General features: G+C 41.4%; 46 protein-coding genes. 32 read left to right on the forward strand and 14 right to left on the reverse strand.

Translation table 11 applies throughout. The annotated features are described in order from the left end of the window. The first annotated feature begins 227 nt into the window (after positions 1–227). The 3 genes from aroC to HWQ58_RS12880 all read left to right on the forward strand — a co-directional run bounded on the left by aroC (position 228) and on the right by HWQ58_RS12880 (position 3,237). On the forward strand, positions 228–1,316 hold the full coding sequence (gene aroC / locus HWQ58_RS12870) for a chorismate synthase (RefSeq protein ID WP_292862642.1): 1,089 nt from the start codon (positions 228–230) through the stop codon (positions 1,314–1,316). Between the two features lie 132 nt (positions 1,317–1,448). Beyond that, entirely contained in the window at positions 1,449–2,747 is a 1,299-nt protein-coding gene (locus HWQ58_RS12875; RefSeq protein ID WP_292862645.1) for a hypothetical protein, read from the forward strand. Then, the gene (locus HWQ58_RS12880) at positions 2,695–3,237 is read left to right on the forward strand and encodes a hypothetical protein (RefSeq protein WP_292862648.1); all 543 of its coding nucleotides are present in this window, start codon (positions 2,695–2,697) and stop codon (positions 3,235–3,237) included. The genes HWQ58_RS12875 and HWQ58_RS12880 overlap by 53 nt, the downstream gene beginning before the upstream one ends. A gap of 131 nt (positions 3,238–3,368) precedes the next feature. On the opposite strand, the gene HWQ58_RS12885 is transcribed toward HWQ58_RS12880, so the two are convergent. Next, positions 3,369–3,557 (reverse strand): hypothetical protein, encoded by a 189-nt coding sequence (locus HWQ58_RS12885; RefSeq protein ID WP_292862750.1) that lies wholly within the window; start codon positions 3,555–3,557, stop codon positions 3,369–3,371. Between HWQ58_RS12885 and HWQ58_RS12890 the strand changes: the two genes are divergently transcribed. The 14 genes from HWQ58_RS12890 to gshB all read left to right on the forward strand — a co-directional run bounded on the left by HWQ58_RS12890 (position 3,484) and on the right by gshB (position 16,048). Beyond that, positions 3,484–3,681, forward strand: coding sequence for a SemiSWEET transporter (locus HWQ58_RS12890; protein WP_292862738.1), 198 nt, complete (start codon positions 3,484–3,486; stop codon positions 3,679–3,681). The two genes, HWQ58_RS12885 and HWQ58_RS12890, sit on opposite strands and share 74 nt — an antisense overlap. 21 nt (positions 3,682–3,702) lie before the next feature. Next, complete coding sequence (locus tag HWQ58_RS12895; RefSeq protein ID WP_292862651.1) at positions 3,703–5,358, forward strand: radical SAM protein; 1,656 nt, start codon at positions 3,703–3,705, stop codon at positions 5,356–5,358. A gap of 171 nt (positions 5,359–5,529) precedes the next feature. After that, positions 5,530–5,718: a CPXCG motif-containing cysteine-rich protein gene (locus HWQ58_RS12900; protein WP_012411100.1), complete on the forward strand. Its 189-nt coding sequence runs from the start codon at positions 5,530–5,532 to the stop codon at positions 5,716–5,718. A 19-nt stretch (positions 5,719–5,737) separates the two neighbouring features. Then, a complete protein-coding gene (locus HWQ58_RS12905; protein WP_292862654.1) occupies positions 5,738–6,181 on the forward strand; it encodes an SRPBCC family protein in 444 nt (147 codons plus the stop codon). 297 nt (positions 6,182–6,478) lie between these two features. Further along, the gene (crtW, locus tag HWQ58_RS12910; RefSeq protein ID WP_292862657.1) at positions 6,479–7,240 is read left to right on the forward strand and encodes a beta-carotene ketolase CrtW; all 762 of its coding nucleotides are present in this window, start codon (positions 6,479–6,481) and stop codon (positions 7,238–7,240) included. Positions 7,241–7,353: 113 nt separating this feature from the next. Beyond that, positions 7,354–8,334, forward strand: a complete 981-nt coding sequence (gene cofG, locus HWQ58_RS12915; RefSeq protein ID WP_292862659.1) for a 7,8-didemethyl-8-hydroxy-5-deazariboflavin synthase subunit CofG — start codon at positions 7,354–7,356, stop codon at positions 8,332–8,334. A gap of 201 nt (positions 8,335–8,535) precedes the next feature. Continuing rightward, complete coding sequence (locus HWQ58_RS12920) at positions 8,536–8,847, forward strand: hypothetical protein (protein ID WP_292862661.1); 312 nt, start codon at positions 8,536–8,538, stop codon at positions 8,845–8,847. Beyond that, entirely contained in the window at positions 8,840–10,165 is a 1,326-nt protein-coding gene (locus HWQ58_RS12925; protein ID WP_292862663.1) for an AAA family ATPase, read from the forward strand. The genes HWQ58_RS12920 and HWQ58_RS12925 overlap by 8 nt, the downstream gene beginning before the upstream one ends. Next, positions 10,162–11,724, forward strand: coding sequence for a tetratricopeptide repeat protein (locus tag HWQ58_RS12930; RefSeq protein ID WP_292862665.1), 1,563 nt, complete (start codon positions 10,162–10,164; stop codon positions 11,722–11,724). Before HWQ58_RS12925 ends, HWQ58_RS12930 begins: the two co-directional genes overlap by 4 nt. A gap of 137 nt (positions 11,725–11,861) precedes the next feature. After that, entirely contained in the window at positions 11,862–12,083 is a 222-nt protein-coding gene (locus HWQ58_RS12935) for a hypothetical protein (protein ID WP_292862667.1), read from the forward strand. Then, a complete protein-coding gene (locus HWQ58_RS12940; RefSeq protein ID WP_292862669.1) occupies positions 12,061–12,390 on the forward strand; it encodes a type II toxin-antitoxin system PemK/MazF family toxin in 330 nt (109 codons plus the stop codon). Before HWQ58_RS12935 ends, HWQ58_RS12940 begins: the two co-directional genes overlap by 23 nt. Positions 12,391–12,622: 232 nt before the next feature. Continuing rightward, entirely contained in the window at positions 12,623–14,368 is a 1,746-nt protein-coding gene (gene hflX, locus HWQ58_RS12945) for a GTPase HflX (RefSeq protein ID WP_292862741.1), read from the forward strand. A 200-nt stretch (positions 14,369–14,568) separates the two neighbouring features. Continuing rightward, on the forward strand, positions 14,569–14,841 hold the full coding sequence (gene grxC / locus HWQ58_RS12950) for a glutaredoxin 3 (protein ID WP_292862671.1): 273 nt from the start codon (positions 14,569–14,571) through the stop codon (positions 14,839–14,841). Between the two features lie 232 nt (positions 14,842–15,073). Then, a complete protein-coding gene (gshB, locus tag HWQ58_RS12955) occupies positions 15,074–16,048 on the forward strand; it encodes a glutathione synthase (RefSeq protein WP_292862673.1) in 975 nt (324 codons plus the stop codon). 464 nt (positions 16,049–16,512) lie between these two features. On the opposite strand, the gene ftsZ is transcribed toward gshB, so the two are convergent. The 3 genes from ftsZ to HWQ58_RS12970 form a co-directional block, all read right to left on the reverse strand. Further along, entirely contained in the window at positions 16,513–17,829 is a 1,317-nt protein-coding gene (ftsZ, locus tag HWQ58_RS12960) for a cell division protein FtsZ (protein WP_292862675.1), read from the reverse strand. Positions 17,830–17,889: 60 nt separating this feature from the next. Next, on the reverse strand, positions 17,890–18,177 hold the full coding sequence (locus HWQ58_RS12965) for a hypothetical protein (protein WP_292862677.1): 288 nt from the start codon (positions 18,175–18,177) through the stop codon (positions 17,890–17,892). A gap of 733 nt (positions 18,178–18,910) precedes the next feature. Continuing rightward, entirely contained in the window at positions 18,911–19,744 is an 834-nt protein-coding gene (locus tag HWQ58_RS12970; RefSeq protein WP_292862679.1) for an FtsQ-type POTRA domain-containing protein, read from the reverse strand. An 897-nt stretch (positions 19,745–20,641) separates the two neighbouring features. Between HWQ58_RS12970 and HWQ58_RS12975 the strand changes: the two genes are divergently transcribed. Together HWQ58_RS12975 and HWQ58_RS12980 are read left to right on the forward strand one after the other, a co-directional pair. Further along, a complete protein-coding gene (locus HWQ58_RS12975; RefSeq protein ID WP_292862681.1) occupies positions 20,642–21,973 on the forward strand; it encodes a P-loop NTPase fold protein in 1,332 nt (443 codons plus the stop codon). A gap of 105 nt (positions 21,974–22,078) precedes the next feature. Further along, the gene (locus HWQ58_RS12980) at positions 22,079–27,127 is read left to right on the forward strand and encodes a hypothetical protein (protein WP_292862744.1); all 5,049 of its coding nucleotides are present in this window, start codon (positions 22,079–22,081) and stop codon (positions 27,125–27,127) included. Positions 27,128–27,238: 111 nt separating this feature from the next. On the opposite strand, the gene HWQ58_RS12985 is transcribed toward HWQ58_RS12980, so the two are convergent. Continuing rightward, a complete protein-coding gene (locus HWQ58_RS12985; protein WP_292862683.1) occupies positions 27,239–27,586 on the reverse strand; it encodes a hypothetical protein in 348 nt (115 codons plus the stop codon). Positions 27,587–28,371: 785 nt separating this feature from the next. Here HWQ58_RS12985 and HWQ58_RS12990 point away from each other — a divergent pair. The 6 genes from HWQ58_RS12990 to HWQ58_RS13015 all read left to right on the forward strand — a co-directional run bounded on the left by HWQ58_RS12990 (position 28,372) and on the right by HWQ58_RS13015 (position 35,175). Continuing rightward, positions 28,372–29,205, forward strand: a complete 834-nt coding sequence (locus tag HWQ58_RS12990; RefSeq protein WP_104905653.1) for a photosystem II manganese-stabilizing polypeptide — start codon at positions 28,372–28,374, stop codon at positions 29,203–29,205. A 751-nt stretch (positions 29,206–29,956) separates the two neighbouring features. Further along, positions 29,957–30,733 (forward strand): RNA polymerase sigma factor SigF, encoded by a 777-nt coding sequence (locus HWQ58_RS12995; protein WP_292729987.1) that lies wholly within the window; start codon positions 29,957–29,959, stop codon positions 30,731–30,733. A gap of 166 nt (positions 30,734–30,899) precedes the next feature. Then, entirely contained in the window at positions 30,900–31,832 is a 933-nt protein-coding gene (locus tag HWQ58_RS13000) for a hypothetical protein (RefSeq protein ID WP_292862688.1), read from the forward strand. Positions 31,833–31,834: 2 nt separating this feature from the next. Next, positions 31,835–32,086, forward strand: coding sequence for a hypothetical protein (locus tag HWQ58_RS13005; protein WP_292862691.1), 252 nt, complete (start codon positions 31,835–31,837; stop codon positions 32,084–32,086). A gap of 386 nt (positions 32,087–32,472) precedes the next feature. Next, positions 32,473–33,756, forward strand: a complete 1,284-nt coding sequence (gene glyA, locus HWQ58_RS13010; protein ID WP_292862694.1) for a serine hydroxymethyltransferase — start codon at positions 32,473–32,475, stop codon at positions 33,754–33,756. A gap of 168 nt (positions 33,757–33,924) precedes the next feature. Next, positions 33,925–35,175 carry a competence/damage-inducible protein A gene (locus tag HWQ58_RS13015; protein WP_292862698.1) on the forward strand — a complete coding sequence of 417 codons (1,251 nt, stop codon included), beginning with the start codon at positions 33,925–33,927 and terminating at the stop codon, positions 35,173–35,175. A 60-nt stretch (positions 35,176–35,235) separates the two neighbouring features. On the opposite strand, the gene HWQ58_RS13020 is transcribed toward HWQ58_RS13015, so the two are convergent. After that, positions 35,236–35,475: a hypothetical protein gene (locus HWQ58_RS13020; protein WP_292862700.1), complete on the reverse strand. Its 240-nt coding sequence runs from the start codon at positions 35,473–35,475 to the stop codon at positions 35,236–35,238. A 116-nt stretch (positions 35,476–35,591) separates the two neighbouring features. Between HWQ58_RS13020 and HWQ58_RS13025 the strand changes: the two genes are divergently transcribed. The 6 genes from HWQ58_RS13025 (at position 35,592) to HWQ58_RS13050 (ending at position 38,348) form a co-directional block, all read left to right on the forward strand. Then, complete coding sequence (locus HWQ58_RS13025; RefSeq protein WP_292862703.1) at positions 35,592–35,822, forward strand: helix-turn-helix transcriptional regulator; 231 nt, start codon at positions 35,592–35,594, stop codon at positions 35,820–35,822. 6 nt (positions 35,823–35,828) lie between these two features. Beyond that, on the forward strand, positions 35,829–36,092 hold the full coding sequence (locus HWQ58_RS13030) for a helix-turn-helix transcriptional regulator (RefSeq protein ID WP_292862706.1): 264 nt from the start codon (positions 35,829–35,831) through the stop codon (positions 36,090–36,092). Positions 36,093–36,132: 40 nt separating this feature from the next. Beyond that, positions 36,133–36,747, forward strand: a complete 615-nt coding sequence (locus HWQ58_RS13035; RefSeq protein WP_292862709.1) for a hypothetical protein — start codon at positions 36,133–36,135, stop codon at positions 36,745–36,747. Positions 36,748–36,821: 74 nt separating this feature from the next. Continuing rightward, positions 36,822–37,079, forward strand: a complete 258-nt coding sequence (locus HWQ58_RS13040) for a type II toxin-antitoxin system HicA family toxin (protein WP_292862712.1) — start codon at positions 36,822–36,824, stop codon at positions 37,077–37,079. Further along, positions 37,076–37,297: a type II toxin-antitoxin system HicB family antitoxin gene (locus tag HWQ58_RS13045; RefSeq protein WP_292862715.1), complete on the forward strand. Its 222-nt coding sequence runs from the start codon at positions 37,076–37,078 to the stop codon at positions 37,295–37,297. The genes HWQ58_RS13040 and HWQ58_RS13045 overlap by 4 nt, the downstream gene beginning before the upstream one ends. Before the next feature lie 256 nt (positions 37,298–37,553). After that, the gene (locus tag HWQ58_RS13050; protein WP_292862747.1) at positions 37,554–38,348 is read left to right on the forward strand and encodes a DUF2993 domain-containing protein; all 795 of its coding nucleotides are present in this window, start codon (positions 37,554–37,556) and stop codon (positions 38,346–38,348) included. A 193-nt stretch (positions 38,349–38,541) separates the two neighbouring features. Here HWQ58_RS13050 and HWQ58_RS13055 read toward each other — a convergent pair whose 3' ends face one another. The 8 genes from HWQ58_RS13055 to HWQ58_RS13090 form a co-directional block, all read right to left on the reverse strand. Beyond that, the gene (locus tag HWQ58_RS13055; protein ID WP_292862718.1) at positions 38,542–39,933 is read right to left on the reverse strand and encodes a UDP-glucose/GDP-mannose dehydrogenase family protein; all 1,392 of its coding nucleotides are present in this window, start codon (positions 39,931–39,933) and stop codon (positions 38,542–38,544) included. 149 nt (positions 39,934–40,082) lie between these two features. Further along, positions 40,083–41,033, reverse strand: coding sequence for a UDP-glucuronic acid decarboxylase family protein (locus HWQ58_RS13060; protein ID WP_292862721.1), 951 nt, complete (start codon positions 41,031–41,033; stop codon positions 40,083–40,085). Between the two features lie 470 nt (positions 41,034–41,503). Continuing rightward, entirely contained in the window at positions 41,504–43,642 is a 2,139-nt protein-coding gene (locus HWQ58_RS13065) for a cation:proton antiporter (RefSeq protein ID WP_292862724.1), read from the reverse strand. Positions 43,643–43,787: 145 nt separating this feature from the next. Continuing rightward, positions 43,788–44,444, reverse strand: a complete 657-nt coding sequence (locus HWQ58_RS13070; protein ID WP_179066959.1) for an HAS-barrel domain-containing protein — start codon at positions 44,442–44,444, stop codon at positions 43,788–43,790. A 79-nt stretch (positions 44,445–44,523) separates the two neighbouring features. After that, positions 44,524–44,721 (reverse strand): NAD(P)H dehydrogenase subunit NdhS, encoded by a 198-nt coding sequence (locus HWQ58_RS13075; protein ID WP_100898602.1) that lies wholly within the window; start codon positions 44,719–44,721, stop codon positions 44,524–44,526. 130 nt (positions 44,722–44,851) lie between these two features. After that, on the reverse strand, positions 44,852–46,165 hold the full coding sequence (gene rodA / locus HWQ58_RS13080; protein WP_292862727.1) for a rod shape-determining protein RodA: 1,314 nt from the start codon (positions 46,163–46,165) through the stop codon (positions 44,852–44,854). Positions 46,166–46,325: 160 nt separating this feature from the next. Beyond that, positions 46,326–47,396, reverse strand: coding sequence for an Mrp/NBP35 family ATP-binding protein (locus HWQ58_RS13085; RefSeq protein WP_292862730.1), 1,071 nt, complete (start codon positions 47,394–47,396; stop codon positions 46,326–46,328). Between the two features lie 232 nt (positions 47,397–47,628). Continuing rightward, positions 47,629–48,153: an SRPBCC family protein gene (locus HWQ58_RS13090; RefSeq protein WP_292862733.1), complete on the reverse strand. Its 525-nt coding sequence runs from the start codon at positions 48,151–48,153 to the stop codon at positions 47,629–47,631. A 371-nt stretch (positions 48,154–48,524) separates the two neighbouring features. Between HWQ58_RS13090 and HWQ58_RS13095 the strand changes: the two genes are divergently transcribed. Beyond that, the gene (locus HWQ58_RS13095) at positions 48,525–49,937 is read left to right on the forward strand and encodes a tyrosine-type recombinase/integrase (RefSeq protein WP_292862735.1); all 1,413 of its coding nucleotides are present in this window, start codon (positions 48,525–48,527) and stop codon (positions 49,935–49,937) included. Positions 49,938–50,268: the final 331 nt, after the last annotated feature.

Here is a 50,268-nt window from a genome sequence, read left to right on the forward strand (position 1 = left end):
GCTGCTGGTGATCTTGCTCCTGTAGCTCTAACTGCTCCTGCTATCAACGGTTAATTCTGAAGTTTAGCTAAATAAGAAAGCGCCCTCTGGTAATGGAGGGCGCTTTCTTATTTGTATAGGTAAAAGATAGGGTATACGTCAAACATTCCCAGTGCCAAAGCATATAAATTAACTTTTGCACAAACTCTAGGTAAAATACATAAGCCTCATCCTTTTTCTTTAAGATCATGGGCAACACTTTTGGTCATCTATTTCGTATAACTACTTTTGGTGAATCTCACGGCGGTGGTGTGGGGGTTGTGATTGATGGTTGTCCTCCGCAACTAGAAATTTCGGCAGAAGAAATTCAAGTAGAATTAGATAGAAGGCGTCCGGGACAAAGTAAAATTACTACACCTCGCAAAGAAGCCGATACCTGCGAAATTTTATCAGGTGTATTTGAAGGCAAAACACTAGGAACGCCTATAGGGATTTTGGTACGGAACAAAGACACTCGTTCGCAAGACTACGACGAAATGGCCGAAAAGTATCGCCCTTCTCATGCGGATGCAACTTATGATGCAAAATATGGCATTCGCAATTGGCAAGGCGGGGGTAGGTCGTCAGCGCGTGAGACAATTGGCAGAGTAGCAGCAGGTGCGATCGCTAAAAAAATTCTCCGTCAAGTTGCCAATATTGAAGTTATTGGTTACGTCAAGCGCATCAAAGACTTGGAAGGTGTAGTCGATCCAAATACTGTCACCTTAGAACAAGTGGAAAGCAACATCGTTCGCTGTCCTGATGCTGAATGTAGCGATCGCATGATTGAATTAATTGAGCAAGTTGGTAGACAAGGTGATTCTATCGGCGGTGTCGTAGAATGTGTGGCGCGTAATGTGCCGAAAGGTTTAGGTGAACCAGTATTTGATAAATTGGAAGCTGATATTGCTAAAGGTGTGATGTCTCTCCCTGCTAGCAAAGGCTTTGAAATTGGTTCCGGTTTTGGGGGGACGCTGTTAACGGGAATTGAGCATAATGACGAATATTATATTGATGAAAATGGTGAAATTCGCACTGTAACTAACCGTTCTGGTGGTATTCAGGGGGGAATTTCCAACGGGGAAAATATCATTTTACGAGTTGCATTTAAGCCGACGGCGACAATTAGAAAAGAGCAAAAAACAGTAACTCGTGAAGGTGAAGAAACGCTATTAGCAGCGAAAGGACGACACGATCCTTGTGTGTTACCGCGTGCAGTTCCAATGGTTGAGGCGATGGTGGCGCTGGTATTGTGTGACCATTTGTTACGGCATCATGGACAGTGTAAGGTGTTGTAAGGATTACACTGTGACTTTCAGAAAATATTTATGCTTCATGGGTGGGTTTCTGACTCGCCCTTTTTTACTATGATTGCTATAGTAGCGGATAACACATTTAACTACGTGCGATCGCATCTACTATCAATCAATATGGATAAAGAGTCTCAAAATCGGTTAAAACATTTTGCTGCTTTAAAGTCCAAGTACCAAGCAACTCAATATCAAGATTCATCACCCGCTAATCTGCTGTATCTCATACTGCGTAAAGTTGATTTAGGTATTGAACTCAGTGACTTAGAATTTAATTGGTTACAAGAGCATCAGCTTTTTGAAACCATTGAAATTATCTGGCTACAACAATTTAAGATGGGAGAATCCAAAAGACTAGAAGCTGAATTTTCTCATCTGAAAGCTAAGTATAAAGTTGCCAAAAACTGGGAATCATCAGTAGGTAATGTTTTGTATCCGATACTTTGGAAACTTGAGTCAGAAAATAGTTTGACTGATTCAGAAGTCAAATTATTGCAAGATAATAATCTTACTCAAACAGTTGCAATTGTTCAAGATATAAAACGCTTTGCTGATCTAAAGGAAAAATATCAAGCCACCAAGTATCAAGATTCATCTCCTGATAGCTCACTCTATAAAATACTAAAAAAGCTAGACACAGAAGCAAGTTTAAGTGATTATGAATATGAGTGGCTGCTAAATCATGAACTTTTTGAAGCTATAGAAATTTTTGAAAAACAAGAGTCTGCAAGACGGGCTAAAGTTATCGAGCTAAAGAGTAAGTATCAAGCAAGCCAACATCCAGACACATCCTTGTCAGGTCAACTATATCAAATACTACAAAAACTTGATGAGGATAAAAAATTAATTTACTCAGAAATTTACTGGCTAGAACAACAAGGACTTACTGAGACAATTGCTATTGCTAAAGAACTTGAACGAAAACGAGAATTTATTGCATTGAAGGCAAAGTATAAAGCTAGCCAATATCAAGATTCATCACCTTCTAGTTATCTATGTACGATTCTTAAAAAACTTGATTCAGAAACTCATTTAAATGAGCAGGATATTAATTATTTAAGACAGTCTCAACTACCTGGCACAATTGAAATTGCTAATGAAAAATATGCTTCTATTTTGAAATCAAAGATAGTATCAGGAGTAGTTTTGAGTAATTTAGAAGTTGATTGGCTAAGAAATAATGAATATGAAGATATCATTATTTTAGCCCAGCACAAGCACTTTGCTGCACTCAAAAGAAAATATAGATTGGCAGATCCTTCACTTCCGCTAGAGCCATTTTATGCGATCATGGTCAAGCTAGAGAAAAAAGAACGGCTAGATCCTAAGTTAGTTTTACAGCTTATGGAAGAGAATGAATTATATCATGGTGGTGAAATTGCTCTTGCGTATTTACAGACTAGAGGCAGAGTTTTATGAACAAGAGCTTGGCCGTACTGGACACAAGTGGAATATCCCCACAGCTAGTAGTTTTTGGCGCAAAGCAAACGAACCTGAACGGGCTTTAAAACTTACTAATATTGACTTAAATAGAGTCAATGATAATAATTTAAAATCAGCTATTTTAGTCACTAGAGGGGCAGCGTTTAGAGATAGTGATAAATTAAATGATTCAGAAAATTGTGCAAAAAAAGCTATGGAGCATCAGCCTGATAGTCATCAACCTTATACCTTAATGGGTGCTATATGTTATGACAGATATGACTATGAGCAGGGTGATTATTGGTTTGAACAAGCCATTCAGCGTGGGGCTGAAACTGAAGATATAGATGCTGAAAGAAAACGAGTAATCAGAAGTACAAAAAATGAGGAGAAACGACATGAAGCAGCAGAGTATTTATTAAAAAAAGATTCAGTTCGTTATGCTTGGGCTAAAGCTTATCTGAAAAAACCGAACAATAAGGGCTGAATCAAAAATTGAAATCTCATCATAAAAGCGAAATATAACTACCAAAAAAATCATTGCTTTACATTTAGCTGGATTTAAAAAAAAGTTGACAAAGCTCATGTAAAATAAAAGTATTAACAGAAACATTACTCTCACAAGATATTAAGCAATGCTAGTAAGTCAGAGTAGTGTTTACCAGGATTAAACCGCATGGATTTGATAACAATTTTAGGATTAGCTGCCGCCACAATAACCACAATCTCTTTTTTGCCACAGATGTTTAAAACTTGGCAAACAAAATCAGCAAAAGATGTTTCTTTGGTTACGCTGATTACATTCATAAGTGGTGTTTTTTTGTGGCTAATCTATGGAATTTATTTACAATCCTTGCCAATTATTCTTGCAAACGCCATCACATTGATTTTTAACTTAATTATTCTATGGCTTAAAATTAAATATAGATAAACTTGCCTCTAACAAACACCTGTGACATCATCTGTATTTGACTCTGAACGCCTTCTCTTTACCCCCGCTACCCCAGACACCAACGCTATCCCCATAATCTTCGCCTTTCCCAACGAGTACAGCGTAGGTATAACTAGCCTTGGCTATCAGGTAGTTTGGGCAACTTTTGCAATGCGTGATGATGTGCAGGTGAGTCGTCTGTTTACCGATACTCATGAACAACTCCCCAGAACGCCGGAAATTATGGGATTTTCTATTTCATGGGAGCTGGATTATGTGAATATTTTAAATTTGCTGGAATCTTTAGATATTCCTATTCGAGGAACCTCTCGTGATGATTTTCATCCGATAATTTTTGGTGGTGGCCCCGTTCTCACTGCTAACCCCGAACCTTTTGCAGATTTTTTTGATGTAATTTTGCTGGGGGATGGTGAAACCCTGTTAGGGAATTTTATTGAGGCTTACAAAGAAGTAAGAAATGCCTCAAGACAAACTCAACTAAAAAGACTTGCACAAATACCAGGAATTTATGTACCCAGTTTGTATGAGGTGGAATATCACACAAGAGATGGTGAAGTAAAGTCTATTAAACCAATTTCTGCCGAAATTCCCGCAGTGGTGCAAAAGCAAACTTACAGAGGAAATACCCTATCAGCTTCTACTGTAGTCACCGAAAAAGCGGCATGGGAAAATATTTACATGGTGGAAATGGTGAGAAGTTGTCCAGAAATGTGCCGCTTTTGTTTGGCGAGTTATCTTACCCTGCCTTTTAGAACAGCCAGTCTGGAAGATTCATTGATTCCAGCGATCGCCAAAGGTTTAGAAGTCACAAATCGGCTAGGATTATTAGGGGCTTCAGTAACTCAACATCCAGAATTTGAGGTGTTGCTAGATTATATTAGTCAGCCAAAGTATGATGATGTCCGTCTCAGTATTGCCTCAGTCAGAACTAATACTGTAACAGTCCAGTTAGCAGAAACTTTGACGAAACGAGACACGCGATCGCTTACTATTGCAGTAGAAAGTGGTTCTGAGAAAATCCGCCAAATCGTCAACAAAAAGCTGCATAACGATGAAATCATCCAAGCAGCCATGAATGCCAAAGCTGGCGGCTTAAAAAGCTTGAAACTCTACGGGATGGCAGGAATTCCTGGTGAGGAAGCAGAAGATTTACAGCAAACCGTGGCGATGATGCGTAATATCAAAAAAGCTGCACCGGGATTACGCTTAACATACGGATGCAGCACCTTTGTACCCAAAGCACATACGCCGTTTCAATGGTTTGGGGTGAATCGCCAAGCCGAAAAGAGGTTGCAGTTTTTGCAAAAACAGTTAAAACCGCAGGGGATAGAATTTCGCCCAGAAAGCTATAATTGGTCGATTATACAGGCTTTATTATCAAGAGGCGATCGCAGACTCTCCCAGCTTCTCGAACTTACTCGTGACTTTGGCGATTCCTTGGGTAGCTACAAACGTGCTTTTAAGCAACTCAAAGGGCAAATCCCCGACTTAGATTTCTACGTCCACGCCGAATGGTCAACAGAACAAGTATTACCCTGGAGCCACTTGCAAGGGCCTCTGCCACAGTCTACACTACTAAAGCATTTGGCTGATGCTAAGAGTTATATCAATCCATCCCTCAAAGAATTACAGCCAGTACTGGGGACTAGGAACTAGGGACTGGGGACTGGGGAGTGAGGAAAAAGCAAGGGAGCAGGGGGACAAGGGGGACAAGGGTGAATTATTGAATAAGTTTCTTTCTTATCTCCCCCCTCTTCCTTGTCTACCTTGTCTCTTCTTAATGCCCAATGCCCAATACCATTGAATTCATAGCTGAAAACTTGATTGATGCAAAACACAGCTGAGTATTACTGCGCTTATTGCGGCGAACCGAACTTAACTTTTATTGATTTGAGTGCTGGAGGACAGCAATCTTACGTTGAAGATTGTCAAGTTTGTTGTAACCCAAATATTTTGTATGTGCGGGTTGATGAAGATACCCTAGATATCGAAATTGATACTGAATCTGAAAGCTGAATTTTAGGTTTTTCTTTCCATGCTGCACTTTAAACATTCCTCAATCATTAATGCCTCACCAGAAGTAGTTTGGAAATTTCACGAAAGGCCAGATATTTTGCAACTGTTGAATCCACCTTGGCAGCCAGTGCAAGTGGTTCGGCGTGAGGGAGGGCTAAACGTGGGTGCTATCACCGAATTTCGCTTGTTTCTCGGCCCATTACCCTTAACTTGGTTAGCCCGTCATACTGAATGTGAAAAATATCGCCTGTTTACCGACGAACAGATATCTGGCCCTTTTGAATCTTGGGTACATCGACATGAATTTGAACCGGAAAATGGTAAAACCAGATTAACTGACGCTATTTCCTTCTCTATGCCTGGTGGAGGAACTGTTGAATTTGTCAGTGGTTGGCTAGTGCAAGCACAATTAGAAGCAATGTTTCGCTACCGCCACTATGTGACTAAACGAGAATGCGAGTAATTATAGACTTTGGCTGTTTAAAAAGCCCTAGATTAAAAACACTTGTTTTTATAATTACTAAACCTACCAGTACTATAACTTATATAATCCAACCGCTATACCAAAAACAGTTGTTGGTATGGCGGTTGTATATGTAATAATAGTTAAACTATCTTAATAGTTCTAAACATCTTCAAGTGTTGGCACTATCTAATGCAAAACACTTACCACTAATAAAGTTTTCTGGCTGGTGGTTAGTGCTTTTTGTGGTAACTATATTTTAGAAATTTTCACCTGAATACTAGGCGGAGTAAAAGCGTGATTCAATTAGAACAACCACCCAGTTATCAAACAAAATTGACTCCAGTTGTGAAAAGTAAATCTCAGTTTCAAGGACTTTTCATTGCTATTGTCATTGTTATTGCATGGGTCATTAGCTTGAGTTTATTACTTTCCCTTAATATCTCCAAATTACAATTTTGGATACTATTGCCTAGCATAGCTTGGCAAACATTTTTATATACGGGATTATTTATTACATCTCATGATGCTATGCATGGGGTAGTGTTTCCCCAAAACAGTAAAATTAATCATCTTATTGGAACATTAACCCTATCTCTTTATGGTCTTTTACCATACAAAAAATTATTGAAAAAGCATTGGTTACACCACGAAAATCCAGCAACTCAAATAGACCCAGATTTTCATAATGGTAAACATAAAAATTTCTTTGCTTGGTATTTCCATTTTATGAAAGGTTACTGGAGTTGGGGACAAATTATTGCTCTAACTCTTATTTATCAGTTTGCTAATCGCATTTTTCATATACCCCATGCTAATCTAATAACTTTTTGGGTGCTTCCTTCGCTTTTAAGTTCGTTTCAATTGTTTTATTTTGGTACCTTCCTTCCACATAGCGAACCAATCGCAGGGTATATTCAGCCTCATTGTGCCCAAACGATTAACCGTCCAATTTGGTGGTCATTTATCACGTGCTATCATTTCGGCTATCACGAAGAACATCACAAGTGTCCCCATGTTTCTTGGTGGCAGTTACCAGAAATTTACAAAGCAAAATAGTTTTTGTTTTTTTAATAAATAAGTAGGCATGAATAATTAAAGGTTTCTAGTCGGCGTTTCTAACCCTTAAAATCAGCTTGGGGCTGCTCACTAAAAGCAAATTTATTCTGCTTATGCCAATTGATAATTCCCGTCTTGTAACCTATAGTCCTGCTTATACAATCGTTCCTACTTACGAGTGCTTTAATCGGTGTAGTTACTGCAACTTTCGCAGCGAACCGGGTAAAAGTCCCTGGATGAGTCTTTCAGATGCAGACAGTATTTTAAAACCACTTCAAACCGAAAAAGTCTGTGAAATTCTCATACTTAGCGGTGAAGTACATCCTCATTCGCCAAAACGTCAGGCGTGGTTTGGACGGATTTATGATTTGTGTGAATTAGCGCTTTCAATGGGGTTTTTACCTCATACAAACGCGGGGCCACTGAGTTTTGAAGAAATGCAAAAGCTCAAGCGTGTGAATGTTTCGATGGGGCTGATGTTGGAACAGTTAACGCCAACATTGTTAAATAGTGTACATCGGCACGCACCAAGTAAATTACCAGAAGTTCGTTTACAGCAATTGCAATGGGCGGGAGAGTTACAGATTCCCTTTACAACTGGGTTACTGTTAGGAATTGGGGAAACAGTTGATGATTGGTGGGAAACATTAACAGCTATATCTCAACTGCATCAACGTTATCACCATATTCAAGAAGTTATCTTGCAACCTCATAGTCCAGGATATCAGCAAACTTTTGATGCACCACCTTTTAACCCTTATCAGTTACCAGAAGTAATTGCTAAAGCACGTCAGATTTTACCGCCAGATATTACTATTCAAATTCCGCCCAATTTAGTTAAAGATGACCGATGGTTACTCGCTTGTATCGAAGCTGGTGCGCGAGATTTAGGTGGAATAGGGCCAAAAGATGAGGTGAATCCCGATTATCCTCATATACAGGAACAGGCATTAAGAGAAATTTTACAGCCTGCGGGGTGGGAATTGATGCCCCGTTTGCCAGTTTATCCCCAGTTTGATGGCTGGTTGTCGGGAAAATTACAAACAGCAGTGAAGCGCTGGCGCAAGACTCTTACCCCAGTTTTTCTTTTGTAAGAACACGGAAGTAGAGATTTTCCCATCTAGAACACCAATTCAGTAATCCTGAAAGAACCTCTCTCCCAACCCCTCTTTGAAGCAAAGAGGGGAGTTTGGCTCCCCCTTGCCTACTAGGGAAGGGGGCTGGGGGGTTAGGTTTTTGAGAACTGAATCGATGCTCTATTAGTTAACGAGTATTTGAACTGGATGAATCCACCTTTGAACTCCGTTAACGAGTATTTGAACTGGATGAATCCACTTCTGAACTCCGTTAACGAGTATTTGAACTGGATGAATCCACCTCTGAACTCCGTTGACGAGTATTTGAACTGGATGAATCCACCTCTGAACTCCGTTGACGAGTATTTGAACTGGATGAATCCACCTCTGAACTCTGTTGACGAGTATTTGAACTGGATGAATCCACCTCTGAACTCCGTTGACGAGTATTTGAACTGGATTCATCTACCTCAATTCTGTATGATCTCAATTATTATGAGCATCATTGCTATATTTTTTACCTATGGTTAATAGTACTGACTTACTCGCAAACCTCTACAACGCGTTTAACCCCTTTGAACCTTTACCCGCAGGTGATCCCAAATATGTAGATTGTCAGGATGTGCGGGGAGATGCCGATATTGAGCAAGAGTTGGGAAATCGAATGCGACTAGCAAATACAAATACTTGCCAATTGTATTCTGGTCATCGGGGTGCGGGGAAGTCTACAGAATTACTCAGATTAAAGAAGTATTTAGAAAATCGGAAATTTTATGTAGTCTATTTTGCAGTTGATGAAGAGGATATCGATTCTGAAGATGCCCAATATACAGATATTCTCCTCGCCTGTACCCGCCGTTTGCTCAAAGATTTAAAAGAAATTGCTAGTCCTCGTCCTATACTTGACTGGTTAAAAAGTCGTTGGGAAGATTTAAAAGATTTGGCGCAGACTCCCATAGAGTTTGAGAGTCTGGGAGTAGAAACCCAACTTGCTCAGTTTGCTAAGTTGACCGCAAATTTAAGGGCTGTTCCGGAATTACGCCATAAGATTCGCCAAAAAATTGATCCTTACACCGTCACTTTAATTCAGGTGTTGAATGAGTTTCTAGCAGATGCAAAAAAAAACTTACCTACGGGTAAAACTCAACTGGCGGTAATTATCGATAACTTAGACCGGATGGTGTTAGTCAAAGACGGAGAACGCACCAACTATGAGGAAGTCTTTTTAGACCGCAGCGAACAACTCCAAGCTTTAGATTGCCATTTGATTTACACTGTCCCCATTTCAATGGTGTATTCTACCAGAGCAACAGACCTCAGAGATATCTACGGCGATCCCCAAATTTTGCCGATGATTATGGTAAACACTCTCAAGGGAGACATTTATCAGCCAGGACTCAAGAAAGTTAAAGAAGTAATTAACAAGCGAGTCCGGCAAATTGCACCGGAACTATCACTAGAAAAGGAAATTTTCGACAGTCCCCAAACCTTAGACAGACTTTGTTTGATGAGTGGAGGTCATGTGAGGAATTTGCTATTGTTAACTCAAGATGCCATTGGACGCACTGAAGAATTACCTGTTTCAGAAAAGGCAGTGCGACGAGCAATTACTCAAGCTAGAGATACTTTTCGCCGTGCTGTGGAAAATCATCAATGGTGTCTGTTAGCAGAAGTGTCTTCTTCTAAACGTATTATTAATGATGACTTGTATCGGAGCTTGATGTATAACCGCAGTCTTTTAGAATACCGATATTTTGATGATGATGGAGAGATGCAGCGTTGGTATGATATTCATCCATTGATTCAAGGAATTACAGAATTTCAAGAAGCCGTAGCGAAACTTTCATGAACCCAAATTTAAGTGATTGGGATGATGATTTACCCCCAGAACTAGAAGAAGCTTATCAAGACTTACTTCGCGCATTGAGGCGAAAATCAGGATTTGGTTTGTTTTTTGTGCAATGTACACCTGGAGAAGCAGACAATTTCATTGTCAAACTTCCTCAGGAGATGCCGCAGAAGAAGATTGCAGTTTTACGCTTGGTTGAGGCAATAGATAATTTATATCAGCCAGTGACAGAATTTATTAAAGACAAGCAAATTGATATTTTATTGATTAAAGGTCTAGAGTATTCTTTATACAAGTATGAAAAAAGGAATTTTGGTGAAATTACCGAAGGAGAATTTAGTAATTTAACCAATGTTCCGCATATTTTAAATCATTTAAACCAGCAGCGAGAACGTTTTAGAGATGATTTTCCGGTTAGCTTTGTTTTTCTTTTACGTTCATTTTCGATAAACTATTTTATTCATCGCGCCCCAGATTTTTTTGATTGGCGTTCTGGGGTATTTGAATTACCTACAGCGCCAGAGTTGGTAGAACAAGAATCAAATCGTCTTTTATTGGAAGGAGACTATGAAGAATATTTGCAACTCAGCTCCGAAGAAAAAATAGGAAAGATTTTGGAAATTCAAGAACTAATTACTGAAACCTACCAGAAAGTAATTCGTAGGTCTAATTTATTATTTAAAATGGGAAATTTGTTATTTGCTGGTAATGAATATGAAGGAGCTATCACATCCTACGAGCAAGCACTTAAAATTCAACCTGAGTATCACTATGCTTGGAATGGTAAAGGTAATGCACTAGTGAATTTGGGGCGCAATGCAGAAGCGATCGCTTCCTACGACAAAGCACTGAAATTTAAACCTGATTTCCACCTAGCTTGGAACAATCGGGGCATTGCACTATATGATTTAGGACGCTTTGAAGAAGCGATCGCTTCCTACGACCAAGCACTGAAAATTAAACCTGATTTCCACCTAGCTTGGAACAATCGGGGCAATGCGCTAGATGAATTAGGACGCCCTGAAGAAGCGATCACCTCCTACGACCAAGCACTGAAATTTAAACTAGATTATCACCAAGCTTGGTACAATCGCGGCATTGCGCTAGATAATTTAGGACGCCCTGAAAAAGCGATCGCCTCCTACGACCAAGCACTGAAAATTAAACCAGATGACCACCAAGCTTGGAACAATCGCGGCTATGCGCTAGATGATTTAGGACGCACTGAAGAAGCGATCGCCTCTTACGACCAAGCACTGAAATTTAAACCAGATTTACACCAAGCTTGGTACAATCGCGGCATTGCGCTAGATGATTTAGGACGTACTGAAGAAGCGATCGCATCCTACGACCAAGCACTGAAATTTAAACCAGATTATTCAAGCCCTTTCTACAACAAAGCTTGCTATTATGCGCTTCAAGGTAATATTGAGCAGGCGCTGGAAAATCTACAACAAACAATTAATCTGAATCCTGATAAATATCGAGAGATGGCAAAAAGTGACTCAGATTTTGATAGTATTCGGGAGGATGAGCGCTTTCAAGCTTTAATTCAATAACCGTTATAAAAACTAAACTAATGTAGCGATTAATCTAGCGATCGCTTTCACACTTCCACTGAAAATGCTAATTTAAATTAAAAGCGATCGCCCGTAAATGAATTAGACTAACATTATAAAAATCCTAACTAACAGTTATGCAAAATGAATTGACTACTCTGACTTATGAAATTGAACTAAAACCAGGGGAGAAATTGAATCTCCCAGAATCAATACTGGAAAATATAACTACAGGACGCTGGGTAATCACCATCCAACAAAAAGCGGAAGAACCCAAAAGTACCCGCAACCATAACGCTTTTTTGAACGGTTACGCACCAGAAGACGAAGGACTTTATGACGACTATCCAAGCAGGTGAGTTTTGGGTAGCAGATATTCCATTCACTAGCGGTGGCAGTTCTAAAAAACGCCCCGTGATTGTATTGTGGATAGATGGAAATGATATTGTAGTAGCAGTAATTACATCTGCAAAACCACGCACACAAACTGATGTACCTCTAAATGATTGGGCTGCAAGTGGCTTGCGTGTTGCATCAACCGTGCGTCTGTCTCGATTAAATTGCCTAGAACAGTTTTTGTTGCTGGCTAAAATAGGGCAAATTTCTGAATTAGATGCAAAAAGTTTAAAAGAAGTATGGGATTTGCATATCAAGCCTCAATTTTAAGCAACTTAAATTAAAAGCGATCGCTACAAATTTATCTTTATTTAAAGACAGTGTGAATAGAAACCATTGCTCAACGGGCTACATAGCACTATCACCAAAATAGCTTCAAATAAATACCCACGGTGAACTAATTCCTAACGCATCCCTCAAAGGAGAGAGATAGGAGCCTAAACCCTGTTGTAAAATAGACATATAAGGATTCGGGGGGCCATTTAACTGGTCATAAACGCCTATAGAAACTATTTTTGGAAATCTCCAAGGTCTGAAGTCCAGCCAGCTGAAGCAACTACAGCGGCTGTATCACCAGCGCATACCAGGCGATCGCATCACCACGCCTGAGTTTTCCCAGCGTCTGGCAGCAATTAGCACAGAAGTCAATCAGCCTGTGTGCGCCTACATCAACCGTCGCGGACAAGTGATTCGCGTCGGTGTAGGCACACCGCGTCAAACGCAAATACCACTGATGGAATTGCCCCGTTACGGTGCAGAACGACTCAGTGGTATTCGTTGTATTGCCACCCATCTCAAGCCAGAACCGCCCAACGAAGCGGCGCTCACGGCTATGGCACTACAACGCTTAGATGCCCTAGTTGTCCTAAATATTACCGGAACCGGATTTACACGGCGGGGAGGCGGTGCGACTGGGTATGTCAAAGAAGCTTATCTAGCTCATCTGACACCCCAAGAGTCTCGCACCCTGATTACTAGTCCTGCTGCTCTCAAGGTAGAGGAAAGCCAAATCCAATCTCCAAGTTGGAATATATCGTCACCTCTGGACTTAGACGAGCTGGCAGATCAGGATTTAGTAGACTTGGTAGAAAATCTGGAAGCGGAATTCCAGCGCGAATTTATCGCCCAGGAAGTAGATGCTGACCACGATCGCGTGCTGATTGTGGGGCTGATGACCAGTGAGATGACTCCCCTACAATTCCAGGACACTTTAATGGAATTGGGGCGTTTAGTTGATACTGCTGGGGGAGATGTATTACAGACAATACAACAAAAGCGATCGCGCGTTCATCCCCAGACGGTAGTTGGCGAAGGTAAGGTGCAAGAAATTGCCCTAACTGCCCAAACACTAGGAGTCAACCTCGTTGTCTTCGACCGCGACCTTTCACCCTCCCAAGTCCGCAACTTAGAAATGCAAATTGGTATCCGGGTAGTTGACCGCACCGAAGTAATTTTGGATATCTTTGCCCAACGCGCTCAATCTCGTGCCGGGAAGTTGCAAGTAGAACTAGCACAGTTAGAATACATGCAACCGCGACTGGCTGGTAGAGGTCGCACCATGTCCCGATTAGGTGGTGGTATTGGGACTCGTGGCCCTGGTGAAACCAAACTGGAAACTGAACGCCGTGCCATTGGGCAGCGGATTTCCCGGCTGCAAAAAGAAGTGAACCAGTTGCAAGCCCATCGTTCGCGGTTACGGCAGCGACGACAGCATCAAGAAGTTCCTTCAGTCGCTTTAGTTGGATATACCAACGCTGGGAAGTCCACTTTGCTGAATGCTCTCACTAATGCAGAAGTTTATACAGCCGACCAGCTATTTGCCACTCTTGATCCTACCACGCGCCGCCTGGTAATTCCTCATGGCGAAGCTGATAAACCTCAAGAAATTCTCATTACAGATACGGTAGGGTTCATACACGAACTGCCTGCATCGTTAATGGATGCCTTCCGCGCCACTTTGGAGGAAGTCACAGAAGCTGATGCCCTACTACATTTGGTAGATTTGTCTCACCCTGCTTGGTTACGTCATATTCGCTCAGTCAGAGAAATTTTGGCACAAATGCCAATAACTCCTGGCCCGGCGCTAGTGATTTTTAACAAGATTGATCAAGCCAATAGTGAGACACTAGCTCTAGCTAGAGAAGAATTCCCCCTCGCGGTATTTATTTCCGCAAGTCAGCGCTTGGGATTAGAAACCCTACGTCAGCGCCTTGCCAAGCTGATTGAATACGCCGTCGATTCTCAGTAAATACTGAAATAAATTTTTAATATCTAGTTGAAAATGCCATAGTTACTATTAGCTACGGCATTTTTTATTGAAAATAATAGATATAATCAACTCCCTGCACCTCAACCGATTTCTGTAGATTAGGTTATGAAGGGATAAAGCAGCCACAGTCAGTGGCAAAGCTCTAAAATTAAAAAGTATTAAATCAAGTTGAGGACATCATGGCTGCAAAAGTAGAAATTTACACTTGGAGGACTTGCCCGTTTTGCATTCGTGCCAAAAGTTTGCTGAAAAACAAGGGAGTTGAATTTATTGAATACAGTATTGATGGAGATGAAGCAGCCAGAAATAAAATGGCTCAAAGAGCAAATGGACGCCGTTCTTTACCGCAAATTTTCATCAACGACGATCACGTTGGTGGTTGTGATGATATCCACGCTTTAGAAAGTCAAGGCAAGCTGGATGAGCTACTAACTTCTAGCAATAGCGTATAGGTTCAGAATGTATTGCGCTAGCGACAAACCACTGCAAATTACACGGCAGTCGCTATAACTCTAGAAAAACAACGCGTTGCCTTGTCTACAGGTTTCCTCACAAAACCAATCTGTCCACAAGACTTTACCCTCCAGGTTCTACTCAGCAGTAAATATGTACATCAATTGGTGAGAGCATCAAGAGATAATAATTGAATAACCATTTAATTTCTTGGTGATTGAGGTATAAAGGGTGAAACTGGCTTTTATCATTGATCCCATCCATCTACTTGACCCGTGTCATGATACCAGTGTTGCCCTAATTGAAGCAGCCCAAATCCTGGGACATGAAGTTTGGGTGACTCAGGCAAATCTGCTGAGTGTGGTGGAGGGCAAAGCTTGGGCTATCCTACAGCGAGTTGAAGTTGTACCAGTACAGTTAGTCAAGGGACGCTGGGTAGCGGCGAATCCTTGGTATAAGTTGAGCGATTCCTCCTTAACTTCTTTAGAGACAATGGACGCCGTATTTATGCGGACAGATCCACCTGTCAATGATTCCTACCTCTATGCCACCTACATTCTCGATTACATTGACCAAAATAAAACTCTGTTGATTAACAGTCCCAGTGGCATCCGAGGGGCAAATGAAAAAATGTACGCCCTCCAGTTTACCAAAGCGATTCCAGAAACGATTGTCAGTGCTGATAAGCAGTTTATCCGGCAATTTGTGCAAGCAAAGGGGGCAGCAGTTCTCAAACCGCTGGGTAACAAAGCTGGCGAAGGAATTTTGTTTTTGCAATCAGGCGATCGCAATTTTAACTCCATTGTTGAACTCAGTACCCTTCAAGGTAAAGTCCCAGTAATGGTACAAACTTATTTACCGGAGGCAAAAGAAGGAGATAAGCGGATTATTTTGCTTAATGGTGAACCAATTGGTGCGCTCAATCGCCTTTCTAGTGGAACTGATTTTCGCAATAACATGGCAACTGGTGGTACAGTCGCTCAAACCGAAATTACCCCAAGAGAGTATGAAATCTGTACTCAAGTCGCCGAACGCTTATGCCAAGACGGCTTAATTTTTGTGGGTCTTGACGTTATCGGTGGCTACCTAACTGAAGTTAACGTCACTAGTCCTACCGGAATTCGTGAGATTGACCGCCTAGATGGTACTCGCCTTGGTCATCAGGTTATTCAATGGATTGAACAGACACTAAAAATCCAAAAATAATTTACATTTATTTTTTGGTTGATGTCCTATTCCCCAGCAAACAGACTTTCTTTGGACACTTACGTGGACAGGTTCCCTATGCTACTTTGTTGAGGAAGTATATTTGCTTATGCGGAAGATGCGTTTAATAGATGGTGAGGGGTAGATGTTCAATGTCTAAGACGGGCTGTGACGCTCTTGCGTCCCTAACACTGCGCTATCGGTGATGCATCCTTAGTTGGGCAGGTATTCCTATTGTTTTGTTCTGAAAGCATAGCTAGACATGCAAGCCAGTAGACTCCTGCCTAAATTCTTTCTATAAAGTAGCGTTGACAAGTTTTTTTACCGATTGGCAAAATTGGGGATGGCAAAAGATTGCTTATCCCTGCCCTTGGTAAAACCCTGGTGGAAGTAGCAGATTTTATACAGCGTTCATCTTGACCTGAGACTGCTAAGTTAATCTAAAATCTCAAATCCAAAATCTTTTAATTCCTTGGTGTACGTCGATTTCTCAGAAAATCAGGTATATCTAATCCAGGTTTTTCTTTTGGTTCTGGAATTGGAGTTGGAGTTGAACTTGGAGTTGGAGTTGAGGTTGGGGGATTAACTGTCGGTTGCTGTGTTGTTGGACGCTTCGAGGTATTAGGTGCTACTCGAACGTTAGCCACGCTTTGTTGTACCGCAGCTTGCACTTCACCTGTAAATCCGGTGGCAATTACAGTAATTCTTACCTCACCTTGGAGCCTGTCATCAATTACAGCCCCAAAAATAATATTGGCGTTGGGATCAACTACCTCATAGATTGCTTCTGCGGCTGCATTCACTTCATGCAAAGTCAGGTCAGTACCACCTGTGATATTAAATACAACTCCTCTAGCGCCTTCAATAGAACACTCTAGTAATGGTGAAGAAATAGCTGCGATCGCAGCTTCTCTAGCTCTAGATTTTCCAGAGCTAACGCCAATTCCCATCAATGCCGATCCCGCATCTGCCATCACAGCTCGGACATCAGCAAAGTCAACGTTTACCAAACCGGGGATCGTGATGATATCAGAAATACCTTGCACCCCTTGACGCAGCACATCATCTGCATAGCGAAAAGCTTCTTGCACAGGCGTTTGTTCGGGGATCACTTCCAGCAGTTTGTTGTTGGGGATAATGATCAATGTATCTACTCTACTTTTTAGTCCTTCAATACCTTGTTCCGCTTGGCTAGTGCGACGGCGTCCCTCAAAAACAAATGGACGTGTGACTACACCAACAGTGAGAGCGCCCATTTCTTTGGCCACTTCTGCCACGATTGGTGCTGCACCCGTCCCAGTACCACCCCCCATACCAGCAGTGATAAATACTAAATCTGCACCCTCTAAAGCTGTAGCAATTTCGTCTCGTGATTCCTCAGCTGCCTTTTGACCGATAGCAGGATTACCACCTGCTCCTAAACCCCGTGTTAGCTTCTGCCCAATTTGCAATCGACTTGGAGCGCCAGCTAAGGTAAGAGCTTGAGCATCAGTGTTAATTGACCAAAACTCTACCCCAGAGACATCAGACTCGATCATGCGGTTAACAGCATTGCCACCACCACCACCGACACCAATCACTTTAATGTTGGCGACCCGACCAGGAACAATCTCGCCAATTCGGCTATTTTCCGGAGAAATTTTCTTATTATCGTGATTTTGCCCGAAGTTCAGTCCAGAGTTATTAAAGGGATTGGTCGAGTTAACTGCCAGAGAGAACCCCGGCTGTCCCGTAGATTGGGAATTTTTATAGTTAAGTCCTTGGTTATTATCAAGTGTCATTGGATTTGTGAAAGGGTAGATAAACGACTTTTTCAGGTGTTATTCACCTAAGAGTCAACTTTAGTTTGACAATGCCACAATACTATGGCGTTGTTCTTTATTGTTTTCACTACTGCCAAGCCTAACAGAATTGGCAGTGCGAAAATTTGCTATGGGATAAGCTTTTAACACAGCCGATCGCACAGCCAATTCTAGAGAAGTATACCTATATTTATCTAAAACTGACCTGTATAACTTCAACCAGACATTAATCTCTTGATTATTCTCAGCAGAGGGTATAACTTGTAAAGACACACTACAGCGTATCTTCTCTGCCTCAATAATAATATTGTTAATAGGTTTCACCATTGGGGATGATTGCAACTTTAGACACAAAATTTACCTTCTACTTACTTATTCTTAAGGTTAAACTAAGCAAGAATTTACTTGTCAGACTATACCTGATTAATTTGTTGTTTGGGTGGTCTCAATGGACACTTTCTTGGAGCAATAGTCTATCCTACAAGAACCCTGACTAGTGCGGCCAACAAATCAAGATTTCCTAAGAGATTTCGTCACCTAATAGGAATTACAGCACAGAGCAGTCTAAACTTATTGGCCAAAAGTAATGCTTACGCAACTTTGGGTGGCATTTTTCGTTACAGATTGAAACTTCGGTAAACTGTCTTTGGAAGTATCCTCAACAGACCAAAGTCAGAGCCTTTTTGCCTCTGCACTTGAATGGCGGCGTAAACCCTTCTCATTAGTGCCCTCTGCTCACGAGTCTGAATCTGAATGAAAAGCTCAAGCAACTTTCTCTTTTTTGCACTGGGTTTAGTCAAAGAATGTATGGGCAGAATGCGTTTTGCACGCCATAGACCATCATTAGATTGTCTGACATCTTGCACCCTACTATTAGATGTTAGGGTAACAATCAAGGGTCTGTTACTCCCAATGGAGATTTTATTATTGATCTTCTCATTTTAATTAGAAGTTAATGCCGATTTTCGTGCGATTTGCTGGAAAACTGAAAATAATAAATATATTTATCATCAGCATAAAGCTTCTTAATTTACTAGGAGCTATCAAAACAATAAACACGCTAGATGTTTTTAGGAATTTTGGCAGTTAATTTTTGGTCTTTTTGGTTCATTTGTACTAATGGAAAATCGGGATTTTTTAGATCAATATACTCTATTTGACTGGAATTAAATTTTGTTGTTAAATGGCGCATTTGGGCAAGTACCTTAATTTGTTCAGATAACTGGGGGCCTGGCACACCGAGATGCACGTTTCCTAATTCTGTTTTCAAAATTAAATTTGTTGGATTTTGGCAATCAATTTCTATAACTTTCACGGGACTTTGGCTCACAGCTTCATGGAGTTGAGTCCAGTAAAGGCAGTATTGATTTGGCGAACCAATTACTCTGAGATTGGGTAATTTTTTAGTGGGATTGAGTAATGTATATTTTTCTAAAGGCATCCAGGCCCCACTTGCATCTAGTAAGCCGATTGTTACTTTTTTGTTGCCACGTGTTTGAGTTACCGCTACAGGTACTCGTTCTTGGATTTCAATGATTAATCCAGGAGGAAACAGGCGTCGTCTGACGATCGCTTGGGCAATAGTTGGTTGTTTCTTCAAAGAGTTAGCGATCGCTGACGGTTCAATCCGCCATAAAGACTGAGGGTAAGACAGCACCAACAATGACTGAGTTGTTTGATCCGACAGCAATTTATTGCCTGATTTCATCACTATTTGTTTGGGAGCCTTTAGCATCCACACTGGTTGGACTGCCACCCACAACAATCCACCCGCCAAACCAGTAATGGCAAAGGTTCGCCAAATAGCTTGAATAATTCTCATCCGACGCTGCCGACGCAATTTCTGACGACGCTGGGCTAGATGCGTGCGGGAAACTGATATTATGCCAGCCATTCACACCCCTTTTTGCTTGCAGTCTAAATTCCTTGACAAGCTCATATCATTAATTTTAGTAAACACTGTTGGCATCTTTTAGCCGCTCTCCTCAAGACTTTTTTTATTTTTAGTAACACTTTACAGTAACTACACAAGGATTATGGCGCTAGTCATTATTCCTATTAAAGTTTACGGTGTCCAGTTTTAACTGACTGTAGTCTTTTTGACAAGTTATTTTTGAAGATTTTTCCTTAAAGATTACAAAATATTAATTGAGATGTATGAGATTTTGCCTTCTTGACAAATATAAGGTGAAATGATACACAAGTATTCCTGGATCTCTGTATACCTTGCTATAATTCATACTAGTTAGACTCATTAGCTATCCAAACTGAGGATCATGAAATTTTGTAGCTTTTTTTACTTACTTCTTAAACCATATAATTTTATGGCAGGCCAAACAGAAGCGAAAGATTGTCAAAACTTCAATAGCAGGTGTAAAAAAGACAGATATGCTTAAAGACTGAGGGGTCAAATGGTACGAATAAAAGATGAAATCCTTGCCAGGTAGGGGTATAGGGATAGGGTGTAGGTTCGGAAAAAATCAAGAAAAGTAAAAATAAGTGCGAACATAAATAAATTTCTTTGCTACGCAATGGCGCGAATGTCACTATACCCCACACCCTACACCCCACACCCAAAAGCTTTGCAGATAATGGGTTTGCATTATCTTAGTGCCATTCGCTATTAGGGTCAATTAAATCTCTAACATACTACTGACAGTAATCTGGCAACAAGTGCTGTCTTTTGCAAGACACTACCACCTTGCGAGTTAATCCTGTGTCTACATCCTAGATCAGGATTAATTGTATAAAAAATCCAAACTAAACTGCATCTACATAAACCTCTACATACATGAAAACGACATTAAATTTGTCACGTTTTTATAAAGCATGTAACCCTAGCTACACGCTAAATATAAGTAACGTACTAGATCGGCAGTATTACATAGATTTTGCTGATGTACGTGGTTGCAAGATTGTCGAAGAATTGCAACGGACTATTATTCGGATTTCTCCTGACGAGCCAACCTGTCAGTTATTTACGGGTCATATCGGCTGCGGTAAGTCAACGGAATTGCAGCGCCTCAAGACAGAACTAGAATTGGCGGGATTTCATGTGGTTTATTTTGAGTCCAGTCAAGACCTAGACATGGCGGATATTGATATCAGCGATATTTTGCTGAGTGTAGCCCGTCAAGTCAGTGCCAGTTTAGAAGGCATTGGCATCAAACTTAAACCTGGTTATTTTACTAATTTGTTTAAAGAAGTAGGCGATTTTTTGCAAAGCCCCATAGAGCTTTCTGGACAAGCAGAGTTGTCCTTGGGTATTGCCAAAATTACTGCCAAAACTAAAGATAGCAACCAGATGCGGAATCAACTGAGGCAATATCTGGAACCACGAACCAATAGTATTTTGCAAGCGATTAACGAAGAAATTTTAGAAAAGGCTGTTGAACAGCTAAAGCTAAGGGGTCAAAAAGGACTGGTAGTGATTGTAGATAATTTGGATCGAGTCGATATGCGTCCCTTAGCATCCGGGCGATCGCAACCAGAATATCTCTTCATTGACCGAGGCGAACAGTTACGCCGACTTAAATGCCACCTAGTTTACACAATTCCCCTAACGTTAATTTTCTCCAATGAGTATGAGACACTGAAAAATCGTCTGGGGGGAGGAATTGCACCAAAAGTACTACCGATGGTATTAGTGCGGCAAAGAGATGGCAGTGACTACGAACCAGGAATGTCACTAGTGCGCCAGTTAGTTCTAGCTAGAGCTTTTCCAGAAGTTCCTTTGAATAGCAGACTGTTATTAATTACAGAATTATTCGATCACTCCCAAACCTTGGATCGTCTATGTCGTGTTAGCGGTGGTCACATTCGTAACTTATTGGGCTTACTTTATAGTTGCCTGCAACGACAAGATCCGCCTTTTTCTAGGGATTGCTTAGAAGCAGTGATTAAGGATTATCGCGACGATCTGCTATTAGCTATTGATGAATCCCAGTGGGAATTATTGTTTGAAGTAGTACAGCAGCAGAGAGTTAAAGGTGAGTCTGACTATCAGAGCTTGCTAAGAAGTATGTATTTGTTTGAATATCGCGATCCTGTGGGGCGCTGGTTTGGCATCAGTCCAGCCTTAGCAGAAACAGAAAAAGTTTTGGCTTGGCAACAAAATAAGTAACAGTCAATTGTCATTTGTCATTGGTCATTTGTTAGTGAACTAATGACCAATGCCCCATATCCAATGCTCAATGCCCCATATCCAATGCCTAATGCCCCATATCCAATGACTAATGACAAACAGCTACGCGTCTACAGCAAAGAAAATCAGCATACTTTGCAAAGACTGATTAGAGCGATCGCACTTTCTGAAGGTCAATTTGCTTTGATTTTAGTTCGATGCAACTATGGGCGATTACGTGAGCAAATGTTAGAAAATATTCGCTCGAACACCAAAGAAATTAATATCAGAGAAATCGTTCTCAATCCATCAACTACTTCTTTACACAGCACAATAATCTCAGACCTATCTTTAGATAATCCTGCCGTCCTTACAGACTCTTTACCCTCTGCTGTAATGATTTTTGGTATTGAGTCAACTACCGACCTAGAAAACTTACTTACAGGTGTCAACCAAGCACGAGATATCTATGCTGCTACTTTTCCATTTCCAGTGGTGTTGTGGCTACAGGATGATGTAGCATCATTGCTTTCAAGATTAGCGCCTGATTTCAAAAGCTGGGCTGCAACCACTATTAAATTTGAAATGGCCAAAGCAGATTTAATTGCTTTGATCTCTCAAGAGGAAGAATCTCTATTTGATAAAGTTTTAGAAGCAGGTGCTGAAACGTTTTTATCTAACGCCTTCCTAGATTTAGATCCTAAGTCGCAACACCGCCACGAAATAGAATCAGCCCGTAATGATTTACTACGCCTGTATGGCCTTAAATTAACACCAGGATTAGAAGCTAGTTTAGAATTTGTGTTGGGGCGAGATAAATACGCCAACGATCAAATTAATGGTGCTTTAGCCAATTATCAAAGAAGCCTAGCATTATGGCAGCAGGAAGCGAGGAGAGTAGCAGAGTGGGAGAATAATTCTTCTTTGCCTCTGTTATGTCCTCAACCTATGCCCCCCTCATATTTACTCAAGCAAGCAATAGTACTATTCCACCTGGGGCTTTGTTATCACCGAATGGCAGACTTATACCAGAATACTAGTAGTTATTGCGAACATGCTCTGTCGTGGTTTAAACAATGCTTGGAGCTATTGGAGGAGGTACAAAGAGAAGATTTAGTTGCTAAATTCATTTTGCCTGCTTGTGAAATGCTGCAACGTCTACAAGCCTGGGATGACTTAAAAGAATTAGCTCAAAAGTCATTACACTTACATAAAACTTATGGAACTCCCGCACAAGTTGCTCAAAATTATGGTTTTTTGGCAAATGTAGCGGCTTCAGAATCGAATTGGGTACTGGCTCATGAATTAGCAAATACAGCACTTTCTATCTCCGAAGAAGTAACACAAGTTTCTCTGCGAGACGCTTTGCAAAGACGACGACAAGAAAGTTGGTATCTTCTGTTGTTAGCACGCACACAACGGCATTTGGGTGAGTGCGAGGAAGCTATCAATAACTTGGAATGGGCGAGGGTAGTTTGTGAGCTACAACATCAGCCATTACTTTACTTAGAGATTTTAGAGGAACTGCGATCGCTTTACTTTTTTGAGTGTCATAACTATACAGAAGCCTTTAAGCTGAAGCAAGAAAAAATTAAAATAGAACATCAGTATGGCTTTCGTGCCTTTATCGGAGCAAGTCAATTACAGCCACAACGCCCCAGAATTAACCCAGTACTAGAACCTCACAAAATACCGTTTATTCCTGAAGAAATTGCTCAAGAAATATCTGCTTCTGGACGGCAACAAGATGTCAATCGCTTCATTGAAAGAATTGCCCGTGCTGACTACAAACTCACAGTTATTTATGGACCATCTGGTGTAGGTAAAAGTTCAATTCTCAAAGCTGGTTTAGTTCCAGCACTCAAGGGAAAAGTTATCGGTGAACGCATTCCTATACCGATTGTTTTGTCTGTTTATACTGATTGGATAACAATCTTGAGCAGCAGTATCAACCAAGCGCTAGCATACACGGGAATATCGGTTAATATTGACTCTACACCCACCATTATACTAGAAAGAATTCGGTTAGCGTGTGAGCGCAATTATACGATAGTTATCATATTAGACCAGTTTGAAGAATTTTTCTTTGTTAGTAATCCTCCTACACAAAGAATAGAATTTTATAAATTTTTTAGTGAATGTTTAAACATTTTTTATGTAAAAATTATTCTTTCTTTACGAGAAGATTACTTACATCATTTATTAGAATTTGAACGTTTGAGTCAGAAAAATAGTACTGGCTTATATGATTTAGGAGTAATTAATAAAAATATTCTTGATAAGGATATTCGCTACTATTTAGGAAAATTCTCTAGCCGAGATGCCAAAGCCATAATTCACAGTCTTACTCAACGTTCACATTATGAACTAAGTGAGGAATTAATTAACCGATTAGTTCAGGATTTGACAGGAGAACTAGACGAAGTACATCCAATTGAATTACAAATAGTCGGTGCTCAACTACAAATAGAAAATATTACGACACTTGCAGAATATAAGCTTTGTGGTGGCTCGGCAAAATTGGTGGAACGCTGGTTAGGGGAAGTTATCAAAGACTGTGGTCAGGAGAACGAAGAGTTAAGTTGGAAATTATTATTTGAGTTAACAGATGAAAAGGGGACGCGACCGTTAAAAACCAAAGCTGATTTAGCGGCTGCATTAGTGAATAATTATGATATAGATACAATCTCAAGCTTTGACCAAGTTGGAGAACTGATTTTAGAAATCTTGGTGGGTTCAGGCTTGGTATTGCGAGTCAGAGAAGAGTTAGGCGATCGCTACCAGTTGGTTCACGATTATTTAGTTGAACCAATTCGCCAAAAGAACAACTATGGTATGCTCGCCGAATTAGAAAAAATCAAACTTGAAAAAACTAGAGCGGAAGCAGCCCAACAAGTTAGTCAAAAGCAACTCAATTTGGTATTGCAACGACGACTGCGGGAAGCACGGGTAGCAGGTGCAATCCTAGCAATTATGGGGGGAACAATAGCAGTGTTATGGTGGCAAGCCGACTTACAAAAAAGAGCAGCAGTCCGCCAAACTCTACGAGCTGAACGCAGTGAAACCAACTTGAAAATTAGTGGAATCACTGCTACTAGCGAAGCTTTGTTTACCTCTAATAAAGAATTTGATGCCCTATTAGAAAGTTTGCGGGCTTGGAGAAAACTTAAACAAGCAGATGGAGTTCAGCCAGATACCCGAATGCGGGTGATAACAGCCTTACAACAAGCAGTTTACGGGGTAACTGAGGTTAATCGCCTGGAAGGGCATACTGATGTTGTTTGGGGAGTAGCTTTCAGCCCAGATGGTCAGTTGCTAGCATCAGGCAGTAAAGATAAAACAGTGAAACTTTGGCGTCCTGACGGTACCTTACTCCAAACCATCAAAGGTCACACTAATGCTGTTAGTTGTGTAAGTTTCAGCCCTGATGGTCAAACCCTAGCGTCGGCCAGCCTCGATAAAACAGTACAGATTTGGCACAAAAACCCAGTTACAGGTGAATTTGACCTCAAGCCATATAAAACCCTGAAAGGACATGAAGATGGGGTTTATAGCGTTAATTTTAGTCCTGATGGCGAATTGTTAGCTACTGGTAGTGAGGATAAAACCGTAAAACTCTGGCGCAAAGACGGTAGCTTAGTAAAAATCCTGAGAGGACATCAAGGGTCAGTTAACTGGGTAAACTTCAGTCCTGATGGTCAATTCATTGCTTCGGCTAGCGACGATAAGACAGTGAAAATCTGGCAACGGGACGGTACTCTGATTACAACTTTGCAGGGACATCAAAAGCCTGTGAATATAGCTGTTTTCAGCCCTGACGGTAAATTCTTGGCATCAGCAGGTCGAGATAAGACAGTGAAACTTTGGCGGCGGGAAAGTAACAATACTAAAGACGGTTTTGATTTTCGTCTTTATAAAAATTTACAGCAGCATAAAAAGACAGTGTGGAGTTTGAGCTTTAGTTCCGATAGTCAAAAATTAGCTTCCGCAAGTCAAGACAATACTATAAACCTCTGGAGTATCACTGGAACTTTACTCAAAACTTTCAAAGGACACAGCGCTGCTGTTGTTGGCATCGCTTTCAGTGCAAATAATAAATCGCTAGCATCAGGAAGTTTCGACAAAAGTATAAAACTATGGAGTTTAGATGCTCCAAGACCGTCTATTCTTCAAGGGCATCAGAAGCGAGTTTTAAGCGTTACTTGGAGTCCCAACGGTCAGATGCTAGCTTCTGGTAGTAGCGATCGCACTGTAAAACTTTGGCAACGATACATCAGTAGTGGCGAGGTCAAAACCCGACTTTACAAAACTTTCGTGGGGCATACAAATGAAGTTACTAGTATCAGTTTTGACCCAAAAGGTGAAATGCTAGCTTCAGGAAGTTATGACAAAACTGTGAAACTTTGGCGGCTTGACGGTACTTTAATCACGACTCTCTACGGACATAGCGATAGTGTAATGAGCGTCAATTTTAGCCCTGATGGTCAGTTTTTGGCATCAGCTAGCAAAGATAAAACAGTGAAACTTTGGAATCGTCAGGGCAAGTTGCTCAAGACCTTAGTGGGGCATCAGGGTTGGGTAAATAGCGTCAATTTCAGCCATGATAGTCAGATTTTAGCCTCTGCCAGTGATGATCAAACTATTAAACTTTGGCAACGGGATGGTACTTTGCTCAAAACTTTCTCGCCCCACGACAGTTGGGTGATGGGTGTTAACTTTAGTCCCACTGACGATTTATTGGCTTCTGCTAGCTGGGATAACACCGTGAAACTGTGGCGACGAGATGGGACGTTGTTAAAAACGTTATTAAAGGGGTACAGTGATAGCGTTAATGCCGTGACTTTCAGCCCCAATGGTGAATTACTCGCCGCCGCCAGTTGGGATAGTACAGTGAAACTCTGGAGCCGTGATGGCAAATTAATTAAAAGTCTTAATGGACATCGCGCTGGGGTATTAAGTGTCAGTTTTAGCCCAGATGGTCAAACACTAGCATCAGCCAGTGCTGACGGGGAGATAATTCTGTGGAATTTAAATCTTGATGATCTGCTTGTTCGTGGTTGCGATTGGGTGGGCGATTATCTCAAGCACAACCGCAATCTTGAGGAGCGCGATCGCCTTCTTTGTGATGGCATAACCCGTACAAACCCTTTTTAATTACGAATTACGAATTAGGTTAGAAGCCTCAATGAGCAACCGCCCTTGGTTTAGCGGTTGATGAGGCGATCGAAGTTATTAATTCAGAGCTAGAAATAAATTTCGAGCTAATCAGCTGCATGAGCGATCGCTCTCCAAAACTTCATGGCTATTTTCTTCGGGAGCCTCTTGTGGCAAATTCGCTAAAAAGGCTTGTAGCCTCATGCGCTCAATATAAGGCCAGCCTCCCTCAGACTCAATATCTTTCAGCAGTGAGTAAAGTTGGCGGCGGTTAACAGGCAAACTCTCTTGAAAAACCCCATCCCGGATCTCTCGGTGTAACTGCTCTAATTGTCGCAGCAAAGCCAAAAGAGCTACAGTATCGCCTTCACAAGCTGTAGTAGCATCATACACTACAGTTGCGATCGCTTGCAGTTTACTAGACAACTTCTCTAATTCAATATTTTTGCGATCGTTCATCCCACCCTTTCCCTATAAATGAGGTCAACTCAAATTTACCGGAGATTTTTAATTTTCCCTAGTTTGTCAGTTGTCTCCCTGTTACTGCATTTCGTCATTTGCCCTAGTTAGGGGTGAATATAACTAGATTTGTATCTTTATCAAAAGCAATTGCGATCGCTCCAAAAAGAGCGTAGTAACCTTTAGCATAGGCTCTACAGAAGCTAGATCCGATCATAAGGAGACTTTCTTGGATTTTGATAACTTTGATTTTGAGTTAAAAAAAATCGTATGATCTGGCTGATTTACCCATCCAACAATGGGTTGTATGTAGTAGCGTCACATACATGATACAAAAAGACTTGGGCGACGCCGCTTTTGCCATCAGCAAAAGCAAGTGCGAAGCAGACACCCCTGTTCGCACTCTTCGAGGCAAGCATTTATGCTGCTCTGTGTGAGGCTTACTCATCCACTTGCCCAACTTTAACAAATGCCACCAACAGTAAAACTGCTGGTTTTTTGCTCCCCTAGTGACATACATCCAAAATGGATGCAGTGTGTTACTTAGTCTGGGGTTTACACCCCAAGCTCAAGAGAGCGACACGTTTAACTACGTTTAGCAACAGAAAAGTTTGAGCAACGGCTGACAACCTAGACACCCGAACACTTGCTTCAACTCTCTCAATCAGAGCAAAGCCGTGTCCGACCAAAAGTAGTTTCTCGCAGAGTAGCGGCTTCTCGTCAGAGATCAAAGCTTCGATGCAGTTTTACAACTTAGATATTAATTTTTGAGATTGAGGTTGACCATGAGGTATCGCGCTTTAATTGTTGCATTCTTGGCTTTGTGCCTGGGGCTAATAACTGCTTGTAGTGATGCTCCTGCTACTAGTAGTAGAGATGTACTCACTTACGATCAAATTCGCGGGACTGGCTTGGCTAACAAATGCCCCCAACTAACAGAAACACGCCGTGGCTCCATTCCCATTGATTCTAGCCAGTCCTATGCCATCAAAGAACTTTGCTTGGAACCAACTAGCTTCTTCATCAAAGAAGAACCTGCTAATAAACGCCAAGAAGCAGAATTTGTTGCTGGCAAATTGTTGACCAGATACACTTCCACCATTGACCAGGTGCAAGGTAATCTAAAAATCAACTCAGATAATAGCCTGACCTTTGTGGAAACTGATGGTCTTGACTTCCAAGCCATCACTGTGCAACTTCCTGGTGGTGAGCGAGTACCTTTCCTCTTCACTATCAAAAACTTGGTTGCTCAAACCCAACCCAGTTTGACCAGTATTAACACCTCTACGGACTTTGAGGGCACTTTCAAAGTTCCTTCCTATCGTGGTGCTGCCTTCCTAGATCCCAAAGGTCGTGGTGTCGTCAGTGGCTACGATAATGCCGTGGCTCTCCCCGCCCAAGCAGATGATGAAGAACTTACCCGCACTAACGTCAAGCGTGCTGAAAATCTTAATGGCAAGATTTCTTTACAAATCGCTAAAATAGATGGCTCTAGTGGTGAAATTGCTGGTACTTTCGAGAGCGAACAGCCATCTGATACAGATTTAGGTGCTGGCGAACCTAAAGAAGTCAAGATTCGCGGTCTATTTTATGGACGGGTTGAACCGACTCGTGGCTAAATCCTCGAAAGTAAGAAAACTGACTGGCACTCAGAACGATAATTCTGTAAGTATCAGACTTGATCGCAAAAGTTAATCTATCTACCCTCTTCAAAAAAGAGGGTAGATAGATTTTTTACAAAAATCGGGAAAAGTTAAATCTGAGCAAAATAGCCCTGGCAATTGGAAAAATTTTTATCCCTCAGTCTTATGGGTCGCTTGATTCACCCCTTTAACCTTTTCCCTTTTATTAAAACACTATAGACTTAAATACAAAAAAGGGTGAGATGCCCTTTTTTTTGGCATTGCGTAAATATACATAAGATTTTTTTAAATTATTAGTAATTTTTAATTATTGGATAAATTTTCGTTGAAAGAGTACGTAATTTCACTGTAAATCTAACTTTTGCTTATCAAACAAAAGCTCAACTACTGTTGTTTTGTTTCTCTAAATTAACTTCATCATTAATTAGTTCAAGTTAAGTACAATCTCGGTTTGATATTTAGTGATTAATTTTATATTTTATTCCTATGTGGTTCTAAAAAAGCTACAGACCATACCAAAGATAAATAACTAACTAAATAGCGATTTGCCCATTTAAATTTTGCTCGATTGTCAAGTAACCTATGGAGTTTTGATAGAAAATATTTATTATCTACCATAGCAAATGCTTAGGAAATATAGCGCAATATTTCCTTTAATATCTTGCGATCGCAGCTGAATTTAAAAAGCGAATAATTGATTCTTTATTTGCTCAATAAACCCGGTGCTATGCCTACCACAGTCACCAATGAACTAAAGCACGAAATTTGGCAGTTGTTGCGAGAATATCAGCAATCTCCGTCAGAAAATATCCGCAATCAACTGGTAAAACTCAATTTTGGACTTGTGAGAAAAGAAGCTCACTATTGGACAAATCAATGTCATGAAACCTACGATGATTTGCTCCAGGTTGGATGTTTGGGTTTAATCAGAGCTATTGAAAGATTTGAAATTTCCAAGGGACATGCCTTCAGTTCCTACGCTCTTCCCTATATTCGGGGTGAAATTCAACACTATCTCCGAGATAAAGGTGTCACCGTGCGAATTCCTCGGAGATGGTTAGCGCTCCAACAGCAAGCAATAGGAGTATCACGTTCTTGGCGTGAAAAACACAATCGTCAACCAACCGACTCGGAATTAGCAGCTGCACTGGAAATTTCTCCAAATGAATGGCAAGAAATTAAATTAGCATGGGTCAATCGCGCTCCTTTGAGTCTTGATGTGCCAATTCAAGATGGAGAAGAAGGTTCTACCTGCTTGGGAGAATTGGTTCCAGATCCTCACTATCGCAGCTTTCAACTGGCACAAGAAGATCAACTTCGCTTACAACAAGCATTGGTTCAGCTAGAAAAACGCACCCGCGATGTGTTGGAATGTGTGTTTTTGCAAGATTTGACCCAAAAACAAGTTGCAGAACATCTGGGCATCAGTGTAGTCACGGTTTCCCGTAGAGTCAAGAAAGGACTGGATTTGATGAAAGAGCTTATGGGTGTGGCAGAAGATTGACTGCAAACAAACACAAAACCGCAGTTATACTGCGTGGGCAGTGCTAAAAATCACCCTTGAAATTTAAAAAATTAGGTTATAAAGGGAACATACTTTGCCTTTGATCCAAATTTTAGGCATGTTGATTTCCAATTTTCAATTTTCCAATGGCTTTTGAGAAAGGCTCATGGGCATAACTTCAAAAATTACAATTGCAGCTATTCTAACTTTGGCGATCGCCGGATGTGCTTCTGAAGATACACAACAAGCCATCAATCCTGTGCCAATTCCCAAAATAGCAAAAAAGTCGCCACCAGCGGCTCAATCCTTTAAGAATCCAGTGATACCAGCCAAACAGGTTTCACAAGTTAATCTTGCATCTGTTAACTTGATTCAATCGACTAATGCTACAGAGCGGGCACGAGAACTTGTGATATCAAAAGATCGAAGCGATCCTTTTACACAACTTTTCGGGCAGACGGTTCTCGGAATGCCTAAAACATTTGGAAGACCTGTTCCCGTGTTGCCTAAGCTACCTACTGCATCACTAGCAGGACGAAAACTTCCAACACGCAGCATAGCTTTAAACAGACCTGTTACCGTATCGCCGAAGCTACCTACTGCATCACTAGCAGGACGAAAACTTCCAACACGTAGCATAGCTTTAAATCCAAAGAAAAATAACGTTTCTTCTATACCAAAAAAAGTCAATCCTACCTTGACTTCAGTGTTGCCTAAAGTTTTGCCTCAAGTTGTCCCCAACCCCACTTTAGTCTCTGTATTGCCACCGCCAGCACAGCCTGAATTGGCAAGGGCAGTAGTTGTGACTGGTGTAGTTCTAATTAGTAAGGAACCACAGGCAATTATCAAAGTACCCGATGAACCAACAAGTCGCTATGTACAGGCGGGACAGCGATTAGCAAATGGCGTACTGATTAAACGTATTGAAATGAATCAGGGCTACAACCCCATCGTGATTTTGGAACAATATGGTATTGAAGTTGCCAAAATGGTAGGGGAAGGGGCTGTCAAATCAACGTCGTCAGCTACATCTGCTACGGGCAATGCTATCTCAGTGACAACGCCCCCCCAAAATACCTTTAATGTGGGAGCTTCATAAAGATGGAGACTAAGGAAAAAGTTGAATTTGCTGGTTTGTCTTTAGCTGTTTATAGAGAAATAGCAGCTCATTTACGTCAAATCGAAGGGGTGGAAGTGGATTTAATTCCCCAGTCATCCCAACAGTTTGATTATAATCAAAGTCAAATTGCTGGCTTGAGCCTTTCGTGGACACCAAACTCTAACTTAGAAAGTTGGCAACGAGTTAACCAGATTTTGGCTTACTATCAAAATCGCTATATTAACCCTATTTGATTTTTTGATTTGTGAGAATTACAACCCGTAGAACCCCGACTTATTAAAGAAGTTGGGGTTCTTGTTGTTCACGAATCATTCTGAAGTTCATTCCACAGAGCAGCGATCGCAGTAAGGATTATTTCACACAGGTTCATAAAAATACTGTCTAACGGCCTCACAACACGCAGCAAGGTGAGGATTTCAAAAAGCAACGTTATGATAATTAATGCATTAATCGAGCTTGGGTCTAATAATAAATAAGTTGGCGCAAATAAACCTTTAGAGTACGGAGACGATTAATCGCCTCTCTACAGCAGTCAAAAACCATTGCTCTTGACTGTATATTTAAGTGCTGCGTCCAACCAAAATCAGCCGTTGTACAAATTTCCATAAGGATAATTGAAGTGACTAGGACTAATTCAGACTTTCTTTCCTCCAGCGATCCGGCGATCGCGGAGTTAATCAACGACGAACTACAGCGTCAGCAAGATCATTTGGAGTTGATTGCTAGTGAAAACTTTACCTCCGCCGCTGTACTGGCGGCTCAAGGTTCGGTACTGACAAATAAATATGCTGAGGGTTTACCTGGTAAACGCTACTATGGCGGTTGTGAGTTTATTGACAAAATCGAGCAACTAGCGATCGACCGCGCTAAACAGATATTTGGTGCAGCTCATGCGAATGTACAACCTCATTCTGGTGCACAAGCCAATTTTGCAGTATTTCTATCGCTGCTGGAACCTGGGGACAAATTTATGGGGATGGATTTGTCTCATGGGGGACATCTCACCCACGGTTCCCCTGTAAATTTCTCAGGTAAGTGGTTCCAAGTTAGCCACTATGGTGTTAGTCAACAAACAGAACAACTTGACTATGACCAAATTCGGGAGCTGGCGCTGAGGGAGCGTCCTAAGCTCTTGATTTGTGGTTATTCGGCTTATCCCCGTGTAATTGACTTTGAAAAGTTCCGTAGTATTGCTGATGAAATCGGCGCTTACTTACTTGCCGATATTGCTCACATTGCTGGTTTAGTTGCCACTGGTCTTCATCCCGATCCTATTCCTCACTGTCATGTAGTAACAACAACTACCCATAAGACTCTACGCGGCCCTAGAGGTGGTTTAATCTTGACTGGCGATGCAGAATTAGGTAAAAAGCTAGATAAATCTGTTTTTCCTGGCAGCCAAGGCGGGCCATTGGAACACGTTATTGCTGCTAAGGCAGTAGCTTTTGGAGAAGCCCTCAAGCCTGAATTTAAAACTTATTCTGCTCAAGTGATTGAAAATGCTCGTGCTTTGGCCGAACAATTGCAAAATCGTGGTCTAAAGTTAGTATCTAACGGCACTGACAATCATTTAATCTTAGTAGATTTACGTTCTGTGAGTCTAACTGGTAAGCAGGCAGATCAGTTAGTCAGTACTGTGAATATTACTGCTAACAAGAATACTATTCCCTTTGATCCGCAATCACCATTTGTTACCAGCGGTCTAAGGTTAGGTTCGCCAGCAATGACCACACGGGGCTTAGGAGTAGCAGAATTTACCGAGATTGCAAATATTATTAGCGATCGCCTGCTTTCTCCAGATTCCGAGGTAGTAACCCAAGATTGTCGGCAACGGGTAGCGGCATTGTGCGATCGCTTTCCCTTATATCCTCACTTAGAAATTCCTGTACCAGCCCTAGCATAATTGGGTATGGGGCATTGGGCATAGGGAAGAGACAAGGAAGACAAGGGAGAAGGGGGAGACAAGGAAAAAACTTGTTCAATAATTCTCCCTTGCCCCTTCATCTCCCCCTGCTCCCCCTACCTCCCCTGCTCCCTCATCCCCCACTCCCTACTTCCCTTCCCCAATCCAATGAGTGCAGAAATTATTTGTGTTGGTACTGAACTATTGCTAGGAGATATCCTCAACGGCAATGCTCAATTTTTGGCGCAACAATTAGCGCAACTAGGAATTCCCCACTACTATCAAACAGTGGTTGGGGATAATCCAGAACGCTTGAAGCAAGTTATAGAAATTGCTATTTCCAGAGCGCAAATTCTCATTTTCACTGGTGGACTCGGCCCCACACCAGACGATCTAACTTGCGAAACGATCGCCGATTTTTTTAAAGTCCCGTTGGTAGAACGTTCTGACATCATCGAAGACATAACCCAAAAATTCGCCCAACGTGGTCGGGTTATGTCACCAAGTAACCGCAAGCAGGCTTTAATTCCCCAGGGTGCAGAAATTCTACCCAACCCCACTGGAACAGCACCCAGCATCATTTGGCAACCTCGTCCTGAAATCACAATTTTTACCTTTCCCGGTGTTCCCAGTGAAATGCACGCGATGTGGGAAGAAACAGCTGTGCCATTTCTCAAAAGTCAAGGTTGGGGTAAAGAAATTATTTACAGCCGGAGTTTAAAGTTTTGGGGTATTGGTGAATCTGCTTTAGCGGAAAAAGTTGCTTCCTATTTGAAGTTGCCAAATCCCACAGTAGCCCCTTATGCAGGTAAGGGGGAAGTAAGATTGCGAGTCTCTGCTAAAGCAACTTCAGAAGCGGCCGCAGAAACCTTAATTGCGCCCATTGAAAAACAACTAAAAGAAATTGCCGGACTGGATTTTTACGGTGTCAACAATGATACTCTTGCTTCCGTGATCGGTCAATTGTTGCAGGCATCAAAAGAAACGCTTTCGGTGGCAGAATCTTGCACTGGTGGCGGTTTAGGGCAAATGTTGACTGAGATTTCTGGGAGTTCTGATTACTTTTGGGGTGGCGTAATTTCTTATGACAATTCGGTGAAGGTTAGGCTGCTGGGGGTTAACCCAGAAGATTTAGATAAATTTGGGGCGGTAAGTGCTATTGTTGCAGAGCAAATGGCTGTTGGAGTCAAAACCCGCCTTGCAACAACTTGGGGACTGAGTATCACTGGAATTGCTGGACCAACTGGAGGGACAGATACTAAGCCGGTGGGTTTAGTTTACGTTGGTTTAGCTGGGCCAAAGGATGAAGTGGCAAGTTTTGAGTATCAGTTTGGTACAGTGCGAGGTCGAGCTTTAATTCGTCATGTGAGTGCGAATGCAGCGTTGGATAATTTGCGGCGGAAGTTGTTGATGAGGTAAGTAACTTAAGAGTGCGCACTTTTTTAAAAGGCAAGTTAAATCAGAGCGATCGCTCTGTGTTCAGTCCAAGGTAACTTGTTTGACTGTGATACTCATCATTTCTCTATCCTCACTATTGGGTGCAACTTGTGGCTTGCTCCAAGCTGTTACTTCGGCAAAGCCGAGACGATACAGCCAATAAATAATGCTGTTAATACCTCGACGGGAGCCAATTAGGAGAATTTTGACCTGTTCACGGTTGCGAAAAGATGAGGAAGGGTTGTTAGTGTCTGGTGTGTCAAAGATAAATTCTTCAGCCATTGAACTAAACCTTATTTTGAGATGATGTACCTGATTGCGTACTAAAGTTTAGTCTACCTTATTGTACGCAATCAGGTACATTTACTTGCTTTGAATTCCCTGACAAAATCTAAGAAATGGGAAAAGCAGGCAAAGCGCTCAAGCAAGTATTAGAAACTTACGAAATCAGCCAGAATCAGCTAGCTGTCGCAATGGGTATAGCAAGGTCTAGTATTAACGGTTGGGTAAAGGAGACTAGATCACCAACATCTGATGCAATATTAGAAATCCGCAGGGGTCTACAGAAAATTAACTCAGAAGCTGCTGAAGAATTTATCAGACTTTACTTGAGTGAAGACGAGGCCTGAAGAGGCATGGGAAAGGCAGGTGAAGCACTCAAGCAGGTTTTGGCAACCTACGGCATTAGCCAGAACAAATTGGCGGTGACAATAGGTATCCGTCGGTGGGATGTTGACCGTTGGGTACACGGGTTAACTGACCCCACTGGCGAGACAATAGTCGAGATTGCTAAAGCGCTTAGAGGACTTAACTCAGATGCTGCTCTTGAATTTGTCAAGCTCTATCTGGGAGATATAGTTCATGGTAGGGAAGACCCACAGAATTTGGAGGAAGATTAGTAAATAGAGAAGTCAGACAAAATAGTTTAATCATACAGCTATGAGCAAAATTCCCATCCTGCAACCAAATCACTCATACACTTTCAGAAGCTATTTTGAGATGTCATTCGAGCCAGAAGATATACTGGCTGAATTTGGCTATTCTTTAAAACGTTCCTCTCTCAATCTACAAAAATCCAGCATTGAATTAGACAGACTCGCAAATCTAAAATCTAGGATTGAGGAGAGTTTGCCATATATTAGTTTGACTAGTGAGGCAGCCCGCAGAGAGTTACTAATTGCCCCAATTTTATTGGATGTTGTTCATTACACTCATGCCCAACTTAGAATTGAATATCCTTTAATTGTTACAGAACAATTAAAAGGTTCCCTTGATTATTATCTTCATGCAGACCATAAACTCTTGGTTGTGGAAGCTAAAAATGCTGATTTGGCAAGGGGCTTTACCCAGCTTGCTGTAGAACTGATTGCTATTGATACCTGGACTGACTCTCAAGAGCCAAATTTACAGGGGGCTGTTTCTACAGGGGATATTTGGCAATTTGCTCTATTGAATCGAGAAAGTAAACAAATAACTCAAGACCTGAATTTATATCGTGTTCCTGCTGACATAGAGGACTTACTTCGTATTTTGGTGGCGATACTAGGTGATTGAAAAAGATGGCGATGTATGATGACAAGTTGCTTTGCGTCTAAGCGCTTTTGATTTTGTGATTATAAAGTGTATAAATGTCGAAAAAACGGAAATTGCTAGAGAAAGTTCTTTCTGGTTCTAAGAATATTCAATTTAATGAACTGGTGATTTTGGTTGAGGCGTTTGGATTTTATTTATCACGGGTTAATAGCAGTCACCACATATTTACTCATCCAGATATTTCTGAGCTTGTTAATCTGCAAAATCAAAAGGGCGAAGCTGTTCCTTATCAAGTCCGTCAATTTGTGATTTTGGTTGAAGAATATGCACTCACTTTGGAGGATGAAGGATGAAAAACTATCACATTAATATCTTCTACAGTCAAGAAGATGAGGGCTATATTGCTGATATTCCTGATTTGAAATACTGTTCAGCGTTTGGTTCAACAGAAGAAGAAGCACTTCATGAAGTTTTGAAAGCGAAAGAAGCATGGTTAGATGCTGCGAAAAAGGAGGGAAAACTAATTCCTGAACCGAGATATCGTCCTGGAATTTATCAGATAGCCTCATGATTAGCAGAGAGGCTTTAATTATTTCACCTTGAGATTTATATATTTCAACAGCTTTATGGCAATCTTTTAATGCTGCTTGTATGTCTCCTAAAGAAAAATGGGTAGACCTTTTAAAGTTGTAATATTTAATACATTCTTTCATAAACCATCAGCTATCCTATGCCTACCCATCAGCACAATTAATCACGGGATCGCTTGCTGTATTCTTCACGATTTGTTACAAAAGTACAAAGAACTTCTAGAGACCCAAAACCACATGTTCGGCGGACTTACTGGTTTACAAGATCCTAAAGGCACAGATTGGGGAGAGCGGATGCTCAACACGGTCGCCAGCCAAACGATTCGCCACCTGTTTAGCATGAGCGAGTCAGTAGAAGTCTTTGTGCGCTGCTATCCCTCCAGCAAGCTCTTGCAAGGCAGCATTGATAGCTTCAAAATGAGCGGTCGTGGCTTGGTAATTCGGAAAGATTTCGCGGTAGAGGAGATGTCATTTGAAACGGATGCGGTTGCCATTGACTTCGGCTCGGTTTTAAGTGGCAAACTCAGTCTGAAGCAACCCACTCAAGCGATCGCTCAAGTCATATTATCAGAAGCAGGCATAAACCAAGCCTTTAATGCAGAACTGGTGAAAAAGCGCCTGCTTAACCTCACCCTACCATCACTGACAGCATTATCTGGCGGTGAACCAGTCTCCTTTACAGATGTTCAGGTACAGCTATTACCTGAAAATCGCTTACAGCTTGTAGCAAAAGCAGATTTAAACAATGGCGAACTTGTACCCCTGAGCATGATCCTAACTATAGGCATTGAAAGGCGGCGGCGAGTTTCTTTCAAAGATCCAAAAATCGAACTTGACCAAGTACCAGAAGCACAACGCGAAATCTCGCAAACCTTGAGCGTGGCGCTAGCAGAAATTTTAGATAATATGGTTGATCTCGATCGTTTTGACCTTGATGGAGTGAAAATGCGGCTCAACCGATTAGAAACTGAAGGTCAAAAACTTATTTTCAGTGGATATGCTGAAATTGAACGTATTCCAAATAGCGCTTAATGCAATATTACACGCAAATAATCAAAGTAAAGTGAAACTTTAAACAAATTAAACTACCGCCTAGATGATTCTAGACGGTAGTTTAATTTTTAGGTTTTGAAGGGAGTTAGGAGTTATTAATTACTAGGTTGTAATTAATTTTTATTATCATTCTTAACTCCTGTACAGACGCGATTAATCGCGTCTCTACTTTTTATCTTCCCACACCTACATATTGGAATCCAGCGCGTATCATTGCTTCGGGGTCGAGGAAGTTACGACCGTCGATGATAACGGGGTGGGCCATCAATTTTGCCATCTTTACATAGTCGAGAGTGCTGAACTGCTGCCATTCGGTGACAAGTACTAAGGCATCACAGCCGTCAGCGAGTCTTTCGGCATCGGTTTCTACTAGCACGCCAGAAAGCCCATGACGTAGACCTGTTTGGGAAACAATGGGGTCATAGGCTTTTACTTTGGCTCCCAGTCGGTTTAGCTGCTCAATTAGGTTGAGTGCTGGGGCGTCACGCAAATCGTCGGTATCGGGCTTGAAGGTCAGTCCGAGTAGTCCGACTGTTTTGCCTTTAAGAATTTTCAGAACTTGTTGGAGTTTTTCCAAAGCAATCAATCGCTGGCGTTCGTTGACACTGACAGCAGATTTCAGTAGCTGGGCTTCATAACCATAGTCATCAGCGGTGTGAATCAGTGCGGAGACATCTTTGGGGAAACAAGAACCACCCCAACCAATACCAGCTTGTAAAAACTTGTTACCAATGCGAGAATCTAGACCGATACCTCTGGCTACTTGAGTAACATCAGCACCGACGCGATCGCAAATATTAGCAACTTCGTTAATAAAACTAATCTTAGTGGCTAAAAAGGCATTAGCGGCGTATTTAATCATCTCCGCCGAACTAAGGTCTGTTGCCAAAATTGGCACAGGAGGTAGAGATTGATCGGCAGCGAACTTGCGTTCTACAATTGGGGCATACAGTTGTTGCATCAATGCTACTGCTCTTTGACTATTGCCCCCTAATACAATGCGATCGGGGTTGAAGGTGTCGTAAACTGCTGAACCTTCTCGCAAAAACTCTGGATTGCTGACTACATCAAATTCGGCTGCAAACTCAGATAATTTATCATCACTCGGCACTCCACCTGCGGGTATGAGTGTTTTCTGCCGCTCTGCAACACCATCCAGAATAAGCATCCGCACCCAGTCACCTGAGCCAATGGGTACTGTAGATTTATTTACTATGACTTTATAACCACCGTTGAGATTTTCCCCAATCCCACGGGCTACAGCTTCAACATAACGAGTATCACTTTCACCAGTGGGTAAAGGTGGCGTTCCCACAGCAATAAACAGAATTTCTCCATGAGAAACTCCAGCAGCAAGATCGCTAGTAAAATGAATCTTCTCTGCTTGAATGGCTGACTGCATAATTTCTGAGAGTCCCGGCTCAAAAATTGGAGACTGCCCAGACTTCATTAACTTAACTTTTTCTTCGTTGTTGTCTACGCAAATTACATCATGCCCAATATGAGCCAAGCAAGCACCTGTAACTAAACCAACGTAACCAGTACCAATAACGCAAACACGCATTTATTTAACTCCTCACTTTTTTGGGGTTAATTTTCAAAAAGAAGTTCTCAATTTTACACTTACACACTTAAGAAAACTCAGTAACTAACATAGACTAGCTACCAATCGGATTAGCCTGGATGAAAATTTAGAGCGACGTTAGAGGCCACTCAGCTGGTTGAATTATTGGCATCGCTTTGAATGCGATCGCGAAAATCTTCTATTGTTAGTTTTAAACCCTCTTGCAGAGGAATGGTAGGTTCCCAATTTAACCAAGTTTTTGCCTTTGTGATATCAGGCTGGCGACGTCGAGGATCGTCCGAAGGTAGTGCCTCGAACTTAATCTGCGCGTCTGGATTGATCATATTTTGCACAGTTTGTGCCAATTGTAAAATAGTGTATTCACCAGGATTACCCAGGTTGACTGGGCCAATGTAGTCGCTATTCATTAGGCGGATGAATCCTTCTACCAAATCAGAAACGTAGCAGAAACTACGAGTTTGCGAACCATCACCGTACACAGTTAAAGGATTACCCTGCAAGGCTTGAACTATAAAGTTGCTCACTACCCGACCATCATTTTCTAACATTCTCGGCCCGTAGGTGTTGAATATCCGAACAACTCGAATATCAACTTTATTTTGCCTGTAGTAATCAAATGCTAGAGTCTCAGCAATTCTTTTACCTTCGTCGTAGCATGAACGTATTCCAATGGGATTGACGCTACCTCTATACTCTTCAGTTTGGGGATGAACTTCTGGATCTCCGTATACTTCACTAGTGGAAGCTAAGAAAAACCTCGCTCTCACACGTTTAGCTAGCCCCAACATATTCAGTGTTCCCATCACGTTAGTTTTAACGGTTTTAACTGGGTTGTACTGGTAATGTACTGGTGAAGCCGGACAAGCTAAATGATAAATTTGATCGACTTCTAACCGAATTGGTTCGGTAATATCGTGGCGGATCAATTCAAAGTACGGATGGCCTAACCATTTTAGAATGTTGCGTTTATGACCAGTGTAAAAATTATCCAAGCATATTAATTCATGCCCAGCAGTCATTAGTCGGTCGATGAGATGGGAACCAATAAACCCAGCACCGCCCGTAACCAAAATTCTCATAGTTTCCCAGTTACTTACAAATATTTTCAGTAGCTATTGCACTTACTTTTAGATTACCCACCTTGGGTACAAAAATACAAAATAAAAAAAAAATAATAAGGCTCAATCAAAAAGTATTGTTGAACTTACTTATTTTTTTACAGTTGTAGTTTTGTTATATTTTTACCTGTTTTCTTAAGAATTCAATTAGCAAAATAACAAAAATTGTTTAAAAATTGTTTATTGTTTAGCCGAACTTTATCAAATCTTCAAACATATAAAGTATTTTTACGGTTATTAAGGTTTTAGCTGGATACAACAAGTTAGTCGAGATCGTGGTGACACTCGTCCTACAAATACATGCAAATAATACAGATGTATATCCCTACAGCCAATTCATTTATTGCTAAGATTTTTGGAAATGTGATACCTCCGGTAGACTACGCTAACGCAGCCCAAGTCCACTTACTTGAACTGTATTCTGCCTTACATCATACAGCAGATGTAATGCTGCTAACCGTGGTAGACATAATTAAATTTGTGGTTTGAGTGCGTTGCGGTTCTCCAAGCATGATAATTGAGCAGGTGAGTTGTCTGGCTAACTGGGTTGTGACATCGCTAATGGCTAACCCTCCAGGACTGGTACGATTACGTATAAAAGGTAAAACTACTAAATCATATAATCTTGCTGCCTGCAAAATTGCTTGGGCAACATTTTCGTGAGCCATGATTTGAATTTCTGGGGCATTGGCCAAAGCCAATTTAGATACTAATAGGGAGAGATGCGATCGCCTCCAAGCAATTTTACTCGAACTAGTGCGGCGATCGCACACATTCAGCACAGTAATGTGGCTCTGATTTGCCTCGGCTAGGATCTGGGCAAATTGTACAGGTTGTAATATCGGTGCTGTTAAGTTTTCTATTGGTACTAAGATCCGCTGAATTTTTTTCGGTGATTCTACTAGACGTGTCACTGCTACTGGACAATGGGATGCCCAAAGCACACCATCAATCACATTCCCAAATAAACGCGCTCGTAACCCAGTCCGTTTACCCCAACCCATAACAATTAAATTAGCCTTTTGTTCGCGAGCCGCTCTGCTAATTCCTTGAGCAAAGGCATCATCAATTCGCAGCACTGGTTCTGCAGCTACACCCAAGGCTCGACTTTGTGTCGTGGCTTTATTCAATAACCACTCACTCCGTTGTAGAGACGCTTCTAACTGGGGCGCATCCATGTGAGCAGCAGCAGTAGCGATCGCCAGGGGTATAATTTTGCCCTGAGACTGACGCGCTAATAACGCCGCCATTTCTATCAAATACTGCTGGGTCTGAGGATTATATACAGGCACGACTATAGTAAAAGCACTGTTTGTTTCTGATGGGTTCTTTTCAGGTAGAGGTGGTACTGGATGTTCGGCTGGCGGGGAATTCAAACCAACAGCTATTCGACTGGTCATCAACGGCCCCAAGGTTGATGTGACAAGCATTACAGCAATGACGCTATGTAATACTTCTAGTGGCAGCAACCCAGCCCGATATCCCACTAACGTTGCTGCTAACGTTGTAGCAACTTGGGGAAGTGAGAGCGACCACATCGTTAGAATTTCTTGCCACTTATAGTGGTAAACCAGTTTTGTCAACAAAGCTGCGATCAATTTACTGACAATCAAACCAACTACGATCAACAGCGTTAACTTGAGCGTGTTCAGATTGTTCACAAAGGCGGGTAGATCGATCAATAAGCCAAGGTCAACAAAGAAAATGGGAATGAACAGCACACTGCCAATAAATACCACCTTTTCTTTGACTGGCCCTTCACCCACAGCTTCATTCACCGCCAAACCCGCTAAAAAAGCGCCAACAATTTTTTCTACTCCAATCAATTGAGCGCCCATAGCTGCTAGAAACACAGAAAGCAACACAAACAAAAACTTGTTTCCTTCATCGTCTCCAGACCGCTTGAAAAATTCTTTGCCTGCCCAATCAAAGCCTGTAACAACAGCAACAGAGTAAATAGTTAACCAACCCGACAAGGTGAGTAGTTTAGCAAAGCTGAATACTCCGGCATGAGAGACAGCAACACAAACAGCTAATATCAGTACTGCGCCAATGTTTGTAAAAATCGTAGCTCCAATGGTGACAGTAACAGCTTCGTTGTTTACCACTCCCAAACGGCTGATTATAGGGTATGCCAAAAGGGTATAGGAAGCGAATAAAGAGCCAATTAAGATTGAAGTATTCCACCCATAGCCTAAAATCAGCCCTACTAAGCTTCCCAGGACTAGGGGTACGCTGAAAGTCAAGCTAGCAAACCCAAAAGCACGACTTTTTTTCCGGCGAAACTGTTCTAGATCAATTTCTAGTCCGGCGACAAACAGCAAATAGATTAACCCAATGTCTGATAGTAGGTTAATCATTGGTGAATCAGACTGAAAAAGATTCCAACCTGAAGGCCCAAGTACTAGCCCTGAGAAAACCAAACCCACTAATCCTGGTAATCTTAGCCGCTCAAACATGATGGGTATAACTAAGATGAGCACCAGCAAAATAGCAAAGGGAACAATTGGTTCTTTGCCAAGAACTTGGGAAGTTGGTTCCAGAACAAGAACTTGTGATATTAGTTCCATATATAGGAATTGAAGGGGCTATGGTAAAACAGCGATTACCTTGGGGGCGATCGCCCGATCAATATGACTAAATAGAGAAGCCACCTGACGAAAAATCAAAAATCTGAATTTACACTAACTAGGTAATTATTTAAGAATTAACTACCTACGGGTGGATTTGACTCAAAATAAACCGTAAGCGATCATAGTCATCTTTAAGTAAAACACTTAAGCTACGTCCAGCTTTAATTAGCCATTCTCGGTCAGCTTTGCGTAACTGGTATACATCTCGAATGGCAGCTGCGGTTAAAGACTCTATCGGCGCACCATTTATACAAAGGAGTGTCCGTAAAAAATCTAGTTCTTCAGTAAATTTAATGATAGCTTCTGGTTCACATCGATAAACAGCTTGATGAATTTGCGGGGGACGGGGTGGAAGATACTGATATACTCTTTGGTTATAACTTTGATTTTGCGAAGATAGTTCAAATCCGACGATCGCAGCGCGGAATTCTGTGCGGAGCATGGCAAATATTTGGGGTTGTTCTTCCCGTAAGTCTTGCAAGGACAACCCTAACGCTCTTGCCCTGTGTACAGAATCTATGGGCATAGTTGTGGCATAATACACTACAGCATAAATTTGATTGCCAGATTCTTCATCTACAGAACAAACCCAACTACCAAAGGGTGGCATTGAGGGAAAGCTTAAATCTTCCGGCTCTAAACACTGAGCTAAAAATTCTGTACTGGTAGTTTCAATTACCTCTGCAATATGATTGGGATGGCGATCGCCAGTGGCAAACTGTGGTAGGGGGAGGCGCATAGTAATTTAGTCATTGGTCATTGGTCATTAGTCATTAGTTTTTGCCAAATGACAACGGACAAATGACTAATGACTAATTTTATTTGGCTTTTTTACGTCCGGCGGTGGTTTCTACGAGTTCCAATTCGCTCAGGCGAAAGGTAACTAATTTATCCCAGTTACCACCTTCAAATAATACGGCTACTTTGCCATCAGTAAGTCGTTGCACGAGTCCTTCGTAGCGATAATACGTATCTGCGGGATTTTTGACGCGAACAGTTGCTCCAGGCAGAATCATGTTTTTAGCCTCGCTTGTTTCCTTTTAATAGCTTAATACTTGTTAATAGTCATTTGTCATTAGTCATTGGTCATTAGCAAAGGACAAAGGACAAAGGACAAATGACCAATGACCAACCAGAAATGACGAATCAATAATACTTCTGTCTTTGGCGAAAATTTGCTACTGATTCTACTATTCCCAAGGAAATGAAGTTGGTCAGCATCGCAGAACGCCCATAACTCATCCAAGGTAGGGGAATTCCTGCCACAGGCGCTAAACCTACAGTCATGCCAACGTTCACAATCACCTGAAACACAATCATCGACAAAACGCCAATAGCCAACAAGGAACCAAAGTTATCTTTGGCGGTTTGGGCAATATGTAGTAGACGGAAGCAAATTAAGCAGAAAACAAATAGCACTACCAAACAACCAACAAAACCAAATTCTTCTCCCACTGCTGAGAAAATAAAGTCTGTATGCTGTTCGGGTACGAAATTCAGTTGCGTCATTGGCCCCTTGAACAGACCCCATCCCCATATCTCACCAGCACCAATAGCAATGCGAGATTGGATCAAGTGATATCCAGCACCTAATGGATCGTGATCGGGATTCATGAATACAGTTAGTCGGTCTTTTTGATACTCTTTCAAAACATGGTTCCAGGCGAAGACTCCTAATTCGCCACCCAGTATATTGAGAGTCCACGCACCGATAGCACCTAAACCAAATCGACGCCAGGGAAGAGTTTGCCAGCCCACAATAGCCATTGCAACTGACCAAATTAGTCCTAATGGGCCAAAAGATAGTTCTTTGAATAAAACTATTGGCTCTGTTAAAGGCCAAGATATACTAAACAAAATGGCGGCAACCACTGGAGAAATCATCAGAATTAACCAGCCTGGGTTAGCATTTGCCCAGTAAAGCATTCCTAAGACGATCGCACCAAATACCATTGATGTTGCTAAATCTGGCTGTAAAAATACTAATCCCCAAGGTATAGCGGTGATTGCCAGAACCCGGAAAACACCTTCGAGGCTAGAAGCAGTCCGCCTGTGTAACAAGGCTGCTAAGGTAACGATCATGCCGACTTTGGCAAATTCTGAGGGTTGCACATTAAAGCCGGCGATACTAATCCACCGCTGCGCCCCTTTAGCGCTAGTACCAGCAATCATCACCGCGATTAAACTGAAGTTCGTCAGCGTGTATGTTACCCAGTGCCACTGCATCAAGAGCTCGTAACGGATGCGAGATAAAAACAGGGCTATAAGCACGCCGATACCCGCTACCATCCAGTGCCACCACCAGTCAGTTACTGGCTGCTTCAGTTCCGTACTGAGAATCATCAGGCCGCCAAAGATACTGACAGCAATCGGCAAACAAAAAAGTAACCAATCTATATGCTGCCAGGGCTTAACCCAAGACTTCCAGCGAATTTTGGGGAGCGATCGTTTTAACAACATTGTGCCAGTTTAGACTTTAGCTTTAATTGTTGGGAATTGGGAATTGGGAATTAGTCAATATTCAATAGTTATTCTTCCCTAACTTCCCTAATCCCTAACACCCAGTCCCTAGTATTCCCAAGCTATAGCCCAGGAAGTAGATAGAAATTAAAATTTATAATTATGTCAGGGCAGCAACTGATACTTTACCAGCAATGGTAAGAGCGATCGCTGTTAATGCTTTTGCTGAAGCCGAATCTGGATCGCCAACAACTATTGGCACACCGCTGTCACCACCAACTCGTGTGGAAATCTCTAGCGGTACACACCCCAACAGTGGCACTCCCAATTCAGCAGCTGTTTTGGAGCCACCACCGGAACCAAAGATGTCATATTGCTTATCTGGTTGATCAGGGGGGATAAAATAGCTCATATTTTCCACGATCCCCAATACCGGAACATTCATCTGCTGGAACATCCGCAATCCCTTGCGAGAATCTAACAGAGCTACGTTTTGCGGTGTGGTGACAATTACTGCCCCTGCCATCGGCACTGCTTGGGTTAAAGTTAACTGAGCATCTCCGGTTCCCGGTGGCATATCTACAATCAGATAATCCAGTTCTCCCCATTCAACTTGATAGAGAAACTGGCGAATTACGCCATTGAGCATAGGCCCCCGCCAAATTACTGGTTGATCTCGGTCAATCAAAAAGCCCATTGAAACTAATTTCACGCCGTGATTAAAAGCAGGTTCCAGGATGTCACCTGTTTCACTGGAACGCACAGTAATTTGAGCATCAGACAAACCCAGCATGGTGGGGTCATTGGGGCCATAAATATCAGCATCTAGCAAGCCGACTTTCGCCCCAGTTTGGGCTAGAGCCACTGCTACATTCACTGCCACCGTACTTTTACCAACGCCACCTTTGCCGCTGGAAACAGCAATGATATTTTTGACTCCAGAAATGCCAGTGCGGTCAGGTAAACTTTTTTGTTGCGGTGTTTCTGCCGTCACTTCTATGCTGACATCTGTAACGCCTGGGAGTTTTTTGACAGCTTTCTGACAGTCTTCGACAATAAATTCACGTAAAGGACAGGCAGGAGTGGTTAACACTAAAGTAAAACTAACCTTACCACCGTCAATTTTTACGTTGCGAATCATATTCAGTTCTACCAGACTTTTGCGGAGTTCTGGGTCTTCTACTGGTCGCAAAACTTCTAAGACAGAGAGGGAATCGAGGACATCGTACATAAAAATTCAAAATTCAAAATGAATAAATACACTTGTGGGGAACATCTTAGCTATTAACTGGATGCCTTCTTAAGTAAGGTCAGCTTAGTGTTATCACTGTCACTGCCGTGATAAAACTTAGCAAATTGCATTATTACCTAATAGAATCTTAACTTTCTTTGGGCATTGGGCATTGGTTGTTCTCCTTGTTCCCCTTGTCCCCTTGTCTCCCCCAGTCCCCAGTCCCCAGTACCTAAAAATCAAAACAACTGTCATTAAGAGATTTTTTCTTACCAGATACTGCTGGTAATGCCGTCTTTTCTACTGCCTCGACTAAAGACCGTGCAACTCTGTCTGCATAAGGACGGGATAAAGACCAAATCACGGGCGATAACCAACCCCGTAAAGTTACAGAATAAGATAAACAAGTACCACAAACCGTTGACTCTACCTGGTAAGTTACCCGTTCCTCTATTCCAGGAATCGCCATCACTCGGATACTCAGCATCTCTCTGGGATTGACGCGTTCCACAAAAATTCTGATGGGAATCGGCGAAAAGCGTGTTACAGCTTGAAAAATTAATCCTGGTTTGGGTACTAATCCGTGGGGAACATTAGTACTCTTAAGTTGTGGATGCCAGGAAACATCTGTTAAATCAACCACTTTTTGCCACAGTTCATCTACAGAAGCAGAACTAATCTCTCGATACGTCCACACCAGAGAAGCACAAAACCGACGACGTTTGCGGCGGATGAATTTGGATAACCAACCTTGCATTTTCCTAATCCTCCTCCCTAGATACTTTCTGGGAACTCTGGTATGGTGTGCAACTACGCTCAACTGCTAAATTAAAACTTTCTCAAAAATACCCTAAACATAGCAAGCCTTGATTCAGTACAAACCTAACAGCCGACATCAGCAATATGGCAAAAAATTTCTGAGTAGACCAGTCAAATCTTTGATACCTCAAGCTTAAGACTAAAATTGAGTCTTTATACCAGAATATTCCAATTAAGAATTTCAAAAAAAACTAATTCAATACACAAGCCTATATGCATTTGAGGCTAAATAAATATAGAAGAATATAATATCTATATAGATAAACTATTAAAAAGTTGAACAGCAATTTTGAGCATCAAATGAGCATTATGTTAAACAGCAGTAAAACTCCCACTGGGAAGGCAAAGAAAGGTCAGGTAACGGTACGTCCTGACTCAAGGTCAATTAAAGCTTGCTTCCCTCGCAATTACTTTGCAGACAGTAAACAGGTAAAACTAAGGACTGGCATTAATCCAGATGACTGGAAGGCTACGGCATCAAAGCTAGAGCATAGATTACAGCTAGAACTAGAAGAGGGTAAGCTTGATGACGGTTATGGAAACTTTAACCTGGGTCGTTATCAAGAGATTCTTGAGGAATATGGGTTAAGAGCAAAGCTGAGATTAGTGAGGAGTGTTGAAACCTCAGACGACCAGCTACCACCCAAGCCTGAAATGTCCTTGATGGAAGTGTGGGATATGTATTGCGAGTACAGAAAATCAGGATTAAGAGAAAGTTTTTATGAAAACACTTATCAAGGACAATTTAAAAACTACCTTAAGTCAGCAATTGAAGCTACTAAATCAGAAGATGCTTTAAAAATTAGGAATTGGTTAATTGAAAACAGGAACCATTTAACTGTCAAGGATATCTTATCTAATCTCTCAAAAGCGTATCGAATAGCAATAAAAAATAAGCTGCTAACTCATAACCCTTATGAGGGATTAGCAAAAGAAATAGTAACTAAAGGTGCTAAGGGCAAAACCCAAGATGAAGTAGAGAATGATAATGATGTACTTGACCAGTCAAAAGCTTATACTTGGGAAGACGCAGGAATAATAGTTGATTATGTTGAAAATAAATATCCTTACTGGCTGAATTTTTTAAAATTTAAATTCCTCACTGGATGTAGAACAGGTGAGGCAATAGCTTTTATGTGGTGCGATATTGAGTGGGATAAAGAGAGAGTTTTAATTCGTAGAACTTATGACAGGATAACTAAAAAGTTCTATCCGCTAAAAAACGATAGCAGCTACGAGGGGGAAGAAATCAGGAAATTTCCTATGCCTAAAGATGGTAAATTATGGAGTTTATTAAAATCAATCAACCCAGGTCAAGCTAACGCCAATGTTTTTAAAAGTAAAACTGGAAAAGTAATTAACAAAGATGTTTTTGGTAACGCCTGGAGGGGACAAAAGACTACAAAATTCCAATGTAAAGGTATCATTCCTGCACTAATCGAACAAGGCAAACTCACCAAATATTTATCGCCTTACAACACACGTCACACCTTTATCACTCACGCTGTTTTTGATTTAGGAATTGACGAGAAAGTAGTAGCTAAATGGTGTGGTCATCAGATAGATATATCAAACAAACACTATCAAGATGTAGCAATATTTGCTGAGACAATTAATCCTGAAGTACCGATGAGTCAACAAGTGCAGCAACAGTCAGAGATTGAAATATTGAAGCAACAAATTGAGGATATGAAAAAGTTACTCCAGGATAAGGATAAATAAACCCTTATTGCCTGAATTTCTTCAACTACTACTCAAAGTAATAATAAATCCTCTAGAAATAAGCATTCTAGAGGGTATTTTTTTTATGTGCGATCTTTTAGGTTTTACTATGTCTAAAATTACTCTAATATAAGTATTACTCCAAGTAAATCAGCAACACATACACATTAAAAAAGCACTCCTCACTGGAGTGCCGTAAAGTTATGCGGTCGTGAACTGATTACCTAGCGAGTAGCGATATTGTCTCCTCTAGTTTCATTTTCGCCATATACCGGGCGGCGTTGCATAAATGCGGGATGAATCAGCTAAATACAGGTATTTCTCTATACTT

This window comes from Nostoc sp. LPT, assembly GCF_017115165.1.
Classification (GTDB): Bacteria; Cyanobacteriota; Cyanobacteriia; order Cyanobacteriales; family Nostocaceae; genus Nostoc.

Coding starts and splice junctions, on each gene's coding strand:
- aroC (WP_292862642.1), top strand. CDS start 228: ATGGGCAACACTTTTGGTCATCTATTTCGTATAACTACTTTTGGTGAA.
- HWQ58_RS12875 (WP_292862645.1), top strand. CDS start 1,449: ATGGATAAAGAGTCTCAAAATCGGTTAAAACATTTTGCTGCTTTAAAG.
- HWQ58_RS12880 (WP_292862648.1), top strand. CDS start 2,695: ATGGTGGTGAAATTGCTCTTGCGTATTTACAGACTAGAGGCAGAGTTT.
- HWQ58_RS12885 (WP_292862750.1), bottom strand. CDS start 3,557: ATGAATGTAATCAGCGTAACCAAAGAAACATCTTTTGCTGATTTTGTT.
- HWQ58_RS12900 (WP_012411100.1), top strand. CDS start 5,530: ATGCAAAACACAGCTGAGTATTACTGCGCTTATTGCGGCGAACCGAAC.
- HWQ58_RS12905 (WP_292862654.1), top strand. CDS start 5,738: ATGCTGCACTTTAAACATTCCTCAATCATTAATGCCTCACCAGAAGTA.
- cofG (WP_292862659.1), top strand. CDS start 7,354: ATGCCAATTGATAATTCCCGTCTTGTAACCTATAGTCCTGCTTATACA.
- HWQ58_RS12925 (WP_292862663.1), top strand. CDS start 8,840: ATGGTTAATAGTACTGACTTACTCGCAAACCTCTACAACGCGTTTAAC.
- HWQ58_RS12930 (WP_292862665.1), top strand. CDS start 10,162: ATGAACCCAAATTTAAGTGATTGGGATGATGATTTACCCCCAGAACTA.
- HWQ58_RS12935 (WP_292862667.1), top strand. CDS start 11,862: ATGCAAAATGAATTGACTACTCTGACTTATGAAATTGAACTAAAACCA.
- HWQ58_RS12940 (WP_292862669.1), top strand. CDS start 12,061: ATGACGACTATCCAAGCAGGTGAGTTTTGGGTAGCAGATATTCCATTC.
- grxC (WP_292862671.1), top strand. CDS start 14,569: ATGGCTGCAAAAGTAGAAATTTACACTTGGAGGACTTGCCCGTTTTGC.
- ftsZ (WP_292862675.1), bottom strand. CDS start 17,829: ATGACACTTGATAATAACCAAGGACTTAACTATAAAAATTCCCAATCT.
- HWQ58_RS12965 (WP_292862677.1), bottom strand. CDS start 18,177: ATGGTGAAACCTATTAACAATATTATTATTGAGGCAGAGAAGATACGC.
- HWQ58_RS12970 (WP_292862679.1), bottom strand. CDS start 19,744: ATGGCTGGCATAATATCAGTTTCCCGCACGCATCTAGCCCAGCGTCGT.
- HWQ58_RS12975 (WP_292862681.1), top strand. CDS start 20,642: ATGAAAACGACATTAAATTTGTCACGTTTTTATAAAGCATGTAACCCT.
- HWQ58_RS12980 (WP_292862744.1), top strand. CDS start 22,079: ATGACTAATGACAAACAGCTACGCGTCTACAGCAAAGAAAATCAGCAT.
- HWQ58_RS12985 (WP_292862683.1), bottom strand. CDS start 27,586: ATGAACGATCGCAAAAATATTGAATTAGAGAAGTTGTCTAGTAAACTG.
- HWQ58_RS12990 (WP_104905653.1), top strand. CDS start 28,372: ATGAGGTATCGCGCTTTAATTGTTGCATTCTTGGCTTTGTGCCTGGGG.
- HWQ58_RS12995 (WP_292729987.1), top strand. CDS start 29,957: ATGCCTACCACAGTCACCAATGAACTAAAGCACGAAATTTGGCAGTTG.
- HWQ58_RS13000 (WP_292862688.1), top strand. CDS start 30,900: ATGGGCATAACTTCAAAAATTACAATTGCAGCTATTCTAACTTTGGCG.
- HWQ58_RS13005 (WP_292862691.1), top strand. CDS start 31,835: ATGGAGACTAAGGAAAAAGTTGAATTTGCTGGTTTGTCTTTAGCTGTT.
- HWQ58_RS13015 (WP_292862698.1), top strand. CDS start 33,925: ATGAGTGCAGAAATTATTTGTGTTGGTACTGAACTATTGCTAGGAGAT.
- HWQ58_RS13020 (WP_292862700.1), bottom strand. CDS start 35,475: ATGGCTGAAGAATTTATCTTTGACACACCAGACACTAACAACCCTTCC.
- HWQ58_RS13025 (WP_292862703.1), top strand. CDS start 35,592: ATGGGAAAAGCAGGCAAAGCGCTCAAGCAAGTATTAGAAACTTACGAA.
- HWQ58_RS13030 (WP_292862706.1), top strand. CDS start 35,829: ATGGGAAAGGCAGGTGAAGCACTCAAGCAGGTTTTGGCAACCTACGGC.
- HWQ58_RS13035 (WP_292862709.1), top strand. CDS start 36,133: ATGAGCAAAATTCCCATCCTGCAACCAAATCACTCATACACTTTCAGA.
- HWQ58_RS13040 (WP_292862712.1), top strand. CDS start 36,822: ATGTCGAAAAAACGGAAATTGCTAGAGAAAGTTCTTTCTGGTTCTAAG.
- HWQ58_RS13045 (WP_292862715.1), top strand. CDS start 37,076: ATGAAAAACTATCACATTAATATCTTCTACAGTCAAGAAGATGAGGGC.
- HWQ58_RS13050 (WP_292862747.1), top strand. CDS start 37,554: ATGTTCGGCGGACTTACTGGTTTACAAGATCCTAAAGGCACAGATTGG.
- HWQ58_RS13055 (WP_292862718.1), bottom strand. CDS start 39,933: ATGCGTGTTTGCGTTATTGGTACTGGTTACGTTGGTTTAGTTACAGGT.
- HWQ58_RS13060 (WP_292862721.1), bottom strand. CDS start 41,033: ATGAGAATTTTGGTTACGGGCGGTGCTGGGTTTATTGGTTCCCATCTC.
- HWQ58_RS13065 (WP_292862724.1), bottom strand. CDS start 43,642: ATGGAACTAATATCACAAGTTCTTGTTCTGGAACCAACTTCCCAAGTT.
- HWQ58_RS13070 (WP_179066959.1), bottom strand. CDS start 44,444: ATGCGCCTCCCCCTACCACAGTTTGCCACTGGCGATCGCCATCCCAAT.
- HWQ58_RS13075 (WP_100898602.1), bottom strand. CDS start 44,721: ATGATTCTGCCTGGAGCAACTGTTCGCGTCAAAAATCCCGCAGATACG.
- rodA (WP_292862727.1), bottom strand. CDS start 46,165: ATGTTGTTAAAACGATCGCTCCCCAAAATTCGCTGGAAGTCTTGGGTT.
- HWQ58_RS13085 (WP_292862730.1), bottom strand. CDS start 47,396: ATGTACGATGTCCTCGATTCCCTCTCTGTCTTAGAAGTTTTGCGACCA.
- HWQ58_RS13090 (WP_292862733.1), bottom strand. CDS start 48,153: ATGCAAGGTTGGTTATCCAAATTCATCCGCCGCAAACGTCGTCGGTTT.
- HWQ58_RS13095 (WP_292862735.1), top strand. CDS start 48,525: ATGTTAAACAGCAGTAAAACTCCCACTGGGAAGGCAAAGAAAGGTCAG.